The sequence below is a fragment of the Klebsiella sp. 1SOBk5mer genome, assembly GCF_046603115.1.
In the GTDB taxonomy this organism is placed as follows: Bacteria; Pseudomonadota; Gammaproteobacteria; order Enterobacterales; family Enterobacteriaceae; genus Klebsiella; species Klebsiella quasipneumoniae.
The window spans coordinates 55,806-113,476 of the sequence record NZ_JBKIUU010000008.1; the positions used below are offsets into that span (position 1 = coordinate 55,806).

A 57,671-nucleotide genomic window follows, 5' to 3' on the forward strand; every position below is an offset into this window, starting at 1 on the left:
GTCTCGCGGCAGATTCAGGCTCTGGAAAGCCATCTTGGCGTGCGCCTCCTGCACCGCACCACCCGCCGGGTTCAGCTCACCCAGGATGGAATGGTCTACTACGAGCGGGCGAAGGATCTGCTGAGCAACCTCGACGAACTGGACGGTATGTTCCAGCACGATCCGGCGAGCATCAGCGGCCGGCTGCGGGTGGATATGCCGGTCGGTTTTGCCAAAAAGCTGGTGATCCCGCACCTGCCGGCTTTTTTGCAGCAGTATCCGGGCATCGAACTGGAGCTGAGCAGCAGCGACCGGCTGGTGGACGTGATCCGCGAGGGGTTTGACTGCGTGGTGCGCGTCGGCGCGCTCAAAGACTCCGGGCTTATCGCCCGCCCGCTGGGCAAGCTGACGCAAATTAACTGCGCCAGCCCGGACTACCTGACCCGTTTTGGCTACCCGCAATCCCTGGAGGATCTGGCGGATCACGCCCTGATCCACTACGCCAGCACCCTCGGGGTCCGTCCTTCCGGCTTCGAGGTGGTGATCGACGGCGCCGTGCGCTGGGTAAAAAGCGGCGGCATATTGACGGTCAACAGCACGGAAACCTATCAGGCGGCCTGTATCGCCGGGCTGGGAATTATTCAGGTGCCACGCACCGGCGTGCGCGAGGCGTTACGCGCCGGCGAACTGATTGAGATCCTGCCCCAGTACCGCGCTGAGCCGCTGCCGGTCTCGCTTATCTACCCGCACCGGCGCAATCTCTCCCGCCGCGTGCATCTGTTTATGGAGTGGCTGGGCGGGCTGATGAAAGATTACGTCGATTGATCCGCGCGGAGGGTGAACGGGGGGCGGGCAGATGCGTTCCTGCAGGATACGGCATTTAAGGTATACTTTTTGCTGAATCTCGCGGTAAAAAAGGAAGAAATCACGTATGACGCCGGAAAACGACGATCGACGCCCCCCACAGGAACCGGACACGCAGCCGGAGAAAAACAAAAGCCCCCTCGACGCTCTCAATGACACGGCCGTCGGGCAAAAAGCCAGCCAGGCGCTGAAGACCGTCACCGGAACGGCGGCCAAAGTGCAGCGCAACCCGGTAGTCGCCCACCTGATACGCGCCGCAGAGCGCTTCAACGACCGGCTGGGCAATCAGTTCGGCGCGGCCATCACCTACTTCTCGTTCCTGTCGATGATCCCGATCCTGATGGTCTCGTTTGCCGCCGCCGGCTTCGTGCTGGCCTGGCATCCGACCCTGCTGCAGGACATTTTCGACAAAATTCTGCAAAACGTCAGCGACCCGACGCTGGCGGCGACGCTGAAAAACACCATCAACACCGCGGTGCAGCAGCGCACCGCCGTCGGCCTCGTCGGCCTGTTGGTGGCGCTCTATTCCGGTATTAACTGGATGGGCAACCTGCGCGAAGCGATCCGCGCTCAGTCGCGCGACGTCTGGGAGCGCCGGCCGCAGGACGAGGAGAAAATCTGGATAAAATACTTCCGCGATCTTATCTCGCTGATCGGTCTGCTGGTGGCGCTGATTATTACGCTGTCGATCACCTCTGTCGCCGGTTCCGCCCAGCAGTTGATTATCTCCGCGCTGTATCTGGACAATATTGAATGGCTGAAACCCGCCTGGCGGCTGATCGGTCTCGCCATCTCGATTTTTGCCAACTATCTGCTCTTTTTCTGGATCTTCTGGCGGCTGCCGCGCCACCGTCCGCGGCGCAAAGCCCTGTTTCGCGGCACGCTTATCGCGGCGATTGGCTTTGAAATCATCAAAATCGTCATGACCTGGACGCTGCCGGCGCTGGTGAAATCCCCTTCCGGGGCAGCGTTCGGATCGGTGCTGGGGCTGATGGCCTTTTTCTATTTCTTTGCCCGCCTGACGCTGTTCTGCGCCGCGTGGATCGCCACCGCGGAGTATAAAGACGACCGGCGGATGCCGGGCAAAACCCACCGCTGAGGTATTGCGAGGATGAATAAAAGAGGCAAAATTCATCCTCGCGCTTGATTTCAGCAGATAAATCCAGGACGTAACTTTTATTTAACGAAAAACTGGTTTTATTCTCTATCTTTTTAATTGTGTGAAGCATTTCATAGAACTATTTTTTCTGGCGTAAAAATTATCCGCTTTTTGCCTGTTTTTTGCTCATTTTCCGCGTTTGTTACAGATTGAAATGTCCCGATGGCTGTGGCTATATGGCTTTTCGTTCGCGCAAAAATAAGAAAGATCTATGCAAGCCACAGCCACCACACTCGAAAACACGCAGGAAACCGCCCCGGTCAACTCACGCAATAAAGTCGTTGTCGCCTCGCTCATTGGCACCGCCATTGAGTTTTTCGACTTCTACATCTATGCCACTGCCGCGGTCATCGTCTTCCCGCATATCTTCTTCCCGCAGGGCGATGCCGCCGCGGCCACCCTGCAGTCGCTGGCCACCTTCGCCATCGCCTTCGTCGCCCGGCCAATCGGCTCCGCGCTGTTCGGCCACTTCGGCGATCGCGTCGGCCGGAAGGTCACCCTGGTGGCCTCGCTGTTAACCATGGGGATCTCCACTGTGGTGATCGGCCTGCTGCCCGGCTATGAAAGCATTGGCATTGTCGCGCCGATGCTGCTGGCGCTGGCGCGCTTCGGTCAGGGACTTGGCCTCGGAGGGGAGTGGGGCGGCGCAGCGCTGCTGGCAACGGAAAACGCCCCGGCGCGCAAGCGCGCCCTGTATGGCTCCTTCCCCCAGCTGGGCGCGCCGATCGGCTTCTTCTTCGCCAACGGCACCTTCCTGCTGCTCTCCTGGCTGTTAACCGATCAGCAGTTTATGGAGTGGGGCTGGCGCGTGCCGTTTATCTTCTCCGCGGTGCTGGTGATCATCGGTCTGTATGTTCGCGTTTCGCTGCATGAGACCCCGGTCTTCGCCAAAGTGGCGGCGGCGAAAAAACAGGTCAAAATCCCGCTGGGTACCCTGTTGACCAAACACGTCCGCGTGACGGTGCTGGGCACCTTCATCATGCTGGCAACCTATACCCTGTTCTACATCATGACCGTCTACTCGATGACCTTCAGCACCGGCGCGGCGCCGAATGGCCTGGGCCTGCCGCGTAACGAAGTGCTGTGGATGCTGATGATGGCGGTGATTGGCTTTGGCGTGATGGTGCCGATCGCCGGCCTGCTGGCGGACGCCTTTGGTCGTCGTAAGAGCATGATTATCATCACCACGATGATTATTTTGTTCGCCCTGTTCGCCTTTAAACCGCTGCTGGGTTCCGGTAACCCGCTGCTGGTTTTTGCCTTCCTGCTGCTGGGCTTAAGCCTGATGGGACTGACCTTTGGCCCGATGGGCGCGCTGCTGCCGGAGCTGTTCCCGACGGAAGTGCGCTACACCGGGGCGTCGTTCTCCTATAACGTGTCGTCGATCCTCGGCGCCTCGGTCGCGCCGTACATTGCCGCCTGGCTGCAGGGCAACTATGGCCTCGCGGCGGTCGGCACCTATCTGGCGGCGATGGCGGCGCTGACGCTGATCGCCCTGCTGCTGACCCACGAGACCCGCCACCAGTCGTTGTGATCCTTCGCCCTGACGCCGCTGGCGTCAGGGCTCTCCCCTACTTTTTCATCTGCGACAATATGGTCCGGCACTGGTTGCTATCGCCCTCCGCCGGGGAGATCAGCGCCAGCAGCGCGGCAGCCGGCGTCACCAGAGTAGCCAGCGCCGCCGCTACCGCGCCGCGGACAATCAGCGGCCCGGCCTTCACCCCCGCCTGCGGCGATTTAAAGGTGCCGCGAACATACAGCGGGGAACGCAGGGTGATCACCCGGAAGCCCTTGCTTTCCGGATCGATGGTCAGGTCCAGCTGCTCGGAGGCGAAGCTGGCGGTCCCGGTCACATTGATCAGCGCGTTTTCCGTATCGAAGGCAAAAATCTGCGGCCGGGCGACGCCGTTGGTCACGTCGATATTGGCCGCCGCGCAGTTCACCCGAACCTCCTCATCGCCAAAAATCTGGCCGATCAGGTAGTTGCCGACGTTAAGGCCGAGAATTTCCATCAGGTTGCGACTGATCAGGCCGTCATTCATCAGCAGCTTCAGGTTGCCGTTGCTGTTGCCGAGCAGGGCCGCCACCGAGTTGCCGCTGCCGCGCAGCTGAACGTCGCCATTCATCTCGCCGAGGGTTTTCTGCATCATCTCGACGTTCGGCATCAGCGCCTTCAGCTTCAGGCGCCGCGCCTGCAGATTGGCCTCACCCTGCAGCGGCTTTTTATCGCCCTGCAGGTGCACGCTGCCGGCAATCGACCCGTTGGCCAGGCCAAAGCGCACCGGCTGCAGGCGCAGGTCGCCATCCTCCAGGATCACGTGGGTCGCCAGATCGCTGATCGGCAGCGTACCGCCGTGCTCAATTCTCCGGCCCTTAAAGCGCACATCGGCATCCATCACCTGCCATTTATCGGTTTCAAAGCGGTCCGCCGGCAGCACTTTACCCGCCGGCTGCGGCCGATCGCCCGCCTGGCGCGCAGCGCTTTTCTTCGTCCCTTTGCCGGAGTCGACGCCGATTAACGGCCCGAGATCCGCCAGCCGCAGCTGCTTCGACTCCATGTCGCCGCTGAGCTTCGGCCGCGGTTTGCCAGTGGTATAGGTCAGGGAGCCATGAATGTCGCTATCGCCGATACGGCCGTTAAAATTCTGATAGTCAAAGCGCATGCTGTTTTTCTGCTTAAAGTCGGCGCGCAGACGGCCGTCGGTGGAGAACGACGGCGTCTCCGGCAGCAGCACGCCGGTCAGGTCGTAGAGATCGCGCAGCGAATCGCCGGCGAATTTCAGCCGCAGGTCAATGCCGCCGACGTTGAGCGGATCGCTGACCGTGCCGCTGAACGCCACCCGCGTATTGCCGGAACGGAAGTCGCCCTGCAGCGGGAAAGGCGTGCTTGCGCTGCGCAGAGCCAGCATGCCGCCGATTTTACCGTTGCCGGTGACCGGCTGGTCCTTATAGCGGCCCTTCAGCGACAGGCCAAAGACGTAGTCGCCTGGTTTCGCCGCGCTATGCCGATCCTTCGTGCCAGTGACTTCGCTGAACGGCAGCGGTTTGCCGAGGGGATCGACGAGAATGGTGATATCGCTGCGGGTGATCTTGTCATCAATGGCGATAGTCCCGCGATCGAAGAGAATGTTATCGAGACGGAAAGACCAGCTGGAGGGGGCGCTGTCCCCCGCGGCACGCTGATCGCCAGCCAGCTGAAAGGTCCAGTTATTGTTGTCTTCCGCCAGGCGGATCAGCCGCACGTCGGGCTGTTCCAGCTTGATCCACGGCAGATACACCGTTTTGCTCAGCAGCGCCAGCGGGGCGAGGGTCGCCTCCACCCGCGGCAGATGGATCATGGTCACCTGGGGAATGGCCGGCGGGTTGCCCAGCACGATATCCTCCGCGTGCACATGGGGCCACGGGATCCAGCTGCGCCAGCCGCGCTCTTCCGGCTGCCGCTCCCAGACCACGCCGAGATCGCCGCGGATGGCGAACGGGCGGTTCAGCTCGGCAGATACTTTCTGATTAATCGTCGGCTTCAGCCGGTTCCAGTCGAAGGTGGCCAACACGATAAAAAAGAGAACGATCAGCAACAGTATCGTTCCTGTGATGATAACCAACGTTTTACGGGTTCTGCTCATCCCTACTCCGCTCCTTTTGCATCACGTCAGTCCTGAATATAGTCAAAAAGCGGCGTTTCTCCTGGAAATGCGCTTTTCGTCACATTACGCGCGTCAGGTCAAAAAAATAATGGAACGATGTTTTAATATGATTGACCAGCAAAACAGCGCAGCGCACACTAGCGCTTATATCGATTCCATTGCAGGTTCTGGCTATGTCTAAAAAAATTGCCGTCATTGGCGAATGCATGATTGAGCTGTCAGAGAAGAACGGGGCCGTTAACCGCGGCTTTGGCGGCGATACCTTAAACACCTCGGTCTATATCGCGCGGCAGACGGATGCCAGCGCGCTGAGCGTCCACTACGTCACCGCGCTGGGAACCGATGCGTTCAGCCAGCAGATGCTCGACAGCTGGCAGCAGGAAAACGTCAACACCAGCCTGATCCAGCGGATGGCCGACCGCCTGCCGGGGCTGTATTACATTGAAACCGATGACGCCGGCGAGCGCACCTTCTACTACTGGCGCAACGAGGCGGCGGCAAAATTCTGGCTGGAGAGCGATCGCGCGGCGGCGATTTGCGAAGAGCTGGCCACGTTCGACTATCTCTACCTGAGCGGCATCAGCCTCGCCATTCTCAGCCCGGCCAGTCGTGCCAGGCTGTTCACGCTGCTGCGTGAGTGCCGCGGCAACGGCGGCAAGGTGATCTTCGACAACAACTATCGCCCGCGCCTGTGGGCCAGCCAGGCGGAGACGCAGCAGGTCTATCAGGAGATGCTCGCCTGCACCGATATCGCGTTTCTGACCCTCGATGATGAAGACGCGCTGTGGGGGGAAAAACCGGTCGCCGAGGTGATCGCCCGCACCCACGCCGCCGGCGTGGAAGAGGTGGTGGTGAAGCGCGGAGCGGATGCCTGCCTGGTCTCGGTGAGCGGGCAACCGCTGCGGGAAGTGCCGGCCGTCAAGCTGGCCAAAGAGAAAGTGGTGGATACCACCGCCGCCGGCGACTCCTTCAGCGCCGGCTATCTGGCCGTGCGCCTGACCGGCGGCGATGCTGAATCCGCCGCCAGACGCGGACATCTGACCGCCAGCACGGTGATCCAGTATCGCGGGGCGATCATCCCCCGGGAAGCAATGCCGCAATAATCCTCACCTGTAAGCGCTCTCCGGCCGCCGCTGGCGCGCCGGAGAGGCGTCAGGTTACTGCCCCGACGGGATGTCGCTGGCCTCGCTGTGGGCGTCAACCGTATCGGCGCTGCCGCTGGTCGCTGCGGTCGCCGGACTCGGCGCCATCAGTTTTTCCCACGTGGCCTGCAGCTCCTTCATGTTGTATTCCGGTTCGCCTTTCGGCTGCTGCAACACCAGCGCCATATCCTGAGACAGTTGCTGACGCAGGTACTGGTTCAGCATGTCCACCGTCAGGGAGTTGAGGAACTCCTGACGCAGCTTCTGGTACTGCTCCGGCGCGATATCCACCACCTGATTTTGCAGGGAGCGCATGCGCTGGCTCATCAGAATGTCGGTATCGGTGCGCGCATAGGTGGCAAACAGCTTCTGCAGCTCGAGGCTTTTCTGAGCAATAAGCGCATCAAACTCCTCCTGCGGCAGGCCGTTGTCGCGCACTTTCGCCAGCTCGCGCGAGACCACGCTCAGGTTGTTATTCAGGCGCTCGCCCGGCGATTCGATATTGATGGCGCACTGCGCGCGCTGATAGAGCACCCGGCAGTCAAAACCAAGACCAATATCCTTGACGTTATTTTTGCTCAGGCTCTGCTGCACGTGCCAGAACAGCGCTTCGCGGGCGAGGTCGTCGCGCCAGTAGCGCTGCAGCGCCGCGGAGTCGCGGATCGGCTGCCAGGGGGCGTCCCACATGATGGACAGTTTGTCCTGGCGCACGGCGCTGGTCATGATGCTGACCGGCACGGTGGGCAGCGGCGATAAGGTCGGCACCGCCGCAGGCGTTTCCCGCTTGCCCTTCAGATCGCCAAAGGTTTTGCTGATTTGCTCAGCGACGCTGCGGCTGTCGACGTTACCCACCACGATCAGCGTCATGGCGTCGGGGGTGTACCATTTTTGATAAAAGTCTTTCAGATGCGCCACGTCGATCGGCTGCTTCAGCGGCGCGGCGGGATCGTGGCCCAGCATGGTGGAGCCCTTGAGGCGATAGCGCCACCAGCCCTCTTTGGTATCCAGCGGCCAGGTCGCCACCATGTCGTTGCCCTGCAGCGCGTGATTGATCGATTCAGGCGTAATGGTCAGTTTACCGCTGGCGTCCGCCAGCCAGCTCAGCGCCTCTTTCAGCAGATCGTTGCGGTTATTCGGCAGGCTGAGATTAAACATCGTGTAATCGTAGGAGACGATGGCCGGCGGCAGAGGACGCTTCGGGTCAATACTCTGCTGCCACAGCGAGCGCGCCTGCATCGTCGGCAGGCTGCCGCTTTGCGTCAACGCCAGACGGGGAATAAAACGGCTGAAACCGCTCTGCTGAGTGCTTTCGCTCAGCGAGCCAATATTCACGGACAGACGGACTTCGATACGGTCGCTGGGACGCTGCGGCGTGGCCAGCACCTGCCACGACAACCCATTCGCTAAGGTCCCTTGTTGCCAGGCCGGATCAGGCTGGAGCGCTTCTGCCTGCACATAACCGGCCGCCGCTACCATCAGCAAACCGCCCGTTAAGAGTTTAATTGTTGTGCCCTGCATGTGAACCCCTGATGAACATTCCTGGTTACAACAGCATCCCACTGACGGGCTGCCGAAAAAAGTGAGAGTGAAATACGTCGGTTAGACCACACGGAGACGAAAATGTCGCATGACAACGTAAAATAATCATTTCGTGTCATTCCCGCCGGGCGGAAATGACCTCTAATTATGCGCAGGAGCCCGTACTCCAGCAAGGGAGTACGGGCCTAAGAGGAGGATTTAAGAGGATAATTCGTGCGTTTTGTTCGCGGGAACACGGTTATTCAGCACATCATCCATCTGTTTGGCATCGAGTTCTTTAACCCATTTCGCGACCACCACCGTGGCGACGCCGTTACCCACCAGGTTAGTCAGCGCACGGGCTTCGGACATAAAGCGGTCAATACCGAGGATCAGCGCCAGGCCAGCCACCGGCAAATGCCCGACGGCCGAAATGGTCGCCGCCAGCACGATGAAGCCGCTGCCGGTCACTCCCGCCGCCCCTTTCGAGGAGAGCAGCAGCACCACCAGCAGGGTGATTTGATGGAAAATATCCATATGGCTGTTGGTCGCCTGGGCGATAAAGACCGCCGCCATCGTCAGATAGATAGAGGTGCCGTCGAGGTTGAACGAATAGCCGGTCGGGATCACCAGGCCCACCACCGATTTACGACAGCCGAGCTTCTCCATCTTGTCGAGCATGCGCGGCAGCGCCGATTCGGATGAAGAGGTCCCCAGCACGATCAGCAGCTCTTCGCGGATATAGCGGATAAATTTAAAGATGCTGAAGCCGGTGGCTTTGGCGATTGACCCCAGCACCACCACCACGAACAGGATACAGGTGATATAGAAGCAGATGATCAGCTGGCCCAGCTGCACCAGGGTGCCGACGCCATATTTACCGATGGTGAAGGCCATGGCCCCGAAGGCGCCGATCGGCGCCAGGCGCATGATCATATTGATGATGCCAAAGATGACCTGCGAGAAACTTTCAATGACGTTGAAAATCAGCTGGCCCTTGCTGCCCAGACGATGCAGGGCAAAGCCAAACAGAACGGCGAACAGCAGAACCTGAAGGATGTTGCCGCTGGCGAAGGCGCCAATGACGCTGCCCGGGATCACATCCAGTAAAAAGGCCACCACCCCCTGGTCTTTCGCCTGCTCAGCGTACACCGCCACCGCTTTCGCATCGAGCGTCGACGGGTCGACGTTCATCCCGGCCCCCGGCTGCACCACGTTGACAATAACCAGACCGATAATCAGCGCGATGGTGCTGACCACTTCGAAATAGAGCAACGCCACCGCCCCGGTACGGCCAACGGCTTTCATGCTCTCCATTCCGGCGATCCCCGTCACGACGGTACAGAAGATAACCGGAGCAATCACCATTTTAATCAGCTTAACGAAGGCGTCGCCGAAGGGTTTCATTTGCGCGCCCAGTTCCGGGTAAAAATGGCCCAGCAGAATACCGATCGCTATGGCCGTCAGAACCTGGACATAGAGGCTTTTAAAGATAGAGGTTTTCATAGGGTGTCCTTTGGGAATAACCACAGAGCAAGAAGGGATATTTGACGTCTGTGGCTTAAAAATAACACCCTGGAAACATTTCAGAAATAACTAACGCCGAAAGTGCAACGCGATTGTTAAAATCTTTGAGCTGACTCGCACAAGTCAACAAAACATTTACAAATTTGCATCTTCCCGGACCGGGGATAAATAGCGGGCGCTGAACGCCTCCTGCGGTAAAGCGCAACCGAACAGGTGGCCCTGGAGCACCTCGACGCCGGCGGCTTGCAACCAGCGAGACTGGTCTTCCGTTTCCACCCCTTCCGCCACAATGCGCAGCGACAGGCCGCGCGCGAGCTGGATGATCGCCGGCACCATGCTGACATCCTCCGGCAGCATATCGATGAATACCTTATCAATTTTCAGAATATCCACCGGCAGAGCCTTCATCTGCTGCAGCTGGTGCAACCCGGCATAACCCATGCCAAAATCATCCAGCGCAATCCGCACGCCGGCCTCGCGCAGAGGCCGCAACCGCGCCATCACATCCTGCGGATCGTCCATCCGGCAGCTCTCCGTCACCTCAAGGATGAGGGTGCCCGGCGCAATGCGGTAGCGGGCGATCAGCTTCAGCATCTCCTCGCCACGGTCGTGCTCCAGCAGCTGGAGCAGAGAAACATTGACCGACAGCGGCAGCATAATGCCCTGGCTTTGCCAGGCGGCCAGCTGGCGGCAGGCCTCTTCCATCACCCAGTAGCCGACCGGGATAATCAGCCCGCAGGACTCAATGCGCTCAATCAGCGCCGGCGGTAGCGACCAGCTGCCATCCGCCTGCCGCTGGCGCAGCAGCACCTCGGCGCCGCAGAGCTCGCCGCTGGCGCAGGCCACCTGCGGCTGCAGCCAGATCGCGAACTGCTGGTTGTCGAGGGCGGTCATAATTTCGTGCTCTTCCATCAGGCGGCGCTGAGCCTTTTCCATCTGCTCGGGATCGAAGAACTCAATCTGATTTTTACCTTTGCGTCTTGCGGTGACCGCGGCCGAGACCGCGCGCCGGTAAAACTGTTCGGCGCTGAGACCGGGGTGGAACATGGCGATCCCGACGCTGGCGTAGGGCCGCAGCTGCAGACCATGCAGCGGTAAACGTTCATTAATAATAGTGAGCACTTGCTTACTTATCGTCACCGCCTGCCAGGATTCGGCGAGGCCATCGGCGAGAATGGCGAAGTCATAGCCGCTTACCTGGGCCAGCACCATCTGCGGCGGAATCGCGGCGCGCAGCTTCTCCACCAGCGTCAGGAGCAGCATTTCGCGCTGGCTCTCCTTGAGCACGCCGGCGGCGTCCTGCAGGGTTTCACAGGCGACGACGATCAGCGCGGCGCTCTGCGGGCGGGCCACCGTCTGCTCCAGCATCGCCAGCAAAAAGGCTTTATTCGGCAGCTCGGAGACCGGGAAGCGGGTCGACTGGATGGACAGCTCATCATGCTGGCGCACCAGGCTCTGCTGGTTGCGGTTATAGCTGCGCACCAGCATGCCGATCTCGTCGTCATGGTGCAGGCGCGGGAGGGTCAGCTGATGGCCAAGACGCTCCTGCTGGGAGAGATCGTTCAGCTCGCGGGCGATACGCCGCAGGGGGCGAACCATCAGCCGGTTGATGCACCAGGTGAGCGCCACCGTTAGCATCAGCACCAGAAGTAAGTAAGCAGTCACTAACGTAGCAAGGGCGCTCATGACGAATTTATACATGCGATAGGAGTCAGCCTGCAGCACCAGATAGGCCAGCGGCTGCGGGTTGGCCGGCCGCTCCAGCGAATAAATGGGCAGCGAAATCTGCACCGGCAGCTCAAACAGCCGGGTGATGGTCACCGGCACCGACCGCTCAGGGATAAACCGCATCCGCAGCGCCTGGAACTGGTTGGGCAAGACGACATCCGCCCGGCTGACGATGCCAGCAGGCTGGATACGGCTTAAAATGGCTTCCGCTTCCGGAATATCGGCTTTCAGAATAGCCGCAGACAGCGGTTCGCGAACGGATCGCGCGATACTTTCTAACTGCGTGGCCGTGGTAAAGCGACTCTGTTGCACAAAGTGAAACAGCAAAATAGTGCAAAAAACCAACACAAAGGCCATGGACACGCTCGCGACCATCGCCATCTGTTTGATTGTAAGTGAACGGCTGACGCGCAACGGTGTTCTCCACTGATACTGAATGCATACCCGGCATTAATCCTTCAATCCCGGTCGTTTCAGGCTGATTATATACTTAAATCCTTCGCCCACGCCCGCGAGGGATGAAGTGACGGGATAGCTCCGCGCGGTGGCGCAGACGCCGGAGAGACCTCCCCGGCGGCCGACGGTGGGCAACGCCTCACGAGTATACGCGAAGCGCGCCGTGGAGTGGTGCTCTGTGACGTAATTCAGCCTATTCTGCTACCAGTCGGCGTAAGGCACCAGCGGCTGGGGCGGCATATCCAGATCCCCCTGCCAGCCGGCCGCCGAATAGCGCACGTAAAGCAGCGCATGGCTCGGGGTGTAGTCCTTCGCCTGCTGAATATCGACCGCGGCGCCAACGAACCAGTTGCTGGTCACCCGCCGCTCCACCAGCGCTCTGGCGGTGTAACCGAATCCCTGGCTACTGCCGCCCTCCTCCGTCAGTTCGCTGGCGCGCTGCCGGTAGTCGGACGGGATCAGGTTCAGCAGCGGATAGCGGGCTTGCGTCTGGGTACGCGAATGGGACCATGAGACCGATCCGCCGAGTTCCCAGGACCAGTTCTCCGTGCGCTGACGCCAGGTCACCGGCACAGCGAACGAGAGATACTCCTGCGGGCTGTAATAGCCACCCTGGCCGAGGGTGTAGCCGCTGAGATCTTTGTCGTAGTGCCAGATCATATTGTTGAGGCCGACGGTGACGCGACGATTATTCTCGTTAATCACCTTATAGTAGTAGCCGGTCATCCAGCGCACGCGCCAGTTATCCGCCACGTTTTTACCGGTCAGCGAGTCGGCCCCCAGCGAGGACCAGATACCGTGCGCTTCGCCCCGGTCATAGCTGAGGCTCACACCGCCGCCGTCGGCGCGAACGCCGCCCCAGGTGGTGCCAGTATGGCTGTTGCTGTCTTTCTGCCCGCCAAAGGAGAGCAGCGAGCTGGAGATGGGCCGCCGGTGCACGTTGACCGTGTATCCCACCGGCCCGACGTCGCTGCTGTAGCTCAGGCCGCCGACCACATCGACGACATTGAAGCCCATCGGCGTGGTGCCGATATCGCCGCTCCAGGTGTCATTCTTCCAGCCGACCGCTACGCTGGCCCCGCTGTCGGTCTGATTTTTACTGCCGCTGGTACAGGCGATCTCCCCGCAGGTGCCCCAGCTGGGCGAGTAGCTCCCGTCGCTGTGGGTGGAAAAGCTGCCGGCATCCATATTGACCAGGTCGGTGCGGAAGAACATCCGGCCATCCGCCAGCGGGGCATCCACCTGCAGCATGGTGGTATGCGCCTTGAGGTCGGAATAGCCGCCGGTGCCGCTGGATCCCCAAAAGTCGTGTTCCAGGGTGACGTTCAGATCCTGCTGGCGATAAAGGTCGGCGGCATCGCTGCGGATCCCGCGCTTCAGCCAGTCATCCCGGCTGTCGTTGCGCGTCAGCCGGGTAAAGGTATCGTTATCCTGCGGCGGTGCGGGGGTGATGCCGGAGGCCACCATCGCCTCCCGGTAGTGGGTCAGCGCCTGCTGCGGCTCCCCGTTCCGGGTGGCAAAGCGCGCGGCATCGCGCAGCACCAGCGCGCTCTCCATCGAGGGCGGCTGCGCCTTCGCCTGCGGCACAATCTGGTTAAAAATCTGTTGGGCGTCCGCGGTATCGCCAAGGCCGGCTCGCGCCAGGGCGACCCGCCGCTGCATATTCATGGATTCGGCCTCTGCGCCTTTCAGCTGCATGACCTGCGCCCGGGCGGCCTGTTTATCGCCCTCGGCCAGATAGACTTCCGCAAGGCCGAGGCGCGCATCGCCGTTGTCGGCTTCCTGACGCAGCACCCGCTGATAGTCGGCAATCGCCGTCTGGTTGTCCCCGCGCTGCTGGGCCCAGTCGGCCAGCGTCAGGTCATAGCGCACCGAGGCCGGCTGCTGTTTGATGAGGGCGATCGCCTGCGCTTCCTCGCCGCTGTCGCGCAGCTGGTTCGCCTGGCGCAGCACCCGGTCGCTTTGCAGACGCGCCTCCAGTTCACGAATGTTATCCGTCCATGCGCTGCGCGGCAGGGCGGCGATTTGCGCCAGCGCCAGATCGTCCTGGTCGTTCCCCGACAGGTAAAGCCCCGAGGCGTAGATCCGTTCAGCATCCTGCGGCTGGCGGTTGACCATCGCCCGCATCAGCGCATCGGCTTCCTGGCGCTCGCCGGCGCTGACCAGATCCCGCGCCAGACGATAGGTGATCCACACGCTGTCCGGATCCAGCGCCAGGCGCCGACGCTGAACTTCCGCCGCCTGCGCCCAGTTGCCCTGACTCTCCAGAGCCTGCGCCTGTTTCTCCAGCCGGTCGTTGTTCAGGCTGCGTTCGATATCATCGATGCTGCGCCGCTGGGCGGCAGGAAGACCAGCGATCCAGGCGCTGGCTTTCTCGGGCGATTCAGCGCGATAGAGGTTGGCCAGGCCGCGCACCGCCAGATTATTCCCGCGATCCAGGCGCAACGCCTGCTGATAATAGCGCTCCGCCGCCGCCGACGCCTTGCGCGCCGCCGCGACGTCGCCCAGCCCCAGCACGGCATAGCTGTCGGTCCGATCGACCCGCTGCGCCTGGGCATAATAATTCTGCGCCTGTGAAAGCTGACCTGCCTTCAGGGCGTTATCCCCCTGCTTGATCAGCAGCCAGTAGCGGTTGGTTTGCAGCAGGCTGTCCCATTTGCCGCGATTCGGGCTGTCGGGATCCATGGCAATCGCTTTATTGAGCTGGGCCACCGCGCGTGCGCGGTCGCCGCGCTGGGAATAGGCCTGGCCGAGGGCGCCCACCGCATCGCTGTCGCGGCTGTCGGCCTGAACGGCTTTCTGCAGATCCGCCACCGCCTGCGAGGTATTTCCGGATTTGACCGCCGCCAGCCCTTCCGAGCGGGCGCGGAACGTCGGATCCTGCAGCTGCGCCTGCTGCTGGTCAAGCAGGACGCGGGCGTTCGCCGCCACCGAGCCGGTAGGAAACTGCAGCAGGAATTGCTGCAACGCCTGCACGCTGGCCTTGCTCACCGGCATGCTTTTCACCTCGCTGAACCACATATCGGCGGCGATACCGCGTCCTGAGGCTGAGCGGGCCATTTCCGCCAGATAGGCGAACCCTTCCTGCGGTTTGTTATCGGCAAACATCTGCTTCGCCAGCGCCGTCAGCAGGCTGACGTTGCCCGGCGCGCTGGCGTTCAGTTTTTTCAGCTGGCTGACGCCTTCGCTATGACGGGCCGGCAGGCGCGCCACCAGCGTCCAGTATTCAATAGCGGCATCAACATCATCCGGCACGCCGCCGAACAGTTTTTCATAGGCGGCGATGGCTTCATCGACCTTCCCGGCCACGCCCAGCAGTCGCGCCTGCTGCAGCGCCTGACGGCCCTCGCCGGTGTTGCTTTTCATCTCATTGCGCGACGCCTTCAGCTCAGGGGAATCCGGCGCCAGCTTCGTCAGTCGCTCCAGCTCTTTTTGCGCCCCGGCGGTATCCCCCTGGCGCAGCAGATAGCGCATCCGCGCGGCAATCAGGTCCGGGTTGTTGGGGTCGATCAGCTCCAGACGGTATAGCGACTGGCGCACCAGGTCTTCACGATTGCTGGCCTCGCCGAGGCGCACCTGCTCCAGCAGATGCTCCTGGGCGGGCGTCGTCGCCGCCTGCGCTAACGGCAGCAGCGCGACGCCGAGGGACAGCGTGAGTAAACTTAGTGAGAGCTTGCGCATTCCTGGTTCCAGTCAGGTTGTAATTCGCCACCCGCAGTGAAACGAAAACGGTGTTGATCCCAACCCTGACCGAACAGCGTCAGGACCGCGCTGTAGTAGGCATCCGCGCCGGGATAGTTATCGGCGACGCGCTGTCGTTGCACCGACCGGGCCTCGTCGTTCTGTAAAAACGGCAGCATCACCGCGGAGAAGCCCACCGGCCCCTGGCCGCTGGTTTTACCGGTGGCGATATTCACTTTCTCCGGCGGTACCCCCTGTTCCGTGGTCTGCGCCGCCATCGGCGCAAAGCGGGCCAGCAGACGCGCTTTTTGCTTATCGCCATCATGAAGCATGCCCACCCACAGGTAGACGCGAATCGCGTCATAGCTGCCGATCAGCGGCTTCTCCGTTTTCAGCTGCCAGCCTTTCCCTTTCTCATAGCGCACCCAGTCCGGGGTAAAGCCTTTCGGCGCGGTCTCCAGCAGCAGACGCAGGTTCGTGTCGCGCAGGGTGGGCCACGGCGCGCCAAAACGCACAAAATAGGTGGCCAGCTGCGGCGGAAGATAGCTGGGGTTAAACCGCCAGCCGCTGTCGTCGGCAAAACCGACTTTTCCCGGCAGCAGCATCGTGCCAAGGCCCGGCACCGCCACCGTCTCTTCGTCGACAATCCGCGCCAGCAGCGCTTTCCCGGTCTCGGTGTACTGCGGCTGCTGCCACAGGCGCCCCGCCTCCAGCAGCGCCCAGGCTATCCACAGATCCGAGTCGGATGCCGAATTGCTGTCCAGCAGCGTCCACTGTTCGTCGTCCTTTTTCCCCCACAGCCAGCCCGGCAGATGCTGCCGCAGGTCGCCCTCCGCCAGGTTGTTCTGCGTCCAGGTCAGCAGCTTGTCGAACCCCGCGCGATCGTTGGCCGCCAGGGCAAAGAACAGGCCATAGCTCTGTCCTTCGGAAGTGGAAATTTTGCGCGCATCGCTGGGGTCGATCACCCGCCCCTCAGGGCTGACGTACGCTTTCTTAAACTGCTCCCAGGCGGGCCACTGGCAAGCGGCGCTCGCCTGGCCCGCCGCCAGTACCAGCGCGGAGAGCACCGCGCCGCAAAGTACTTTCATCATCGTTTATTCATCATCCAGGCTAAGGCGGCGGCGGCTGATAATGCGCAGCATGCGCCACAGCACCCACGCCAGCAGCACGATACTGACCGCGGCGAAGATCGCCAGCAGTATCGGGTGGTTAGAGAGCGCGAACCAGATGCGCTCGAACCAGGGCAGATGGCCGACATAGTAAACATCGCCCACCCGCAGGCTGTTGACGCCGGATTCGCGGATCACCGCCACCGAGCCAAACATCGCCGCCCGCTTACCGCTGTCGTTGAGGGCGTTGGTCAGCAATTCATTACCGCGCGGGCTGTCGGCCAGCAGGGCCACCACGCTACGCTGATCGTTGTAGGGCGACTGGAAGCCAATCACCGCCGCCATCGGTCCGGAAGAGGTGATGTCGGTGCGGGTGTTGGGCGTGCGGGCCTCGTCATCGGGATAAATGCTCGCCAGGTCATAGTGGCGCATCGGCATTTTCACCCAGCTTTTGGTCGCCTCGACCAGCAGGTTGATTTTGGTATCGTCCTTGAGAGACGAAGGGATCGCGCCGATCAGCAGCAAATCCGCGTCTTTATTCTTGATCTGGTTGCCATCGTCGGTCATTTGCAGATTAATCGCCGCCAGGCCGGTCTGCGAACCGATGCCGCCCAGCGCCTGCAGCAGCGTCGCCACCTGGCCCTGGGTCGGCGCCTTCGGCACCACCACCAGGGTGTCGGCGAGGTCAGCCATTCGGCTGTAAGGGAAGCCCGCATTGGCGAAGACGCGCAGGTCCGGCAGCGCAATAAAGTGATAATACTTCGAGAAGTCGATGGTCGAATCGTCGCCGATCACCACATGGTTCTGCACCGGCTGGAAGGTAATACAGTTGTCGATGGAGCCGCCGGGCATCGGGTTCATGTACTGGAAGTCAAAGCGCAGCTGGTTCACCGCCCCAAGACGCAGCGCGGGGATGGTGACCTCCGATTTGCCGTCCAGCAGCCCCTGCAGCACCGGCAGGCGCAGGATCAGTTTGTTCACGTCCTGGGAGCTGTTAAGGCTGAACGACTGCAGGAACTGGTCGTTGAGGCTGATATCCATCCGCGAGCTGTCCTTCACCGGCGGCATGGTGTAGCGATATTTCAGATCCATATCGATGCCGTTGGCCCGCAGCAGATAGAGATCCGGCGGCAGGTTAAGCGCCACGGTGATGGCATCCGGCACCAGCCCGCTGGACTGCAGCTGTTGCTCATAGGTTTTCAGCTCAGCAAAGGTGACCGAGCGGTCGGTGCGCACCCAGTTTGGCGCATCGTATGGCTGCCGCGGCTGCAGGGTTTTGATGCCGTCCACGGTGACGCTGCTGCCGCGGAACAGAATATTGCCCTGGGCAATCCCCTTCGCCGCCAGCAGCAGGTCTTTATCATCGCGGCCGAAAATCACCAGCAGCTTGACGTAAGGATCGTTCGGGTTGTCGATCATTTCGATGGTCGGCGCGTTGACCGGCGGATGATCGCGCAGGAAATCCGGACGCTTGTCGTTGGTGGCGAAGACAATGGCGTTACGATCCGGCAGTTCGTTGAAATAGACCGGGAACTGCTGGCCGCGCCAGCCGGCCTTGCTGCCGAACCATGAGGCGATAATCGCCGCCGCCTGCTGCTGGGCCACCGCCGGCGAACCCGGGAAAATCATCGGCAGCGTCAGCGGGCGGTTGTCGCGCGGATCGTAGAACGGCACCGGGAAGTGCGACAGATCGTTATGCACCTTCAGCGACTGGTAGGTGAGATCCAGATAGCTTTCGCGCCCGACGTCCAGCCACAGCGTGCTGCTGGCCGGGTTTTCGCAGACATCGCGATAGTGGCCGACAAACTCCAGCCGTATGCGGTTGAAGTCGGTGATATACAGCGGGTCAATCGGCAGCTGCGCGCGGATCTTTTTCCCCAGCTGCTCTTTGGTGACGGGCAGGACGCCCATCAGCTCATCGTTGAGATAGACTTTCAGCTGCGACTGCACGGGCAGCAGCGAGGGCGACGGGGTATATTCCAGATTGAGCAGCGCGTTGGCGACCAGCTCATCGCTGCGCATGCCGAATTCGACCGAGGCGTCAGGCCGTGAGCCGCGCAGCACAATGCTGCCCGGAGGCGGCGCGATGGTGGCAAAGTTCAGCTTCACCTCCCGCTGCGGGATATTCTCGGCGACCACCGCCGGAGCGGTCGGTTCGGCGAGGGTCGCCGTCGGCTCGCCAATCGTCACCGGCGCGGGCGGGGTGGCCGCCTGCGGCTGAACGCCAGGAGCCGGGTTCACCACGGCGGCCGGCGCCGCGTAAGAGGCCAGCGGATACCAGCTGCACATGCCCACCGCTACTGCACACATCCAGGAAAGTTTTCTTTTCATCGCATTATCATCATTGTTGAGCCATTGCCGGGTCTGCGGAGAGCGTCGGCGCGGCGCGTTCAGGGCGTCGGGGTACAAACGACACTATCCATGCCACCAGCGAGGTGAGCGCGCGGAAAATGACCTTCACCGACGGCGGCGAAAACTCCGCCAGGTGACGGTAACCACGGAATCCCAGCTTGAGGATATCCAGCAGGCTTTCCATCGGCTTATCTTCCGGGAAGCTATCCTGCCAAAGCGCCCACGTATCGGCGCGGGCAAACGTACACTGCACAAAATCGATATGCTGCTGGTTGGTCAACGGCAGCAGCTGCAATCCCACTTCGTTGCCGTTTACCCGCGCGACCCGCACCGGGAAGACATACTCCTGCTGTCCCCGTTTGAGCAGCAGCCTGGCGTTCTGCCCCTCCAGCACCTGCGCGTCGCTGTGAATTTTGATCCCCAGGCCGCCGTCGGAATAGTCGTGAACGGTGCAGGAGAACAGATGGCCGTCATCGCGGGCGATGGCCGCCGGCATGCTCATTTCGACACGATGCGACCGGCGTACCTGCTTGCTTTCAACCGAGACCGCCACCGCGCCGCCAAGAATAATCAGGTTGTAAAACACCCAGACAATACTCACCCAGACGGTGAGAATTTCGTTTTCCGGGCCGTACATAAAGCGCCAGATCCCCACCGCGACGCCGACCAGGTTGAGCAGCACGAGGTAGATATAGGGCCGGGAGATCACCCAGTCGACATACTCCTCTTCCACCAGCCCACCCTTCGCGGTGACGTTGAATTTGCCTTTATGCGGGTTAATCAACGCCACAAAGGTGGGCGGCGCGATATACCAGGCGAGCACCGTCTCGTAGATTTCACTCCAGAACGAATGGCGGTATTTGCCCTGAATCTTCGAGTTGGTCAGGCTGGCGTGGATCATATGCGGCAGCACGAACAGCGCGATCATCAGCGCCGGCGCATAAATGATATAGGCATGGAGCAGCAAAAAGGCCAGCGGCGCCGTGAGGAAGATGAGGCGCGGAATACCGGAGAGGAAGTGGAGCATGGCGTTGGCGTAGCAGACGCGCTGCGCCAGCTTCAGCCCCTTGCCAAACAGCGGGTTATCGAGACGGAAAATCTGCACCATGCCGCGCGCCCAGCGGATGCGCTGGCCAATGTGCGCCGACAAACTCTCCGTCGCCAGCCCCGCGGCCTGCGGAATACGCATATAGGCGGAGGTGTAGCCGCGCCGGTGCAGGCGCAGCGAGGTGTGGGCATCTTCGGTCACCGTTTCGACGGCAATGCCGCCAATCTCGTCCAGCGGGCCGCGGCGGATCACGGCGCAGGAGCCGCAGAAGAAGGTGGCGTCCCACATATCGTTCCCGTCCTGCACCAGGCCGTAGAACAGGGTGCCTTCGTTCGGCGTTTTGCGAAAACGGCCAAGGTTGCGCTCAAAGGGGTCTGGCGAGAAGAAATGGTGCGGGGTCTGCATCATCGCCAGCTCTTTCTCTTTCAGGAACCAGCCCATGGTCATCTGCAGAAACGAGCGCGTCGGCACGTGGTCGCAGTCAAAGATCGAGACAAACTCCCCTTTGGCGTATTTCAGCGCATTGTTGATGTTACCGGCCTTGGCGTGCTCATGGCTGGTACGGGCGATGTAGTGCACCCCGACATCTTTGGCAAACTGGCGAAACGCTTCCCGTCCGCCGTCGTCGAGGATCCAGATGTTGAGCTTGTCCTTCGGCCAGTCGATGCCCTGCGAGGCATAGATGGTGTTTTTCACCACGTTGAGATCTTCGTTGTAGGTGGGGACGAAGATATCCACCGTCGGCCACAGATCCATGTCCTCCGGCAGCGGCACCGGTTGGCGGTTCAACGGCCAGACCACCTGGAAGTAGCCCAGCACCAGTACCACCCAGGCGTAGGTCTCGGCGAACAGCAAAATAATCCCGCACACCAGGCTTACCGGGTCGTTCCAGTTCAGCGTCGAGGTGTAGCGCCACCAGATATAGCGGCACGAGACCGTCAGCGACAGCACGATCAGCATCAGCGCCGAGAAGCGGCCGGGGATGCGCCGCACCAGCAGCGCCACGCCCCACAGCAGCATCAGGAAGATAAATTGCGACAGCGGGTTAAAGGGCTGCGTAATACACATCAGCGCCAGCACCAGCGAGCAGCAGGTCACCACTCCGAGGATCGCCCGGCGCAGTTTAGGATTGAGGTGCGCCAGCTCTTTCTGTTTATCCAGATGGCGGGTGCGGGCGTTAACCTGCTCAGGCAGTTTCTCCATCCATTGCGCGTAGCGACCATGCACCCCTTCCAGCGCCGCCAGCGAACGCCAGTTGACCTTTTTCTCCGGCTCCGGCACGCGGGTCGCCAGCAGCCACAGGGATTGCAACAGATAGCGCAGCGGATCCAGGAGCCGTGGCCGGTGCGGATTAATATGGGGGAAATAGGTGTCATGGTGCGCCAGAATCGCCTGCCAGCGCGGCGTCTCCAGCGGCATGAGCGCCCAGACCAGCGATGCCCACAGGCAGCCAAGCGACGCCGACAGCCAGGAGGCGCCATGCTGCCGGTAATCGTCATAGCGCGCGCGCAGCCGTTCCCCCACCGGCGGGGCCAACAGCAGCGTGCTGAGGCGGATCATACCGGCCTCCCGCCGGCATAGTGGATCAGGCACCAGTTCGCCAGGGTCAGCACCTCTTCCGCCGCCAGAGAGTCCTGGCGATACTCCCCAAGGGGCTGTTTCGCCGCCAGGCACTCGGCCATCGCCTCGTCGCGGTGAATGGTCACCGGCAGGATCCGCGGCTGGCTCTCGAGCCACAGCTGGTAGAGATCTTCCTGCAGCTGGCTGCCGACCCGCAGATCGTTAATCAGAATATCGCTGTTGGCCGGAAAGGGCTGCTGGTGCAAACGGATATGGCTGTTGGCGTCGGGATGGACCACCACCAGCGAGCGGTCGCAGAGCGTCAGCAGCTCGCGGGTCAACGGCGAATAGCCCGCCGGCAGATCCAGCAGCAGCCAGCGGTACTGGCCCTGCAGCTGCTGTACCGCTTCCGTCATCGCTCCCAGGGTGGGCAGCAGCTGGTCGACGTTTTCTCTTTCGCCCGCGCTGAGCTGGCCAAACGGCAGCAGATCGATATGTTGCGTATAGCGCAGACCCGCGTCGCGCCAGTCACGGCCGTCAAGCAGCGACCGGGCCCAGCCGTCCTGATGATGGATATCGGTGTTGAAAAAAAAGCGCAGCATATTATCCGGGCTGGCGTCGATCGCCAGCACGCTTTCACCGAGCAATTGCAGCGCCCAGGCGAGTGCAGCCGTAATGGACGTGACGCCAGTTCCCCCGCGCACGCCCTGTAATCCCAGAATAGCCATCTCCGGCTTCCTTATTTTTTCTCTGCAAACTCTGCCAGCAGCGGCCAGCGCTTCAGCGCTGCGTTCAGCTGTTCACGCCTCGAAATATCATGATAATCAATATCCGGCAGGGAAAATGCCCGGCTTAGCGCCAAAAAATCATTTTGAAAGGTGTACCCCAGCGTGGCGTCCGTGGGTACGACAGGATCTTTTGCTGGCATATCTCTGTCCGTTCGAAATTTATTATTAAACCAGAGGACGTATACAGCGCTTCCTTAAAAAGCAGGTGTACATGCTAAAACTGATGACCTTTAATTTCAATGTTAGGTTTACTCTGTCAGTTTCGCTAGTAAACTTATCCAGTGTGAATCAGGGCGCACGAGGGATGCCGTGGATAGTGTATTTACTTTGGGTATTTCATCATTATGGGATGAAGTGTGCCATATGCCGGTCGGCGGGGTATGGTGGCTCAACGTTGACCGTTATGCCGATGCCGTCAGTCTGGTTAATCAGACGCTGGCCGCGCAGGCGAAAAACAGCAAAGTTGCCGTGCTGGTCATGGGTGATAAACCTGATGATATCATTTCATTAGATAGCATTCATGGCCCGAATAATATCGCGCTGTTTACCCTGCCGAATCGCCCGGAGGCGCTGGAAGAAATACATCGTGATTTAGTCTGCTCCCTCGAGCCTGGCAATTATTTGTTTATTCTGCTATGCGCTGAAAATGCCTGGCAAAATATAAATAATGAAAAGTTATGCGCCTGGGTGGAAAAAACCAGTCGCTGGGCGCAATATCATCGCTGCACGTTCTTAGCGATCAATCCCGCCCAGGATATCGATCGGCAGCTCACCCCGTTATTACGCGCGTACCGATCCCTTTCCGGTCTGGCAAGTATTCGCTACCAGGGCGACCGCCATCTTTTTGATATTGCCTGGTGGGGAAGCGATAAAGGCATCAGCGCCCAGCAGCAGCTGATGGTGCAACACGACGACGCCGGCTGGCGATTAGCGCAGGATGCTGAAACCAGCGTGCAGCCGCGTAGCGACGAAAAAGCGATCCTCAGCCATGTGCGCGTCCTCGAAGGCGCCCCGCCGCTCTCGGAATACTGGACCCTGTTCGATACCAATGACGAGGTCTTCAACGCCGGGCGCACTGCGCAGGCGGCGACGATCCTCTTCTCCATTACCCAGAATACGCAAATTGAACAGCTGGGGCGCTATATTCATACCCTGCGTCGTCAGCGCGGCACCGCGCTGAAAATTATTGTCCGCGAACAAACCCCCAGCCTGCGCGCGACCGATGAGCGGCTGCTGCTCAGCAGCGGCGCCAGCCTGGTGATCCCCAACAGCGCGTCGCTTTCCCGCTGCCTGACGCTGATTGAAAGCGTACAGAACCAAAAGTTCTCCCGGCGTATCCCGGAAGATTTTGCCACCCTGCTCACCTGGAGCCAGCCGTTAAAGCTGCGGGGCTATCAGAAATGGGACGCCTTTTGCGAAGCGGTGCACAACGTGATGACCAATACCCTGCTGCCGGCCGACAGCAAAGGCGTGATGGTGGCCCTGCGCCCGGCGCCGGGGCTGCGCGTCGAGCAGGCGCTGACGTTATGCAAACCCAACCGGATGGGCGACATCATGACCATCGGCAATAACCGGCTGGTGCTGTTCTTGTCATTTTGCCGAATCAATGACCTCGACACCGCGCTAAATCATATTTTCCCGCTGCCGACCGGCGATATTTTTTCTAACCGTATGGTGTGGTTTGAAGACAAACAGATCCTCTCGGAAATCGTGATCATGCGCGGCGTCGAGCCGGCGCGCTGGAACACGCCGCTGCCCCTCTCGGTCGGTAAAAACGAAACCATCAACGCCACCCACGATGGACGCCACTGGCGACGCTATCCCGAACCACACCGGTTAACCACCCGTGAGGAGCAAGCCTGATGATGTCTATCGCCGATATTCTGCAACTGGTGGTGCTCTGCGCCCTGCTGTTTTTTCCGCTGGGCTACCTGACGCGCCACTATCAGCGCCGGATCCGCACGACGTTAAGATTGATGTTCTTTAAACCCCGTTACGTGAAACCGGCAGGGGTATTACGCCGGGGAACAACGGTTAAGCAAGGCAAAGCGAATAAATGACAAATAAAAAAACGACCGCGGCACCGCTTCCGCTCTGGCAGTACTGGCGCGGCCTTGGCGGCTGGAACTTATACTTTCTGGTCAAGTTTGCCCTGCTGTGGGCCGGGTATCTCAATTTCCACCCGATGCTGAACCTGGTGTTTCTCGCCTTTCTGCTGGTGCCGATCCCGCGTGAAAAGCTGCACCGCATCCGCCACTGGATCGCCATTCCGCTCGGCTTCGCGCTGTTCTGGCATGATACCTGGCTGCCCGGGCCGGAGACGCTTCTTAGCCAGGGCTCGCAAATCGCCGGCTTTAGCGCCAGCTATATCTGGGATCTGATTGTCCGCTTTATCAACTGGAGCATGGTCGGCGCCTTCTTTGTTTTACTGGTGCTATGGCTGTTTATCAGCCAGTGGCTGCGCGTTACCGTGTTTGTCTCCGCGATGGTCGTCTGGCAGGCGGTCAGCCCGTTGCTGCCGGCCTTTACCATTTGGCCTGCCGGTCAGCCCACCACCGCCGCCGCCACCGCGCCGGCCAACGTCGGGACCAACGCCGCCGCTGGCGCCGCGTCCAGCCCGGCCAGCCCGGCCAGCAGCGATATTCCGCCGCAGACCGAGCCGCCGACCTCGGCCAATCTCACCAACTGGCTGAACGGTTTCTATGCCGCCGAGCAGAAGCGCAAGACGCCGTTCCCGGACCAGCTGCCGGCGGATGCGCAGCCGTTTGACCTGCTGGTGATCAATATCTGCTCGCTCTCCTGGTCGGATATTGAAGCCGCCGGGCTGATGGACCACCCGCTGTGGAAGCATTTCGATATCGTCTTCAAAAACTTTAACTCCGCGACCTCCTACAGCGGACCGGCGGCGGTGCGCCTGCTGCGCGCCAGCTGCGGCCAGCTGTCGCATACCAACCTGTATCAGCCGTCCGGCGCCGATTGCTACCTGTTTGAAAACCTGGCGAAACTCGGCTTCAACCAGCAGCTGATGCTCGGCCACAACGGCCTGTTCGGCGACTTCCTGAAAGAGCTGCGTTCGCTGGGCGGCATGCAGAGCCCGCTGATGGACCAGAGCGGTCTGCCGGTCAGCCTGCAGGCGTTTGACGGCTCGCCGGTGTACGAGGATCTGGCGGTCCTCAACCGCTGGCTGAAGACCGAAGAGGCCAGCAGCAATCCGCGGAGCGCCACCTTCTATAACACCCTGCCGCTGCATGACGGCAACCACTTCCCGGGACAAAGCAAAACCGCGGACTACAAAGTGCGCGCGCAAAAGCTGTTTGACGACCTGGATAACTTCTTCACCGAGCTGGAAAAATCGGGGCGGAAGGTGATGGTGGTGGTGGTGCCGGAACACGGCGGCGCGCTGAAGGGCGATAAGATGCAGGTGTCTGGCCTGCGGGATATCCCGAGCCCGTCGATCACTAACGTCCCGACGGCGGTGAAATTCTTCGGCATGAAGGCGCCGCATGAAGGAGCGCCGATTATCATCGATCAGCCCAGCAGCTACCTGGCGGTGTCGGAGCTGGTGGTGCGCGCCCTCGACGGCAAAATGTTCAGCGAAGAGAGCGTCAACTGGCAGCAGTATGTCGCCAACCTGCCGCAGAGCGCGGCGGTGTCCGAAAACGCCAACGCCATCGTTATCCAGTATCAGGGCAAGCCGTATGTCCAGCTGAATGGCGGAAGCTGGGTGCCTTATCCGCAATAAGCGACAAGGCCGCCTATGCTGGCGGCCTGACATCGTGAGACGTTCCTGCTCTTCCCTCTCAGCCCGCAGGCATACGGGCTGAGAGGCCTGCAAAGCCATCACCGCGCTAGCGCTGATCCTGTTTCGCCAGCCAGACCAGCAGCTTGAGGCTGGCGGAGTAATAATCATCCTTGTCGTCAATCTGCGGCGCTTCCTGCGGTTCGCCAAGCGTTAAATCACGCACCGCCAGCAGGCCGCCGGCCATATTCCACGGGGCGACCTCATTAGTGCTAACGTTGATCCACGCCGGGGTTTGCAGACGCGGGTAACTCTGCATCCAGGCTTTCCACGGCGCGAGCAAGGCGCTATGCGGATCGACCCACGAGATATACAGCGGGATACGGATCGCATCGAAACTCATCCGCGGCGGCCACTCTTTGGCCGGCAGCATCTTGCCATCCGCCCGCAGCGCCACCCAGTCGCTGGGCAGGTGCGATTTCCCCCAGCCCATCTGCCCCAGCAGCGCCTGCCCGTCACTCTGCAATGTCCGCCAGGCGGTCAGGTGCGTCCGCTCCGCAAAGGCGCGCCAGGCCGGAAAGATGAAATAGGAGGGGTTAAGGTTCAGGTGGTCGTTGCGGTTGAACCCCTTCACCCCCGGGAGCATCACCTGGCGACCGGCGAAAGTCACCACCGTATATTTCAGCAGGGAGGCGGTGATGGCATCGGAGGCCGTCGCGTAGCGCTTGTCCTGCCACTGCTTTTGCGCGCGCAGCAGCGCCCAGGCGATCAGGGTATCGCCATCGGTGGCGTTGTTTTTATCGGCGATCGGGTCCGGCGCCACCGGGTTATAGCGCCAGTAAAACAGCCCGTTAGACTTGTCGCGCAGGGTACTGTCCGTCCACTGCCACAGTTTGTCGAACGCCGGGCGATCGTTATTCGCCACCGCCAGGAGCATGGCGAAGCCCTGGCCTTCCGTATGCGACACATTGCCATTGGCGGTATCAATGATACGGCCGTCCGGCATCATAAAACGGGCCTTATAGCGCTCCCATGCCGTATCCGCCCACGCCCGGGGCACCAGCATCACTGCCGTTGTCACTATCACCGCCACTAAAGCACGCAGGGGCATAAATTCACTCTTTATGGATGGTAGTAAAGAAACTGAACGTCAGAGACGGAGAACACCCGCTCACGCTGCAATATCACGTGAGCACTGCCTCCCTGACTCTGCAGCCAGCGAGAATATAACCCCTCGAGTATGGCACAGAACGCGTTGCACCAGCGCACGCGCCCCGCGTCGTCGCGGCTGACCGGCAACGCCTGATGGCGCAGGCGCAGGCCGTCCTCGCCGACGTCGATGGTCACCACTCCCCAGTGGAAATGGGTCAGCAGCCGGTTGATATTCGCCTCCAGCTCCCCGACGGTCTCCGACGCCGGCAGCGGATGGGCCTCCGCCAGCGAAGCGCCCATCTGACGCAGGAACGGCTGGCTCTCCAGCTCGCCGGCATTATTGAGCATACCTTCGACCATAATAATCAACAGATCGAACCATCCGGCAGGCGTCTGCTGCTGCTGAAACCAGGTCATCACCACCGGGTTATTGTTCTCCGTCATCATCAATGATCTCCTAACATATAGCGAATATAGAGCCCGGCGGTGCTTTCGTTATAATCCCCGAAGGTGTCATAGCCAATCTGGCCCCCCAGCGTCATCTGTTTGTTGACCTTGTAATCCGCCCCGGCGCGCAGGGTATAGCCGATGCCGCTCTTCGAGGTCGCGGAATAGTAGGCTTCCTTGGCAAACCCGTTGCTTACCGCCGTCTCCAGGGTTTGCTGCCACTCCGAATTGGTCGGGAAATAGGCGCTCTTATCCTGGCTGTAAGACTGGTAGCCCACCGAGCCGCCGAGCTTCATGGTCCAGTTATCATATTTCTCCGTCAGACTGACCGGCAGCGACACGCTGACGTAGTTTTGCGGACTAAAGTAGCCCCCCTGGCCATAGGTGAAGTAGCTGAGGTTTTTGGAGTAATCCATATAGCTCATGCTCAACCCGGCCTGCAGCTGGCGGTATTCGTCATGATAGGGCCGCAGATAGACCCCGGCATTGGCATTGATGCTGGTGTTGCTGGCGACGTTCTGTCCGAGATAGCTGTATCCGCCGCCGCCAACGTAGAAGCCCGCATCGCCGTCGTCATAGCTCAGCTGCAGGGTGCCGCCGTTTTTCGTCACCTGCCCCCAGTTTTTCCCGGAATAGGCATCCTTCAGACCGACATAAGAAAGCAGGCTGTCGGTCAGCGAGCGGCGTTCGCCGGTGAGGATCAGCGACAGATAGTTGGTCAGCTTGGGCGACCATTTCACCCCGCCGACAACGGTATTAAGATCCTGGCCCAGCGGCGTGCTGCCGATATCGACCCGGTAATCGTCGCCGCTTAGCGCCAGCGCCAGTTCGACGCCGTTGGCCTTCTGCGAATCGGTCGAGCCGCTGGTTTGGTCAACGTTCGGCTTGCGGCTGGACGAGGAGAGATAGCTGGCCACCTGCCCCGAATCATAGCTCCCGAGCTTGGCCAGGTTTTCCATCCCGCTGCTGGTGGTCGGATTGAAATCCGCCGCGTTCAGGGTGCCGAGGCCGCTTAGCGCCTCCGCGCCCGGATTGCTGGCAAAATAGGCCGTCCGCTCCGCCTCGGTCATCGCGGCGATCGCCGCCTGCTCGCTGGTGGCGGTACTCACCATATTGGAGACCGCATTGGCCAGCGGGTTGGCGCCGTAGCGACGCCAGGCGTCGCCGCTGGCGGTCCCGGCGTTTAACGACACCGGGGTGACGGTAAAGTCAAAGCGCGAGTCGCCAAACGGCGAGGAGGACCAGGTCAGCGGCGTTCTGAGCTCCGTCAGCTTGCTGGTGCCCGATTCGCCGTCGCGTCCGCGCACGTCCATTCCCCCCTGCAGCCAGCTGCCGGTTTTCTCCTGCAGCGACTCCATCATGGTGTCCACCTGGCGCAGCATCCGCGTCTGGGCGGTGTCCACCGGCAAATCGGTGCGCTGGATCCCCGGCAGCGAGGAGCCGGGCGCGGCGGCCGACTGGGCGACCTGCCACGGCATATACTGGCCGTAGGCGGAGGCCGTCCGCGTCGGCGCTGACGTTTGCGACACGCCGATAAAGGGGTTATCCGCCGCCAGCACCCCGCCGACGGTCGGCGTTTCGCTGCTGTTGGTGCTTTGCATGCCCAGCAGTTTGCCGCGGGCGCTGCGCAGGTAGGTCATCGCCTGCTGATGATGACCCTGGGCCTCCGCCACTCTCGCCAGCAGCAGCAGGCGATCCGGGGAGTTATCCTGACGCAAGCCGCCGGCCAGCTGTTCAGCGCGATCGTTGTTCCCCGCCGACAGCGCCACGTCGATGGCCCCGGCGCGCGCATCCTGGTTCGGCGTATCGCGCGTCATCAGGTAGTCATAGACCACCCCGGCCTCTTTGTTCATTTTGCCGCTCTGGTACAGCCGCGCCATGGCGAACATCAGATCGGTGTTTTGCGGATCGCTTTGCATGGCGCGGATCAGCTTGTCATACGCCGCGGCGTAATTGCCCTGCTCGCGCAGGCGATCGGCCTCATTGATCACATAGCCATTGCGAATGCTCGCCAGCTGCGTCGGCGTACTGCTGGCCTGCAGCTGCGGATTGCTGATCAGGTTCTGCGCCTCGCCGGTCAGCCCGGCCTGGTTCAGGACGGCGATCTGATCGGCGTAATCGCCGGCGTTGCCGGACACCCCGCCGCTGATATTGTTGCGCACCAGCGATACCGCGGTGGTCAGGTCGCCGCTCTCGGCCAGCAGCCGCGCCAGCTTGCCGGCGTCCGCCGGGGCTTTCGGCGGCGTAGAGGCCATCGCCCGCAGGGTATTGCTGGCGGCGATGGTATTGCCCTGCGCCAGGTAGTTTTCGGCCGTCACCAGCTGCAGGTTGTAGTTCACCCGCTGACGTAAATCGCGCATGTCGCTGGTCTGGCTGCCGCCGGGAATGCGCGACAGCAGCGTCTGCGCCTGCTGCCAGGCGCCGTTTTCGCTGGCGAACAGCGCGGCGGCATACAGCGCGCTGCTGCTGGCGCCGGGGCGATAGGCCGCCGACATCAGCGAAGAGGCCTCGCTGGCGTTACCCGATTTTTGCAGCAGTCGGGCCAGATCGAGACGCAGCCAGGGATCGTCCGGATAGCGGGCGACGCCCTGGCGCAGGGTGGCAATGGCGCCGGCTGGGTTACCGCTGCTGACCTGCGCCTGGGCCTGACGGCGCAGGGCGTCGCCCGGGACGCCGGCCACCACTCGCGGCTGCAGTTTTTGCTGCAGACTCTGCGGCAGCGTCTGCAGCATCGCCTGCGCCTCGGCGGATTTATTCTGCTCGCGCAGCACGTAGTAGAGGTTTTCCCGCGCCGCCGCATTCTGCGGATCGTCGTTTAACAGTGAGCGCAGCGTTTGCTCGGCCTGGGGTAAATCTTTGTTATGCCGCAGCACATCGGCGCGAAACAGCTTCGCCGAGGCGCCCCGCGCCCCGCTCTGCTGCGCCAGCGGCGCGGAGAGCGCCAGCGCCTGGCTGATATTGCCCTGCTTATAGGCCTGCTGGGCCTGCGCCAGCTGGCCATAGAACAGGGTATCGGCCGCCTGCTGACGGCGGGTCGCCGAGGCGTCGCCGCCGAGATCGGCCGCCCGGCTCAGATATTGTGACGCGGCCTGGTAGTCGCCGCTGCGCTGGGCGATATAGCCCATGCCCGCCAGCGCATCGGCATCCTGCGGGTTGGTCTGCAATACCTCTTCAAACTGCTGTTTCGCGGCAGCGGTATTGCCGCTGTTGAGATTGGCGTAGCCCTGACCGCGCGCCTGACCGCTGCGCCGTTCACGAAAGTAGTTCTGAACTTCGCTATCCTGCGGATGCCGCTGCATCCAGGTATCGTAATACTGCTCATCCCCGGCCTGCGGGCCCAGCCAGAGCAAGGCCTGACGCAAGCCGCTGTCCGCCTCTTTATTGCCGCTGGCCATCGGCTCGAGCAGGGCGATCCCTTCCCGACGGGTCTCTTCCCGCCAGGTTAACGCTTTGCCCAGCGCCACCCGCGGAGCGTTCTCCTGCGGATGCTGCGCCACGTACTGCCGCAGTTCGCTGATGGCCTGCGGATAAAGCGATTTGTCGCTGGCCATGGTCAGGTAATATTCCGCCGCCAGCCCGGCGGGCGGCGTATTGCCATTGAACATGCTGCGCCAGGTCGCCAGCGCCCCGGGGATATTGCCGCCGCGCGCCTGCTGGCGGGCCAGGCTGAGCTGGCCCTGCGGCACCTGCGACATTTTTTTGGCGTTGTCCAGATCCTGCAGACCCGGGCTATCCGGCGCCGCTTTCGCCAGCCGCGCGCGCCACTGCGCCGCCGCCTGCATATCGCCGCCCTGCTGCGACCAGAGCGCCATCAGATACAGCGCCTGGGTGTTGTTGGCATCCACCGAGAGCACCTTCTGCAGGGACTCCATCGCCAGCTCGTCGTGGGATTTCTCATGCCAATAGTTGGCCTGGGCGAACAGCGCCTGCAGCGCCGCGTCGTTACCCGCCGCCAGCGCGCCGCCAGAGGCGCCGAGAGCCAGGGCGCCGGTGAGGCAGAATGTGGTGAGCCGCCGGGAGCTTTTCATCGTTATCGTTATCTTTCTTTTCATTGGTTATCCCCCGAACCCAGACGCTTACGGGCGTGACGTTTAAACATCGCGGTCAGCGCCAGTCCCATTATCGAGGTGGCAATCAGCCCCAGCAGGGCGAGGAAACCGGAGTGCTGGCTGGCATACCAGACCGCCATCATGTACCACGGCATCTGACCGCTGGGGAACGGCGTACTCACCTGGAAACTGCGCACCCCGTTATCGCTGGTGATCACCGCGGTATCGCCACGGATCCCGGCGTTGATGCGCGGCGAGTCCAGATCGTTTTTCAGTCGCGCCAGCTGATCATCATTGCTGGCCATCGCCACCACCACCAGCCGGGCGGGGTTCCACGGCGAACGATAGCTGATAAACCCGCGCCAGGCGCTGCTGGACGAGAAGTAGCGATCGGCGTCGAGGCTGGCGGAGGTCCAGTCGCCGGTGAGCCGGCGCTGCGCTTTTTGCCACAGACCGGGCTCGCGGACGCTCAGCACATTATCCACCGGGCGGTAGGGTGAATCGGCCAGCAGGCTCTGGTTGAAGGCCTGCTGATCGAGAGCGGTGACCGCCAGCACGTCACGTTCGCGCAGCGACTGCAAATCCCCGCCGCCGGTGGGCATCCCGAGAACGACGCGGTTATTCGCCAGCGCGGTGCCGGTCGCGTTCCCGGAGCGCGCGGCCAGATTCAGCAGGGTCGCCACCTGGGTCTCAGACGGTTCCGCCGGCAGCAGGAGCGTCGTTTGCGAATAGTCCGCCAGCCGCGAGAAGGGGAACGAGGCGCCGACGAAATAGGAGAGGTTTGGCAGCAGCGAGAAGTGTCGCGTCTTGCTCAAATCAATCCAGGAGTCGTCAGTGATGCGGCTCTTGATATTGTTATTCAGCAGCACCTGGCACGGAACATCGTCCTTCGGCACCACATTGAAGTACATCGACAGCTGGTTATCGCCGTAGATCAGATAGGGGGCCAGCGGGATGGTAAAGCGCTCCTGGCGCGCATCGCCGCCGAGGTGGCGCCAGACTTTCTCCAGCGGCCCCTGCTTGTTCATCGGCAGGTTGTTGAGGAAGGTGCCATTGAGCGTGACGCTCAGCAGGGACTTATCCTCATTGATCCAGTTTTCCGACGGGAAGCGGTAGCCAACCTGCAGCGGGATCGTCTCGCCATCCCACAGATAGAGGTCCGGGGCGGCGCGGAAGGCGATACGTAAAGGTTCATGCCAGACGCCGCTGACGGTCGGGCTTTGATCCTTACGCAGCAGTTCGCTGAGCCTGACCGGACGATCGGTGGGGATCCAGCGCGGGGCATCATACGCTTTGCCAACCGGGATGGTCTGCGGTTCGACATCCAGCGTCGCGGTTTGCGGCGCAAAGTTGCCGCGGGTTAACCGCCAGGCTGCCATGCGCAGCGCGGTATCGTTTTTGCCGACGATCAACAGCAGCTTATAGGCCGGATTGGCGGGATTGGCGATGATGCGCAGCAGCGGCTTATCGGTTTCCGGCAGCGTCATACCGCCCACCTGCTCGCCCGGATGGCCAATCACGATGCCATGGCGTTCCGGCAGGCGGTCGCGCAGCGCGCTGAAGGCGATGCCGCGATAGTCCGCCTGGATACCCAGCCAGGAGGAGACCAGCGCCGCGGCGCTGAAGACGTCGGCCGACGGCTTCGCTCCATAGGAAACGGCGATGTCCGCCGGCGTCATCTGCATGCTGTCGAAGAAGGGACGCGGGAAGTGGCTCAGATCGTCGCTGATGTTCAACTGCTGGCTTTCCCAGCTGAAATGCGACGTGGGCAGCACCGTGACCCGCGACGAATCATGAATGTCACGCTGGCACTGCAGGGTATCGCCATCGTTGATCTTCACGCTCAGATTATTGCTGGAGACCATCAGCGCGGGCGGGATATCCAGCTGATAATGGGAGACATCCTCGCCATCGGCGCCCAGCGGCAGGGTGCCGAGCGGTTGACCGTTGAGCATCAGCTGCAGGGTGGCGTTGCGGCTCGCCATTTCCGGCGATACGCGAACGGCAAGGCTGAGCTGCGAATGGATCACCACCTGATCGGAAGGCAGGGTAAAGCTGACGCCCCCCTGCCGCTGACCGCCGCTGAGGATAATGCCGTCCGGCATCCCCATCTGCGCCAGATTCAGGTCGCCTCCCCAGACCGGGGCGACAGGAATGACCTCCGGCGCGGCCGTACCGCTCACCGGCGGGGGTAAGTCCGGCATCTCCGGCGCAGGGGCCGTCGCCGCCGCATCGCCGTCGGTGGCGGGGGCTGCCGGAGAGGCGCCCTCCTCCGGCGAGGCAGCCGGGGGTTCGTCGCCTGGCTCGCTGTCCGCCGCGCCGTTGAGCTGCGGGAAGCTCAGCGGGGCGGCGGCGCCCGGTTCTTCACTGTGCAGCGCAGGCGCAGAGAGCATCCCTGCCAGCAGCGCCAGCGTCGTTAATCGCTTCATAACGTGCCATCCTCCTGCGCCGTTTTCGCCACTGTTGCCCGATTGCGCTGGCTGCGACGGGTTTTCCACGTCAGCCAGAACAGTTCAAACACGCAGCGTAAAATGGTGAAGAAGGAGCGGAACGGGTTATCCTGCGGGCGCGGCGGATTAATCCAGGCATCCGCGCGGGCCAGCACCACGCGCACCAGTTCACGGCGGCGCGAAAGCGGAATATCTTCATCAAACTTGAGGCGCAGGAAGCGCTCGTCAGAGGTGACCAACTGCGCCGGGATCGAAATAGCCCCGGACTGCAGGATCAGCTCAATCTCTTCGATATCATCCTCCAGATGGCGCGTATCTGGCGCCACCACGCGGCAGCCGCCCATCGACAGATCCTCGGTATGGCTGCGGGAAACGATGCCGCTGGCGTAATGGATCACCACCGGAATATCGACATCGATACGAATGGTTTTGCGCACCTGCCGCGTTTCGCGCGCTACGGCAATCGCCGCCAACAGGAAGATCAGACTGTAGATCCCCCATCCGACGTTGAGGGCGATAACGTTGGGGTCCGAGCCAAAGTAGTCATGGCCAATCGCCCGGACGATGCCGACGATCACCCCCAGCGCCAGCAGGCAGGCCACCACCAGATGCGGGCGCACCACGGTGAAATCGAAGTAGCCGACGTCCAGCAGGCCGCCCTTATCGGTGACGTTGAATTTGCCACGCTTGGGGAAAATCATCGTCACCAGGGTCGGCAGCACCAGGTGGAAAGCCAGCACAATATCGTAGATTTCCCCCCAGAAGCTGTAGCGATAACGGCCGTTCATTCGCGAACCGACGTAGATGGCGAGAAACAGGTGCGGCAGCGCATAAGAGACGATCAGGCTCGCTGATGAGTAAATAATATTGAGGTTAAACAGCAGGTAAGCCAGCGGGGCGGTGACAAACACCACCCTCGGAAGCGCGAACTGGTAGTAGAGCATGGCGCTGAGATAGCACAAGCGCTGCTGGAAGGTCAGCCCGCGGCCAAACAGCGGGTTATCAACGCGAAAAATCTGCGTCATCCCGCGCGCCCAGCGGGTACGCTGGATAACGTGCACCACCAGGCGCTCGGTGGCGAGGCCAGCCGCCAGCGGAATATCGAGAAAGGCCGATTTCCACCCAAGGCGCTGGAACTTGAGCGCCGTATGGGCGTCCTCGGTGACCGTTTCGACGGCGAAACCGCCGATCTGCGCCAGCGCCTCGCGGCGGATCACCGCGCAGGAGCCGCAGAAAAAGGTGGCGTTCCAGTTATCGTTACCCTGCTGAATCGGGCCATAGAACAGCATGCCTTCGTTCGGGATATTGCGCCCGACGGAGAGGTTGCGCTCGAAAGGATCCGGGGAATAGAAGTAGTGCGGCGTCTGCACCAGCGCCAGCATCGGATCTTTCAGAAAGCCGCCGACGGTGGCCTGCAGAAACACACGCGTGGCGACGTGGTCGCAGTCGAAGACGCAGATAAGCTCTCCCTGGGTCAGGGTCAGCGCGTGGTTGAGGTTCCCCGCTTTGGCGTGCTTGTTGTCGTTGCGGGTGATATAGCCCACCCCGACGTCGGCGGCGAACACGGCAAACTCGCTGCGCTTACCGTCATCCAGAAGATAGATTTTCATTTTATCTTTCGGATAATCAATACATTGTGCCGCGAGGACGGTGTCACGCACCACCTCCAGCGGTTCGTTATAGCTCGGAATATAGATATCGACCGTCGGCCACTTGCTCATATCATCCGGCAGCGGAACAATGCCGCGCTTCAGCGGCCAGACCGTCTGCAGATAGTTAAGCAGCAGCATCACCCAGATATAGACTTCCGCCAGAAAGAGCCCCATGCCGAGAATGGTTTCAATGGCTGAGTTGAAGTGCAGGGTCTGCGTGAGGCGAAAATACATGTAACGGGTGGACATCAGCAGCGAAGCGACGACCATAATCACCGAGATGCTGCGCCGTTTGCTGAAACCCATCAGAAACAGAATACCAATGCTCAGCAGACCAAAGATGTACTGCTTCTGGCTGTCCATCGGCGTGATCACTACCAGCACGGCGACCGGAGAGAGCACCAGCGCCAGCAACCAAAAAAGAGATTTTTTCATTCAGCAGCCCTGCAATAAGTTAAAGCCCTGACATGCGTGGCTGGCTGTGCACCGTGCCATCGCCAATATGGATACCCAACAGCGAAGATATTTTTTTAGCAATAATTTCAATATCGAAGGCCGCTGCCGAGGAGGCGTTAAAGTCCAGAATCGACTTCTGCGACGCATTGGCCTCCACCACGCTTTCATCACGATGGACAATGCCAAGCAGTCGTTCGCCCAGTTTTTCTTCCATCAGGCTGGTGACGTCCCGGCTGACCTGGCGACGGCTATCGCTTTGGTTAATGACGAAATAGTGCCCATGCTTGTGATTCAGCGCCGCGCCGGTCAGGCGCTGTTTTTCCACGTGCGCCAGGGTCGACATCGAGGCGGTATCCGCCAGCAGCGGGATCAGATGCAGGTCCGCCAGACCCGTCAGCGCCTTTAGCGCCGGCGAAGGCCCTGGCGGCATATCGGCGATGGTGATCAGCCCGGGATAATTCAGCAGCGCGGAGAGACCGCGCTGGAGAAAATGGTCGTTGTGAGTCAGTTGCTCATCAAACGCCTGACGCTGCGCTTCGCTCACTTCGCCATACGGCAGGACGAAAATATTGCTGCCGGCGCTCAGCACGCACTGGCTCCAGTCGTGCATTTCCAGCGCCTTCGCCACGTAGCCGCGCTCATCGTTCAGCGGTACGCCAAAATGCAAACGCAGGGCGTTCTGGACGTCAAAATCCAGCGCCAGAACTTTGCTGCCGGTCCGCGCCAGCGCATAGGCTAAATTGGCCGCCAGGGTCGTTTTCCCTACGCCACCTTTCGGTGAACAGACGCAAATCAACGGCATGTTGCGATCCTTTCCAGAAGTGATTTCAAAGGCTGGTCTTTATTTTTCGTCACCGGCTCTGCGCTTTTCGCCGCGAACAGGTGGGCATAGTTCTCGGCGGCAGGCGCGGGTCGGGGGGCCATTCTCGGCGGCGGAGCCATTGCCGGTTCAGGCGCCGGGATGGGAGGCGCAGGGGCCACCGCAGGCTCCTGCCTGACCGGCTCCGGCGCGGCTGCGGCGGTCTCCACGACCGGCTGCGGGGCCGCTGGCGCGGCCGGCGCGGCAGACGCAACAGGATCAGAGGCTGGCGCCGCTGCTACGGCCGCCTCTACCTGGCGGAACAGATCCGCAGGCACCGACTGCGGCAACGGCGCGGAGACCGAGCCTCCCAGCGCCAGGGACGAGGGTTTCTCTGCGCCGGGATTCAGCTGATTGAGGATCGCCCAGTCTCCATGCTCCCGCGTGGCGGCTTGCGATGAAAGATCCTGAAATTTGAGGTTTTGCGTCCGCGTTTTTTCCTGAAAGCGCTGCAGATCATCATAATGGTTCATTGATAACCTCATGATTTTAAAAATTTCATATTAAGTTTGTTGTTATTTTCTGGGTATATTTAAAATATCGTGACGTCTCTGGTATGGCAGAAAAAGCGCCGTTGGAGACGTACCAATACACACGATTGACAGGGTTATAATAGTTTAGATTTTGATTTTCGGTGTGATTCCACGGCAGAAGTATCGCTACACTAACATTTCCCTTTGAGAAGAATAGCCCCATTTTTTAGGTATGCGTACATCCTCAAGCCCCGCAACCACCGCGCTTCCCATTCGTTTTTATATAAAGGTATTTCGCGATGATAGAATCATAGCGTCAGATAAGCGAAAGAATAAACCTGAACCATTTTAATTTCTCTTTAATTCTATAAAAATGGACTGAAAGTCTTATTTTTTCGGATAATCGACGAAGAATGCTCCGAGAGCGTGGCATTCACTGCGATAAAAGGCGATATCGTCGGATTTCATCTCCGGCGGGAGAGAAGCTCCCGGTCATCGGACCGGGAGCGTGCCATCAGGCGTGGGGCTTTTGCGGATTCTCATCCTGGTCGACGGCAAAGCAGGCCACCAGCTGGCCGCCGTAATCCTTCAGCTGCGGCTGAAGCTGGGTGCAGGGGCCGAAGCGCCGGCGGCAGCGCGCGTTGAAGGCGCAGCCCGGCGGCGGATTCAGCGGGCTCGGCAGCTCGCCGGTCAGCTTAATCCGCTCGCGACGGTCGTCCGGGTTCAGACGCGGCGTCGCCGACAACAGCGCCTGGGTGTATGGATGACGCGGATTGTTAAAGATCTGCTCCTTGGTGCCCTTCTCCACGCAGCGGCCGAGATACATCACCATCACTTCATCAGCGATATGCTCGACGACCGACAGGTCGTGGGAGATAAACACGTAGGACAGTCCTAAATCCTGCTGCAGATCCATCATCAGGTTCAGCACCTGAGCGCGTACCGAAACGTCCAGCGCGGAGACCGGCTCATCGGCAATCACCACGTCCGGATCGAGCATCAGCCCGCGGGCAATGGCGATACGCTGGCGCTGACCGCCGGAGAACATATGCGGATAGCGATCGTAATGCTCTGTTTTCAGGCCCACTTTCGCCATCATCGCCAGCGCTTTTTCGCGGCGCTGCTCTTTGCTCAGGCTGCTGTTAATCAGCAGCGGCTCTTCCAGAATCTGCCCCACTTTTTTACGCGGGTTCAGAGAACCGTAGGGGTTCTGGAACACAATCTGGATTTTTTGCCGCCGCAGCTTCTGCGCCTGCGGGTCGTGCTTAAGCAGATCCTGCCCCTGATAATAGAGCTCGCCGCCGGTGGGAATTTCAATCATCGTCAGCAGACGACCGAGGGTCGATTTACCGCAGCCCGACTCCCCCACCACCGCCAGCGTTTTACCGCGCTCAAGGGTAAAGGAGACGCCGTCCAGCGCCTTCACCAGCCGTTCCGGGGCGAATAACCCCTTCTTCACCGGGTAGTGTTTTTTCAGATCAATGGCCTGCAACAGCGGTTGTGGCGTGGCGGCCTTTTGCGTACTCATAATCCAGGCCTCCCGGCATCATCGAGTGGGTAGTGACATTTAGACTGGCGGCCGCCAGTGAGATCCGCGAGCGCCGGCTCTTCACTACGACATTTATCCGTAGCATAGGGGCAGCGCGGGTTCAGCAGGCAGCCGTTGGGACGGTCATATTTCCCCGGCACCACGCCCGGCAGCGACGCCAGACGCGCTTTATCCTGGGCGAACTCCGGCAGCGCGCGCAGCAGCGCCTGGGTGTATGGATGGCGCGGCGCGCGGAAAATATCCTTCGCATCGCCAGTCTCCACCACCTGACCGGCATACATAACGATAATTTTATGCGCGGCCTCGGCCACCAGCGCCAGGTCGTGGGTGATCAGCACCAGCGCCATATTCTCCTGCTGCTGCAGATCCAGCAGCAGCTCGATGATCTGCGCCTGAATGGTCACGTCCAGCGCGGTGGTCGGTTCATCGGCAATCAGCAGTTTTGGCCGACAGGCGATAGCCATCGCGATCATCACGCGCTGGCTCATCCCGCCGGAAAGCTGATGCGGATAGACGTCCAGCCGCGACGCCGGATCGGGAATGCCCACCAGGTTCAGCAGGTCGATGGCCCGCTTGCGGCGGGTTTGCTTATTGCCGCCCTGATGGACTTTAATCGCTTCCATAATCTGGTAGCCGACGGTATAGCACGGATTGAGGCTGGTCATCGGATCCTGGAAGATCATCGCCACCTCCGCCCCCACCAGCTGGCGCCGCTCTTTTTCAGAGATGCGCTGCAGATCGCGGCCGTTAAACTCCAGTTTGTCCGCCATCACCCGGCCGGGGTAATCAATCAGGCCCATAATCGCCAGCGAGCTGACGGATTTACCGGATCCAGACTCCCCGACGATGCCGACCACTTCGCCCTGCTTCACGCTATAGCTGATGCGGTCCACGGCGCGGAACGGCGCGTTTTCATCGCCGAAATGCACCGATAATTTATCTACATTCAATAACGCCATCTCGAACCTCTTACTGCTTCAGTTTGGGATCGAGCGCGTCACGCAGACCGTCACCCATCAGGTTAAATGCCAGCACCGTCAGCAGGATCGCCACGCCCGGGAAGGTCACCACCCACCAGGCGCTCTGTGCGAACTGCAATACGTCGGAGAGCATGGTGCCCCACTCCGGCGTCGGCGGCTGCGCGCCCATGCCGAGGAACCCCAGCGCGGCCATGTCGAGAATGGCGTTAGAGAAGCCCAGCGACGCCTGAACGATCAGCGGCGCGAGACAGTTAGGCAGAATATTGACGAACATCTGGCGCATCGCCCCGGCGCCCGCCACGCGGGAGGCGGTCACGTAGTCGCGGTTGACCTCCACCAGCACCGCCGCGCGCGTCAGACGCACATAGTGCGGGAGCGCCACGAAGGTGAGCGCCAGCGAGGCGTTGACGATGGAGGGGCCGAAGATAGCCACCAGCACCAGCGCCAGCAGCAGACTCGGCAGCGCCAGCATAATATCGACGACGCGCATGATGATCGAGTCCACCACCCCGCCGAAATAGCCCGCCACCAGGCCTAGCACCACGCCGAGGATCAGCGACAGGACCACCACCAGGCAGCCCACCAACAGCGACAGGCGCGCGCCATACATCAGGCGAGACAGAATATCGCGGCCCACGTCGTCGGTGCCGAGCAGATGCGCCAGGCTGCCGCCCTCCTGCCAGAACGGGGGCGCCAGCAGCGAATCACGGAACTGATCCGCCGGGTTATACGGGGCGAGGAAGTTGGCGAATACGGCGATAATGATCATCACCGCCACGTACACCAGACCGACCACCGCCCCTTTATTGCGCTTGAAATAGTGCCAGAACTCCTGCAGCGGGGTCATGGGCACCGGTGCAGCGATAACTTTATTTTCAGTAACTTGTGACATGATGGCCCCTTACTTCTTATGCCGGATACGCGGGTTCACCACGCCGTACAGCAGGTCGACCAGCAGGTTGACGAGGATAATCATCGTCGCCACCAGCAGCACCCCGCCCTGCACCACCGGATAATCGCGACGCTGCAGCGCGTCGATCAGCCAGCGGCCTAAACCAGGCCATGAGAAAATGGTTTCCGTCAGGATGGCGCCCGCCAGCAGCGTGCCCACCTGCAGGCCAATCACCGTGACCACCGGCAGCATCGCGTTACGCAGCGCGTGGATCACAATCACCCGCATCCGGGTCAGGCCTTTGGCGCGCGCGGTACGGATGTAGTCTTCGCCGAGCACTTCCAGCATCGACGACCGGGTCATACGCACGATCACCGCCAGCGGAATGGTGCCCAGCACGATGGCGGGCAGGATCATATGCATTAAGGCGTCAATAAAGTCGCCCTGCTCGCCCCAGATGGCGGTGTCGATCAGCATAAAGCCGGTCAGCGGCAGGGTATCGTCAAGGAACACCGTATCGCTGATGCGCCCGGAGACCGGCGTCAGGTTCAGCTGTACCGAAACCAGCATAATCAACATCATGCCCCACCAGAAGATAGGCATCGAGTAGCCGGTCAGCGCCAGGCCCACCGCGGTGTGGTCAAAGATGGAGCCGCGTTTTACCGCAGCCAGCACGCCCACCGGAATGCCGACGGCGACGGCGAAGATCATCGCGCAGACGCCCAGCTCAAGGGTGGCTTTAAAGCGCGGGACAAACTCCTGCCACACGGGAATGCGGCTTTTCAGCGAGATGCCTAAATCGCCGTGCAGCACGCCCCAGATATAGTGGGCATATTGCTGCCACAGCGGCTTATCAAGGCCCATTTCGGCCAGCAGCTGCGCGTGACGTTCGGGGGAAATACCACGTTCGCCCGCCATAATCATCACCGGATCGCCGGGGATCATATGGACGAAGGCAAAGGTGAGAAGGGTGATACCGATAAATGTCGGGATGACAAGTCCCAGACGTCGGAGAATAAACTGCAACATAACCCGGATTCTCTCTAGTGACGCCCCGCCTGGCGACAGGGCGTCTGTATTGCTCACAAAAGCATTCCCCGGAATAGCGGGAATACGCCCCCCACCTCTCCCACGCGGGGAGAGGGGGTCAGGCATCGTGCTTATTATTCGACAGAGACGTTATCGAAGTGGTGTTTACCCAGCGGATCCACCACATAGCCTTTGACTTCTTTACGCACTGGCTCGTAAACGGTGGAGTGAGCGATGATCAGCGCCGGAGCCTGGTCATGCATCACTACCTGAGCCTGTTTGTACAGTTCAATACGCTTGTTGTGGTCGTCGGTGGCACGGGCCGGCTGAATCAGATCTTCAAACGGCTTATAGCACCAGCGCGAGTAGTTGGAGCCGTCTTTCGCCGCGGCGCAGCTGAACAGGGTCGCGAAGAAGTTATCCGGATCCCCGTTGTCGCCGGTCCAGCCCATCATGACGGTCTGGTGCTCGCCCGCTTTCGCGCGTTTCAGATACTCGCCCCACTCGTAGGTGACGATCTTGGCCTGGACGCCAATCTTGGCCCAGTCGGCCTGGATCATCTCCGCCATACGGCGGGCGTTCGGGTTATACGGACGCTGTACCGGCATCGCCCACAGGTCGATAGTGAAGCCTTTTTCCAGGCCCGCTTCTTTCAGCAGCTGCTTCGCCTTCTCCGGATCGTAGGTGTAGTCTTTGACGTCGTCGTTATAGCCCCACATGGTCGGCGGGATCAGGTTCTTCGCCGCCTGGCCTGCGCCCTGGTAAACCGCTTTGATGATCGCTTCTTTGTTAACCGCGTAGGTCAGCGCCTGACGAACTTTCACCTCGTCCAGCGGTTTCTTCTCGGTGTTGAAGGAGAGATAACCGACGTTCAGACCCGGCTGCTCCAGCAGGGTAATGTTTTTATCTTCCTTCATGCGCGCGATGTCCGCCGGGTTAGGATACGGCATCACCTGGCACTCATTTTTCTGCAGCTTGGCGTAGCGCACGGAGGCATCCGGGGTGATGGAGAAGACCAGACGATCGATCTTCGGCTTGGTGCCCCAGTAGCCCGGGAAGGCTTTATACAGAATGCGGGAATCTTTCTGGTACTGCAGCAGCTGGAATGGACCGGTACCGATAGGATTGAGGTCTACTTTTTCCGGCGTGCCGGCTTTCAGCATGTTGTCGGCATACTCTTTAGAGAGAATGGAAGCGAAGTCCATGGCCAGGTCAGCGAGGAACGGCGCTTCCGGGCGGGTCAGGACGAACTGGACGGTTTTATCGTCCACTTTCTTCACTTCGCTGATCAGGTCTGGTAACCCCATCCCTTCAAAGTATTCATAGCTGCCGCCAGAAACTTTATGGTACGGGTTATTGGTATTCTTCTGACGATCGAAGGAGAACACCACGTCATCGGCGTTCAGGTCACGGGTTGGTTTAAAGTCTTTATTATCCTGCCACTTCACGCCCTGACGCAGGTGGAAAGTATAGGTTTTTCCGTCCGCACTAACTTCCCATTTCTCAGCCAGTCCCGGAATAACTTCCGTCGTACCGGTTTTGAATTCGACCAGGCGGTTGTAGATGGGTACGGAACTGGCGTCATAGGTGGTGCCAGAGGTGAAGAGCTGTGGGTTAAAGCCTTCCGGCGAGCCTTCTGAACAATAAACCAGGGTTTTCGCTTGCACGCTGGCGGCGACGGTCATGGCGACCAGGCTCAGACCAAGCTTCAGCATCCCTGATTTCTTCAAGGAAATACTCATTATTCTGCTCCAAAACTGTGATGTTGTTTGCATATATCCGCCAGACCTTTATTTATTTTTATTCGTCATATTTCGAACCACGGATGCGTTGGCTGCGCTCGATTATCCCAGTCACATCGTTATCTATGTTCCTGGGGATTCGCAAACTTGCCGCCTTCCCGCAGCGCGAACTATTTAGAATATACCCGGTCCGGTCGGTGGTGCCCGAAGGCGTAGAGAGAGATGGGGATTCCTTTCGCAAAAACGACTGAGTTGCAGTACGGATTCTCCATGAAATGCCCCTCATGCCCTACAATCTGTCAACAGAATGGGGAAACGTCAATACAGCCAGCCGGGTTTTACATCCAGCGTGAGAAACGGCAGGCAAAGATTAAAAAAACTTCAAGACGCTATTTTCAGCAGAGAAATTTATGCTACAGGCGAATATGCAGAATAAAGACCTTATTAAGGTGCGACACCCAGTTGGAAACAATGCCAGCAAATGAGAAAAATTTCTTACTATGTGACCAATATGTGAGCGATTAATAGCGTGAACGTTAAAACGCACAGCGGAAAATGCTGCATTTAGCCATAAGCTTCGCGAAAAAAGATCTGTTCATCGATAAAAAAATGCAATGGAAGATGTCACAAAATAGCGAACAGCTGGCTGGAAATGGGGATAAAGACGTTTTTTGTGATTTTGATGGGGTTTTGGCCAGTAGCGCGCTGATGATGCCCGGCGGCGCTGCGCTTGCGCGGGCCTACGGAACCCAAGTCGAACCTCCTGCCCCCGGAGGTTCTCATCCTCACAGGCTACAGATGCAAAAAAGCCTGCTCATTGAGCAGGCTTTTCGAATTTGGTCGGTGATAGAGGATGACTCGCCACTTTGTGGTTCGCCCTGCGGGCCGTTGCTGACGCAACGTTCTCTCGCTCCGCTCGAGTCGAACCTCCTGCCCCCGGAGGTTCTCATCCTCACTGGCCACAGATGCAAAAAAGCCTGCTCGTTGAGCAGGCTTTTCGAATTTGGTCGGTGATAGAGGATGACTCGCCACTTTGTGGCTCGCCCTGCGGGCCGTTGCTGACGCAACGTTCTCTCGCTGCGCTCGAGTCGAACCTCCTGCCCCCGGAGGTTCTCATCCTCACAGGCTACAGATGCAAAAAAGCCTGCTCATTGAGCAGGCTTTTTGAATTTGGTCGGTGATAGAGGATTCGAACCTCCGACCCCTTCGTCCCGAACGAAGTGCGCTACCAGGCTGCGCCAATCACCGAATGCGGGGCGCATCTTACTGCTGGGATGCACCCCCGTCAATGCCTTATTAGCAAAAAATCAATCAAGCGGCGAGAATCTCGCCACTATTGCTATTCCTTCGCCGCTTTCTTCGAAGCCGGCACGCGGCACCAGTTGTTGTTCTCGTTGATTCCGCCATCCGGCGAGGTATAGCCGAGGCAGCCCATAATGGTGTCGTACAGCTCGACGTGGCGTCGCGGCACCTTCATCGCGGCCTGCTGCTGCAGATGGGCGAACGCGGCGGCATGATCGGGATTCTCCAGATATTTATCCGACATCCAGACCATCATCGGCACACGGAACTGTTCCGGCGGCGCCATCTTGCGCGGCGTACCGTGCAGATGTTCGCGCTCGTTAATCGACTCGCCATGGTCGGCGGCATAGAACACAATCGCTTTCTTATCCCGCAGCTGGTCGAGGACGCTGACGATAAAGTGATCGACATAGGTCACGCTGTTGTCGTAGGAGTTAATCAGCTCCGCTTTAGAACATTTGTTGTCGACGCCGACACACTCCGGCTTCCACTGGGCGAAGCTGCGCGGATAGCGTTGGGTATAGTTAAAGTGCGAGCCTTTAGTATGGAGGATGATCAGGTGCTTACCGGAGGCGTTGCCCTGCGCCATACCGCGCTTCATCTCATCCACCAGCAGCATATCGTCAACGCTCTTGCCGCGGTTACGCGGTTCGGCGCCAATCTGCTCGCGATAGGCGATATTGTTGGCCATCGTATTGCTGTAGAACCACATCTCACTCTGCATGGCGTACAGATTGCCGCTGAAGCCCAGTTGATGCAGCACCGCAAAGACGTTCTGCTCTTTGAGGGTCCGCTGCGGATTATCCTCTGCCCCGCCCTGACGCACAAACATGCAGCGTAACGACAGCTTGGTGGCGGTATCGCACGAGTAGCCGCGGAAGGCGACCAGATTCTTCTCTTTCGCCAGCTCTGGCGTGGTGTTGCGGCTATAGCCGAGGATGCCCATATGATCCCAGCGGGTGGTTTCGCCAATGATAAACACCACGTAGGTGTCATCGAGCCCTTCCGGGGCGACGTAGGTAAATTTCTTCGCCGGGTTAATCAGCGATTTGTTGTCTGAGGATTCATCCACCTGCGCCCAGGCGTACAGCCCCAGCGCCGACAGCCAGTTCGATGGCAGGTAGGAGTTGGCGATCACCCCGCCGTAGCTCGGCATATCCACTTCTGAATGGCGCTCTACATCGTGTTGGCGCAGCTCAAGCAGGCGGATGGGACCCCAGACGATGAGGCCGGCCAGCACCACGATCAGCACGTTTTTAACCCGCTGGCCCGGGGTACGCAGTTGGCGCAGCAGCGTATGACGGCAACGGTTGCTCCAGATAAACAGCAGCGGCGGGGCGCTCACCGCCGCCAGCCAGAGGATCAAATGCCAGCCGATGACCTCTTTCGACAGGTCGATATCGGTGGTCATCACCGAGGCGATAATCCCGTAGCCAATCACCACGTTGAGGAACGTCATGTAATAACTGGCGGCGGCGGAAAACAGAACAATCAGCGTCGCCAGAATGCGCCAGATACGGCGGCCGAACAGCGACAGAAGACGTAACAGGAAGAAGGTGACAAAGACCGTGGCCACCAGTTCAACGACACCGGAAAGCCCTTTCCAGAAAGTGAACTCTTGAGCATAACCATCGAAACGCCGAAAAAAAACGGCGACGTTCATAAACCAGCCGATGTACAGCGCCAGCCAAAAACTAAGCTTCTGCTGCGTCATCGTTCTAATATATTTCATGCAAGCAAACCTGGAAAAAGAAGAATAAAACACCGCCTGACGCTGTGGCATGAGTCAGTAGGCTAATAGGGTGCGTTAGGGTTGGTTATCAGAAACCTCTACAAAGCGCGATAAGTAGACCACAGGGAACGGGAAAAGTATCAGGAGGGAATGTGATCCAGCCAAACATTTACAAAACATTTGGCTGGATTGGCACTATTTGCTTAGGGTATTAATCAGGGGCACGTTTCACGCTGCAGGTTTCAGGCGTGCGCCTCGCTATAGACACTGCCTTTCGGCTGACGAATGGTGGTGGAAAGCGCCAGCGAAATAATCAGCAGAGCGAAGATCACGCAGAAGGTGACGTAGAAGCCCCCGAACAGCGAAGCGATGAGGGAACCACAGATGCTGCCGATACCAAAGCCCAGATAAATGACGCCATAGTTTTTCGCCAGGTTGTTCAGACCGAAGAATTCACTGACCAGCGACGGGAAGACGGTGATGGTTCCGCCGAAGTTAAAGGCGACGCAGGCAATCGCGGCGAAAAAGGTCATGGCATTCAGCGGAGCGAACAGCAGCGCGGCCATCCCCACCAGCGACACCACCTGACCGAGGGTGATCACGCGAATGCGGGAGATTTTATCGGACAGGATACCTAACACCAGGCGACCGCTAAGGTTAGCGATTGAGATAACCGTTACCGCATTGGCCGCCGTGGCGACATCCAGATGGACCATCCCCTGCGCGATATCTTTCGCCACGCCAATCACATACAGACCGCTCATGCAGGCCGTCAGGAACATCACCGCCAGCATCCAGTACTGCGGTTTACGCATCGATTCGGCGAGAGTAAAGTCATTTTCCACGACGCCGTTGGCCGCGGTGGTCGCCGTATGATTTGGCGCATCTTTCATCAGGGTCGCGCCAAAGACGATCATCACCAGCACGATAGCGCCCCAGATGACGAAGGTTTTTTCCAGACCGACGGTGGCCAGCAGATGAGTATCAATGAATTTGAACCCCAGGCTGCCGAGGCCATAGGAACCGATGGAGAAGGCGGAAATAAGCCCTTTGCGTTCCGGGAACCACTTCACGCAGTTCGACAGGGTCAGCAGATAACCGGCGCCGTCCGCCAGCCCCACCAGCACGCCCGCGCTCAGCCACAGCATCATCAGGCTGTTGGAGTGCGCGGTCAGAAAGAAGCCCAGTCCGAGCAGGATCCCGGAGGCCATGGTGACGCGCTTCACGCCGAAACGCTCCTGCAGCTTGCCGGCGACCGACGAGGAGAGCGCCAGCCCGAGGCTCAGCAGGCCAAAGGAGAAGGCGACCTGGCTGACCGGTTCGCCCAGTTTGTCAGACAGTGAACTGTTAAACAGGCTCCAGGTATAAACCGAACCGAGAGCGAATTGGGTGATGATGGTGCCGATAAGCGTAAGCCAGCGGGTCGATTGACGGTTTGCAGCGTTCATAGCAGTTGTCCTGATAAATTAACTGCCGCCACAATAGCGAAGGCCCCTCATCCAGTGGGGGAAAAAGGCATGAACTGCCATCAGCAGGGAATGAAATGCATTAATGGCGGAATGAATGGCATTGCATGACATTCATTCCGCGAATATCAGCAAAAAAGTTAGTGTGCGCTATCTCACAGAAATGCGCCATTACTGAGATTTAACAATAACCGCATCGTTTCAAACGCGTAACAATCCCCGCTCAAAAGTTGGCGCTGACCCCCATCAGATAGAGCGTATTTTCCCCCGACGGGACATTATCCGCCTGCGACAGGGTGGCCCATGCCGCCACATGCGATCCCAGCGGCATATCGGCGCCCAGGGTGACATCACTCCAGCCGCCCTCTCTGGCGCGAGTGGTCGGCGACCAGGCATCGCTGGCGAGCGACTGGTTATAGCTCACCTGAGCCCAGGGGTGCACGCCCCACAGCGACTGATAATCCATACGCCAGCCGAGCGTGTTGACATATCCCGTCTCGCCAACGCTTTTCGTCGCCGGCGCGCTGTAGTCGCTGCGCAGGCTGGCCACCGGCCCGGAGGTCATGCCGTTTGCCAGCAGATAATTCCAGCCGACGCTCATCCCCCGGCTGCTGTCCGGCGGCGCCAGCCCCTGGTTTAAAGTCAGTCCGCCCGGCGTTTCAGACGACTTCATCCGCTCGGCGAGGATATCTTCATAGCGTGGTTGGTGATCGCTATCCCATGTATAACGTTCCGACGTATTACTTTTTGTATCGATAGCGATATATTCCTGTTGCCAGGCATTCGCTCCAGAGACACACGATACCCAGACGGATACGCACACCGGGAACAAGAACCCCCGGAGGCCATTGCATTTCTTTATTATCATTAATGCGACTCCAGAAAAGAGCCGAATCGGCATTATTGCTGTGTTTTTTTGGGGATACGATTTCCCTGTATTAACTATTATCTTTATCTTTCAGTCGTCAAGCCGGGGCGTCCACTTTTTTAGCGCAGAGGGAGAAATAGCTATGCAGCGTTGCGGATGGGTGAGTCAGGATCCGTTATATATCGAGTATCACGATACCGAATGGGGTGTCGCGCAAAAAGCGTCCCAGCGGCTGTTTGAAATGATCTGCCTTGAAGGCCAGCAGGCCGGGTTGTCGTGGATCACGGTGTTAAAAAAACGGCAGAACTATCGCCAGGCTTTTCACCAGTTCGATCCGGTGCGCGTGGCGGCGATGGGGGACGATGATGTCGAGCGGCTGCTACAGGATACCGGGATTATCCGCCATCGGGGAAAAATCCAGGCCATTATCGGCAACGCCCGGGCGTATCTGGCGATGGAGGAAAATGGCGAGTCGTTCACTGATTTTGTCTGGTCTTTCGTCGACAATGCGCCGCAGGTCACCCGCGCGGCGACGCTGGCGGAGATCCCGACCACGACGCCGGCCTCTGATGCGCTTTCTAAAGCGTTGAAAAAACGCGGCTTTAAGTTTGTCGGTTCGACAATCTGTTACTCTTTTATGCAGGCCTGCGGGCTGGTCAACGACCATGTCACCGGCTGCTTCTGTCACCCGGGAGGTCAGGATGATCCGCAAGTGGGTCGCTAAAGATAATACACCGCTGCTGGCCCTGTGGCTGGATAGTACGATCCATGCCCATCCCTTTATCAGCGAAAGCTACTGGCGCGACAGCGTCGCGGTGGTACGGGACGTCTATCTTCCCGCCGCCAGCACCTGGGTCTGGGAGCGCGACGGAGAGCTAAAAGGCTTTGTCAGCGTGCTGGAGTCCCGCTTCGTCGGCGCGCTGTTCGTCGCGCCGGACGCCATTCGCCAGGGCATTGGCCGGGCGCTGCTGGATGAAGTCAAGCAGCACTACGCCTGGCTTAGCCTTGAGGTTTATCAGAAAAACGAATCAGCGGTCAGTTTCTACCATGCGCAAGGCTTCCGCATTGAAGATTGCGCATGGCAGGACGATACTCAGCACCCCACCTGGATTATGCGCTGGCCGGCGGATCAAATGCTGTAAGCGGCAGCGCCGGGCCGGTATATTTCTCCAGCCACGCCAGGGCGGTGTTCCCGGCACAGCCGTTGCCCAGCCGGGATGTCGGGATATCTTTGGTTAAGACGTTCACCGCCCCGTTTTTGCAGATGCCCGCCACCGGATCCAGGTCGGGCCACGCCCCTTCATGCAGGCATATCACCCCCGGGCGGATCCCCTCCGTCACCACCGCGCCGGCCAGCACCTGACCGCGGGCGTTCCACACCCGCACCAGATCGCCATCGGCAATCCCCCGCGCCCGGGCATCCTGCGGATGAATAGTCAACGGTTCGCGTCCGGCGACGGCATAGCGTTCGCGCAGCGCGGAGTAGTTCAGTTGACTGTGTAGACGGTGTGCCGGATGGGCCGACAGCAGCTGCAGCTGCCCCGCCTCGGCGTTGCCATGCCACTCGTCGGGCTCGAGCCACATCGGGTGCGGCGGGCAGTCGGCGTAGCCAAAGGCGGCGATGGTCGGCGAGTGGATCTCAATTTTACCGCTCGCCGTTTTCAGCGGGTTGGCCAGGGGATCGTCGCGGAAGGCGGCGAAGCGGATGAAACGGGCATTCTCCGGCGCCTCCGGCATCTCAATCAGCTGGTTAGCCTGCCAGAATTCGGCAAACGGCGGCAGCGTCACCTGCTGCTGGGCGCCGCGCCGGGCGGCCATCTGATAAAAGGTCTCCAGCCACTGCAGATCGCTCTTCCCTTCGGTAAAGCGCTCGCGGCCGCCCGCCTCCCAACGTTCGCTGAGGTCGGCAAAGACCGCGAAATCATCGCGCGCTTCACCCCGCGGGGCGACCACCTGTTTCATCGGCACCAGATGCTGATTGCTGTAGTCCCCGGTCATCGTCAGATCGTTGCGCTCAAACGAGGTAGTCGCCGGCAGAACGATATCGGCATGACGCGCGGCGGCGGTCCAGAAGCATTCGGAGATGACGATAAGCTCTGGTTTCTGCCAGGCCTGAATCAGGCGATTGGTATCCTGGTGATGAGTAAAGTTAGCGCCGCCGGCCCACCAGATAAAGCGAATATCGGGGAAGCGCCGCGCCATGCCGTTGTGCTGATACTCCGCACCCGGTTTCTCCAGCGCCTCGACAATCCGCGCGACCGGGATCTTCTCCACGGCGTCCACGCCACCGGCCACGCTCCCCTGCATCGAGCCCAGCACCGCCGCGCGGCGGGTCGGGTTGCCGCCGTTGGCGAAATGGTAGGAAAGCCCAAACCCGCCCCCCGGGGTGCCAATCTGCCCCAGCATCGCGGCCAGGGTGACCAACATCCAGTGTTTCTGCTCGCCATACTGCTGGCGCTGCATGCCCCAGCCAGACATCAGCATGGTGGTGTTTTCGTGGAAAAGTTTCGCCAGTTCGCGGATCTTATCAGCTGAGACGCCGCAAATAGCCGCCGCCCAGTCGGCGGTTTTCGCCACGCCGTCGCTTTCACCGGTCAGATAGCGGGCAAAAATCTCGTAGCCGCTGGCGCAGCGGGCAAGAAACTCGTCGTCCTGCCAGCCATTCTCCACCAGCGTATGGGCGATACCCAGCATCAACGCGACGTCGGTGCCCATATGCGGCGCGATCCACTCCATCGAATCGCCAAAGAAATCGACCGTTTCCGATCGCATCGGATCGATGCAGATCAAGCGCTTGCCGCTCTGGCGCAGCCGGTCGAACCACGGGATACCCTGCTCGTCGGAGGCGTTCCAGGCAATTTTCAGCGTGTTCAGCGGGTTGGCGCTCCACAGCACCACTACCTCGCTGTGCTCCAGCACCAGCGGCCAGCTGGTCTGCTGCTGATACACCTCATTGCCGCCCACGACGTAAGGCATGATCGCCTGCGCCGCGCCGGTGGAGTAATCCCCGAGATGGCCGGTGTAGCCGCCCGCCAGGCTCATATAGCGCTGCAGCAGGGTGGCCGCCTTATGCAGGATGCCGTTAGAACGCCAGCCGTAGGAGCCGGCAAAAATGGAGGCCGGTCCATAGCTTTCGCGGATCCGACGATGCTGGGCATCGATCAGATCCAGCGCCTGCTCCCAGCTCACCCGCACAAATTCATCCTGACCGCGGACCCCCTGGGGCTTGTCCGGAGAGGCGAGAAAGCCTTTGCGCACCATCGGGTAGCGCACGCGGGTTTTGCTGTGCACCTGGTCGCGCACCGCCGTTTGCAGCGAATTGGCAAACGGCGTCGCCAGCGCGCCGCGGGAGGAGAGGACGTTTTCCCCGTCCGTTTCCACCAGCATCGGTCCCCAGTGGGCGGCGGTTAAAATGGTTTTGGTTGCAGATGAGGTTGGCAAAGGCGGCTCCTGGTCAGCGAAGGCAGGTGTGGTGACGGCGCGATCGACGCCGTTCAATGTTATTTACAAAATGAGATGGTATGCGGGGAATTTTCTACGTATTCGCGCGTCATAATCAACCGTCACGTTCGCTGTGGCAAAGAATAAAAAGGATTAAGGACATTAAATGAAAAAACGCGTACTTATGATTGCGGCTCTGGTCAGCGGCACCCTGGCCGTTTCCGGCTGCACCACCAACCCCTATACCGGTGAGCGTGAAGCTGGCAAATCCGGTATTGGCGCAGGTATTGGCTCCTTAGTGGGCGCTGGCGTCGGCGCGCTTTCCTCCTCCAAACACGACCGCGGCAAAGGCGCGCTGATTGGCGCAGCGGCAGGCGCGGCGCTGGGCGGCGGCATTGGCTACTACATGGACGTGCAGGAAGCGAAGCTGCGCGACAAAATGCAGGGAACCGGGGTCAGCGTGACGCGAAATGGTGACAACATCGTGCTGAACATGCCGAATAACGTCACTTTCGACAGCAACAGCGCCAACCTGAAACCGGCCGGCGCCAACACCCTGACCGGCGTGGCCATGGTGCTGAAAGAGTATGAGAAAACCGCCGTTAACGTCGTCGGCTACACCGACAGCACCGGCAGTAAGGACCTGAATATGCGTCTGTCGCAGCAGCGTGCTGACAGCGTCGCCAGCGCGCTGATCACCCAGGGCGTGGCGGCCAACCGCATTCGCACCACCGGCATGGGCCCGGCGAACCCCATCGCCAGCAACAGCACGGCGGAAGGCAAGGCGCAGAACCGTCGCGTGGAAATCACCCTCAGCCCGCTGCAATAAGCGCATCCTCATGTTGCCCGGCCGCGCCTCTGCCGGGCAAAATGCTTGATATCGCTATTTTTCGCGCTAAGGTGTTGTCAGATTTTCAGCAAAGGAAGCCACCATGGCGAAAGCGGCGCGTGCAACCATTAGCGATGTGGCGAAAGCCGCAAAGACCGGCAAAACCAGCATTTCACGGTATCTTAACGGCGAGAAGCATCTGCTTTCCGACGATCTGTTATCACGTATTGAACAAGCCATTGCCGAACTCGACTACCGCCCCAGCCTGATGGCCCGCGGCCTCAAGCACGGCCGAACCCGCCTCATCGGCCTGATCATCGCCGATATCACCAACCCCTATTCGGTCAACGTTATGAGCGGCATTGAAGCGGCTTGCCGGGAAAAGGGCTTCACTCTGCTGGTGTGTAACACCAATAACGAGCTGGATCAGGAGCTGCACTACCTCGACCTGCTGCGCAGCTACCAGGTGGAAGGCATCGTCGTCAACGCGGTCGGCATGCGGGAGGATGGCCTGAACCGGCTGCAGCAGTCGGCCCTGCCGATGGTGCTGATTGACCGTAAAATCCCCGATTTCGCCTGCGATGTGGTCGGGCTTGATAACGCCCAGGCCGCCACTACCGCCACCGAACACCTGGTGGAGAAAGGCTTTGAGGCCATCCTGTTTCTTAGCGAACCGCTGGGGTCGGTCAATACCCGCCGCGAGCGCCTGAGCGCCTTCCGCGCCACGCTCACCCGCCACCACGGCGTGGTGGCCGAAAACGCCGAAGTGCAGCTCAACGACGGCGCGATGATGGACAACGTCCTGCGCCAGTTCCACGCCCGCCACCGCGGGATGCGCAAAGCGGTGATCTCCGCCAACGGCGCACTGACGCTGCAGGTGGCCCGCGCCCTGAAGCGCGTCGGCCTGATCTGGGGCAGCGATATCGGCCTGCTGGGCTTCGACGAACTGGAGTGGGCGGAGCTGGCTGGCGTCGGCATCACCACCCTCAAACAGCCGACGTGGCAGATCGGCTACGCGGCGGTGGAACAGGTGATTCGGCGCATTGCTGGCAGTAATGACCCCATCTGCGAGCGGGTCTTCTCCGGCGAGCTTATCGTCCGCGGATCAACTTCCCATTAACGATCCTTCGTGATGCCGATCATAAATTAAACATCTCGCCCTTTCTTATGGAACCGATACCATCTAGCGTAATAAGGAGATTAAGCAACAAACGCCGGGAGTAAGAGCGCGATGGCCAGAAAAATTATTGTCGTTACCGCTGCGTATGGTAATGACCATGTTAAATCCTTAGGCGGCCAGGCCGCCGTCCTGCCGTTTATCGCCGACGCCGGCGCGGACGGCGTCGAAATCCGCCGCGAGCTGTTCAGCGCCGAAGAGCTCAACGCCCTGCCGACGCTGGCCGCCACCATTGAGCGCCACGGCCTGCTGGCCTGCTACTCCGCGCCCCAGGCGCTGTTCGCCGACAACGGCGAGCTTAACCCGCATCTCCCGACGCTGCTCGCGGAAGCGCAGACTCTTAACGCCCTGTGGCTGAAGCTCTCCCTTGGCCATTTCCGCCACAACCAGCAGCTCGACGAACTGCGCCATATCCTCAGCGACAGCGGCATGGCGCTGGTGGTGGAGAATGACCAGACCGACTGCGGCCAGCTGGCGCCGATGCAGCGCTTCAAAGCCGCCTGTCGGGTGCATCAGCTGCCGATCACCTTAACGTTTGATATGGGCAACTGGCTGTGGGTCGGCGATTCGCCGGAAGAGGCCGCCCGCCATCTTGCGCCGGCGGTCAGCTATATTCATGTAAAAGCGGCGGAGCCTCATCAGGAGAAATTCCGCGCTGTGCCGCCGGATCAGGCCGCCGACCGCTGGCTGGCCCTGCTCGATAATCTTCCCGCCGACGCGCCGCGTGGAATCGAGTTTCCGCTGACTGGCCATGACCTGACGGCCGTGACCCGCCGCTACGTCAACCTGTTACGCGAGGAATAAGCCGTGGAAAATTTAGATGTCATCACCATCGGCGAAGCTATGGCCATGTTTGTCGCCACCGAAACCGGCGATCTGGCCGAGGTGGAGCATTTTATGAAACGTGTCGCCGGCGCTGAGCTGAACGTCGCCACCGGCCTGGCGCGCCTGGGTCTGAAGGTCGGCTGGGTCAGCCGCGTCGGCAACGACAGCTTTGGCCGCTTCGTACTGCAATCGCTGGCGAAAGAGGGGATCGATAGCCACGCTGTCGCCATCGACAACCGCTTCGCTACCGGTTTCCAGATGAAATCGAAAGTCGAAAATGGAACCGATCCCATTGTGGAATATTTCCGTAAAGGTTCTGCCGCCAGCCATCTGTCGCCGGACGATTTTCGCGCCGACTACTTCACCAGCGCCCGTCATCTGCACCTGAGCGGTGTGGCCGCCGCGCTCTCTGAAAGCTCATATGCGCTGCTGGAGCATGCGGCGAAGGTCATGAAAGCCGAGGGCAAAACCCTCTCTTTCGACCCCAATCTGCGGCCGGTGCTGTGGAAAAGCGAAGCCGAGATGGTGGAGAAACTCAACCGTCTCGCCTTCCAGGCTGACTGGGTTTTGCCAGGCTTAAAAGAGGGCGTCATCCTCACCGGCCAGCAGACCCCGGAGGGGATCGCCGATTTCTATCTCTCGCGCGGCGTCAAGGCGGTGGTCATTAAAACCGGCTGCGACGGCGCCTGGTTCAAGAGCGCCAGCGGCGAACAGGGAACGGTTGATGCCATCAAAGTCGAAAACGTCGTCGATACCGTCGGCGCCGGCGATGGCTTTGCTGTCGGGGTGATTAGCGCCCTGCTGGAAGGCAAAACCCTGCTTCAGGCGGTGAACCGCGGCAATAAAATCGGTTCGTTGGCCATTCAGGTCCAGGGCGACAGCGAGGGGCTGCCCACCCGCGACGCGCTGGGCGAATAACATTTATACGCAACCATAACAGCCGTCCTGTACCCTACCTGCAGCGCGGCACAGCAGCGTCCGTTTCGACGGACGTATGTCACCTCATTGACAGAGGCAAGCCTATGAATAGCTCAACAAATGCAACGAAACGCTGGTGGTACATCATGCCTATCGTGTTTATCACGTATAGCCTGGCGTACCTCGACCGCGCCAACTTCAGCTTCGCCTCCGCGGCAGGCATTACCGAAGACCTGGGCATCACCAAGGGGATCTCCTCCCTGCTGGGGGCCCTGTTCTTCCTCGGCTACTTCTTCTTCCAGATCCCCGGCGCTATCTATGCGGAGCGCCGCAGCGTTCGCAAACTGATCTTTATCTGCCTGATCCTGTGGGGCGGCTGCGCCTCCCTGACCGGGATTGTGCATAATATCCCGGCGCTGGCGGCCATTCGCTTTATCCTCGGCGTCGTCGAAGCGGCGGTGATGCCGGCGATGCTGATCTATATCAGCAACTGGTTCACCAAATCCGAGCGCTCAAGGGCCAACACCTTCCTGATCCTCGGCAACCCGGTGACGGTCCTGTGGATGTCGGTGGTCTCCGGCTACCTGATTCAGGCCTTCGGCTGGCGGGAAATGTTCATCATCGAAGGGGTGCCGGCGGTGATCTGGGCCTTCTGCTGGTGGGTGCTGGTGAAAGATAAACCGTCGCAGGTATCCTGGCTGGCGGAGAGTGAAAAAGCCGCGCTGCAGGAACAACTGGATCGTGAACAGCAGGGCATCAAAGCGGTGCGTAACTATGGCGAGGCCTTCCGCTCCCGCAACGTGATCCTGCTCTGCGCTCAGTACTTTGCCTGGAGCATCGGCGTGTACGGTTTTGTACTGTGGCTGCCGTCGATTATCCGCAGCGGCGGCGAAAATATGGGGATGGTGGAAGTGGGCTGGCTCTCTTCGGTTCCGTACCTGGCGGCGACTATCGCCATGATCGTGGTCTCCTGGGCCTCCGATAAAATGCAGAACCGTAAACTGTTCGTCTGGCCGCTGCTGCTGATTGGCGGACTGGCCTTCATCGGCTCCTGGGCGGTCGGCGCCAACCACTTCTGGGTCTCTTACA

39 protein-coding genes, 1 tRNA gene, 2 other RNA genes and 2 pseudogenes (2 of these 44 cut by a window edge) are annotated in these 57,671 nt (G+C 60.2%); 14 read left to right on the top strand and 30 right to left on the bottom strand.

The genetic code is table 11. The features are described 5' to 3' along the window. The 3 genes from ACLH1U_RS18020 to ACLH1U_RS18030 all read left to right on the top strand — a co-directional run. A protein-coding gene (locus ACLH1U_RS18020) for a LysR family transcriptional regulator (protein WP_023291285.1) crosses the window boundary here: on the top strand, window positions 1-804 show its 3' portion. 96 nt of this gene lie to the left of the window's left edge; 804 of the gene's 900 nt are visible here — the last part of the coding sequence; its start codon lies beyond the left edge, outside the window; it ends in the stop codon at window positions 802-804. Between the two features lie 106 nt (window positions 805-910). Then, window positions 911-1,942 carry an inner membrane protein YhjD gene (yhjD, locus tag ACLH1U_RS18025; RefSeq protein ID WP_023291286.1) on the top strand — a complete coding sequence of 344 codons (1,032 nt, stop codon included), beginning with the start codon at window positions 911-913 and terminating at the stop codon, window positions 1,940-1,942. A gap of 271 nt (window positions 1,943-2,213) precedes the next feature. Further along, on the top strand, window positions 2,214-3,536 hold the full coding sequence (locus ACLH1U_RS18030) for an MFS transporter (protein WP_017900001.1): 1,323 nt from the start codon (window positions 2,214-2,216) through the stop codon (window positions 3,534-3,536). Window positions 3,537-3,573: 37 nt separating this feature from the next. On the opposite strand, the gene ACLH1U_RS18035 is transcribed toward ACLH1U_RS18030, so the two are convergent. Continuing rightward, window positions 3,574-5,625: an AsmA family protein gene (locus ACLH1U_RS18035; protein ID WP_064158038.1), complete on the bottom strand. Its 2,052-nt coding sequence runs from the start codon at window positions 5,623-5,625 to the stop codon at window positions 3,574-3,576. A 194-nt stretch (window positions 5,626-5,819) separates the two neighbouring features. On the opposite strand from ACLH1U_RS18035, the gene ACLH1U_RS18040 reads away from it, so the two are divergent. Then, window positions 5,820-6,749, top strand: a complete 930-nt coding sequence (locus tag ACLH1U_RS18040) for a sugar kinase (RefSeq protein ID WP_044525007.1) — start codon at window positions 5,820-5,822, stop codon at window positions 6,747-6,749. Between the two features lie 54 nt (window positions 6,750-6,803). Here the strand turns inward: ACLH1U_RS18040 and ACLH1U_RS18045 are convergent, their stop codons facing one another. The 9 genes from ACLH1U_RS18045 to bcsR all read right to left on the bottom strand — a co-directional run bounded on the left by ACLH1U_RS18045 (window position 6,804) and on the right by bcsR (window position 22,695). Then, a complete protein-coding gene (locus ACLH1U_RS18045; RefSeq protein ID WP_023291289.1) occupies window positions 6,804-8,306 on the bottom strand; it encodes a M16 family metallopeptidase in 1,503 nt (500 codons plus the stop codon). 219 nt (window positions 8,307-8,525) lie between these two features. Beyond that, window positions 8,526-9,812 (bottom strand): dicarboxylate/amino acid:cation symporter, encoded by a 1,287-nt coding sequence (locus ACLH1U_RS18050; protein ID WP_023291290.1) that lies wholly within the window; start codon window positions 9,810-9,812, stop codon window positions 8,526-8,528. A gap of 156 nt (window positions 9,813-9,968) precedes the next feature. Beyond that, a complete protein-coding gene (hmsP, locus tag ACLH1U_RS18055) occupies window positions 9,969-11,975 on the bottom strand; it encodes a biofilm formation regulator HmsP (protein ID WP_064154933.1) in 2,007 nt (668 codons plus the stop codon). A 243-nt stretch (window positions 11,976-12,218) separates the two neighbouring features. Next, window positions 12,219-15,698, bottom strand: coding sequence for a cellulose synthase complex outer membrane protein BcsC (gene bcsC, locus ACLH1U_RS18060; RefSeq protein WP_101978229.1), 3,480 nt, complete (start codon window positions 15,696-15,698; stop codon window positions 12,219-12,221). Beyond that, window positions 15,680-16,789: a cellulose synthase complex periplasmic endoglucanase BcsZ gene (gene bcsZ / locus ACLH1U_RS18065; RefSeq protein ID WP_023291293.1), complete on the bottom strand. Its 1,110-nt coding sequence runs from the start codon at window positions 16,787-16,789 to the stop codon at window positions 15,680-15,682. Before bcsZ ends, bcsC begins: the two co-directional genes overlap by 19 nt. A gap of 3 nt (window positions 16,790-16,792) precedes the next feature. After that, window positions 16,793-19,138, bottom strand: a complete 2,346-nt coding sequence (bcsB, locus tag ACLH1U_RS18070) for a cellulose biosynthesis cyclic di-GMP-binding regulatory protein BcsB (RefSeq protein WP_101862302.1) — start codon at window positions 19,136-19,138, stop codon at window positions 16,793-16,795. 10 nt (window positions 19,139-19,148) lie between these two features. Beyond that, window positions 19,149-21,767, bottom strand: a complete 2,619-nt coding sequence (gene bcsA, locus ACLH1U_RS18075; protein ID WP_023291295.1) for a UDP-forming cellulose synthase catalytic subunit — start codon at window positions 21,765-21,767, stop codon at window positions 19,149-19,151. Then, window positions 21,764-22,495 (bottom strand): cellulose biosynthesis protein BcsQ, encoded by a 732-nt coding sequence (gene bcsQ / locus ACLH1U_RS18080; RefSeq protein WP_023291296.1) that lies wholly within the window; start codon window positions 22,493-22,495, stop codon window positions 21,764-21,766. The genes bcsA (ACLH1U_RS18075) and bcsQ overlap by 4 nt, the downstream gene beginning before the upstream one ends. Before the next feature lie 11 nt (window positions 22,496-22,506). Next, entirely contained in the window at window positions 22,507-22,695 is a 189-nt protein-coding gene (bcsR, locus tag ACLH1U_RS18085; RefSeq protein ID WP_023291297.1) for a cellulose biosynthesis protein BcsR, read from the bottom strand. A 169-nt stretch (window positions 22,696-22,864) separates the two neighbouring features. Between bcsR and bcsE the strand changes: the two genes are divergently transcribed. From bcsE to bcsG, 3 genes are read left to right on the top strand one after another with little or no spacing between them, the layout of a single operon-like run. Next, window positions 22,865-24,418, top strand: coding sequence for a cellulose biosynthesis protein BcsE (bcsE, locus tag ACLH1U_RS18090; protein ID WP_032454308.1), 1,554 nt, complete (start codon window positions 22,865-22,867; stop codon window positions 24,416-24,418). Further along, complete coding sequence (gene bcsF / locus ACLH1U_RS18095; protein WP_004204976.1) at window positions 24,418-24,615, top strand: cellulose biosynthesis protein BcsF; 198 nt, start codon at window positions 24,418-24,420, stop codon at window positions 24,613-24,615. The genes bcsE and bcsF overlap by 1 nt, the downstream gene beginning before the upstream one ends. Beyond that, complete coding sequence (gene bcsG, locus ACLH1U_RS18100; RefSeq protein WP_048298548.1) at window positions 24,612-26,297, top strand: cellulose biosynthesis protein BcsG; 1,686 nt, start codon at window positions 24,612-24,614, stop codon at window positions 26,295-26,297. Before bcsF ends, bcsG begins: the two co-directional genes overlap by 4 nt. 106 nt (window positions 26,298-26,403) lie before the next feature. Here the strand turns inward: bcsG and ACLH1U_RS18105 are convergent, their stop codons facing one another. The 19 genes and pseudogenes from ACLH1U_RS18105 to ACLH1U_RS18195 form a co-directional block, all read right to left on the bottom strand. Beyond that, window positions 26,404-27,405 (bottom strand): glycosyl hydrolase family 8, encoded by a 1,002-nt coding sequence (locus ACLH1U_RS18105; RefSeq protein WP_023291300.1) that lies wholly within the window; start codon window positions 27,403-27,405, stop codon window positions 26,404-26,406. Window positions 27,406-27,416: 11 nt separating this feature from the next. Further along, window positions 27,417-27,893 carry a cellulose biosynthesis protein BcsD gene (gene bcsD, locus ACLH1U_RS18110; protein ID WP_023291301.1) on the bottom strand — a complete coding sequence of 159 codons (477 nt, stop codon included), beginning with the start codon at window positions 27,891-27,893 and terminating at the stop codon, window positions 27,417-27,419. Further along, on the bottom strand, window positions 27,893-31,945 hold the full coding sequence (locus tag ACLH1U_RS18115) for a cellulose synthase subunit BcsC-related outer membrane protein (protein ID WP_411299382.1): 4,053 nt from the start codon (window positions 31,943-31,945) through the stop codon (window positions 27,893-27,895). The genes bcsD and ACLH1U_RS18115 overlap by 1 nt, the downstream gene beginning before the upstream one ends. Beyond that, entirely contained in the window at window positions 31,942-34,371 is a 2,430-nt protein-coding gene (gene bcsB, locus ACLH1U_RS18120) for a cellulose biosynthesis cyclic di-GMP-binding regulatory protein BcsB (RefSeq protein ID WP_411299383.1), read from the bottom strand. Before bcsB (ACLH1U_RS18120) ends, ACLH1U_RS18115 begins: the two co-directional genes overlap by 4 nt. Then, entirely contained in the window at window positions 34,368-36,479 is a 2,112-nt protein-coding gene (gene bcsA, locus ACLH1U_RS18125) for a UDP-forming cellulose synthase catalytic subunit (RefSeq protein WP_050442668.1), read from the bottom strand. Before bcsA (ACLH1U_RS18125) ends, bcsB (ACLH1U_RS18120) begins: the two co-directional genes overlap by 4 nt. A gap of 19 nt (window positions 36,480-36,498) precedes the next feature. Further along, window positions 36,499-37,291, bottom strand: a pseudogene (locus ACLH1U_RS18130) (cellulose synthase operon protein YhjQ/BcsQ). Window position 37,292: 1 nt separating this feature from the next. Next, a complete protein-coding gene (locus ACLH1U_RS18135; RefSeq protein ID WP_080820601.1) occupies window positions 37,293-37,832 on the bottom strand; it encodes a cellulose biosynthesis protein BcsO in 540 nt (179 codons plus the stop codon). A 316-nt stretch (window positions 37,833-38,148) separates the two neighbouring features. Further along, window positions 38,149-38,328, bottom strand: a pseudogene (locus ACLH1U_RS18140) (hypothetical protein). 18 nt (window positions 38,329-38,346) lie between these two features. Beyond that, a complete protein-coding gene (gene dppF, locus ACLH1U_RS18145; RefSeq protein ID WP_023291307.1) occupies window positions 38,347-39,360 on the bottom strand; it encodes a dipeptide ABC transporter ATP-binding subunit DppF in 1,014 nt (337 codons plus the stop codon). After that, on the bottom strand, window positions 39,357-40,340 hold the full coding sequence (gene dppD / locus ACLH1U_RS18150) for a dipeptide ABC transporter ATP-binding protein (RefSeq protein ID WP_411299384.1): 984 nt from the start codon (window positions 40,338-40,340) through the stop codon (window positions 39,357-39,359). The genes dppF and dppD overlap by 4 nt, the downstream gene beginning before the upstream one ends. Window positions 40,341-40,350: 10 nt before the next feature. Then, window positions 40,351-41,253 (bottom strand): dipeptide ABC transporter permease DppC, encoded by a 903-nt coding sequence (gene dppC / locus ACLH1U_RS18155; RefSeq protein WP_032454328.1) that lies wholly within the window; start codon window positions 41,251-41,253, stop codon window positions 40,351-40,353. A 9-nt stretch (window positions 41,254-41,262) separates the two neighbouring features. Then, window positions 41,263-42,282, bottom strand: coding sequence for a dipeptide ABC transporter permease DppB (gene dppB, locus ACLH1U_RS18160; protein WP_002921786.1), 1,020 nt, complete (start codon window positions 42,280-42,282; stop codon window positions 41,263-41,265). A 134-nt stretch (window positions 42,283-42,416) separates the two neighbouring features. Next, a complete protein-coding gene (dppA, locus tag ACLH1U_RS18165; RefSeq protein ID WP_023291310.1) occupies window positions 42,417-44,024 on the bottom strand; it encodes a dipeptide ABC transporter periplasmic-binding protein DppA in 1,608 nt (535 codons plus the stop codon). 837 nt (window positions 44,025-44,861) lie between these two features. Continuing rightward, a non-coding RNA gene (locus ACLH1U_RS18170) (RtT sRNA) lies at window positions 44,862-44,994 on the bottom strand. A gap of 34 nt (window positions 44,995-45,028) precedes the next feature. Next, window positions 45,029-45,161, bottom strand: a non-coding RNA gene (locus ACLH1U_RS18175) — RtT sRNA. A 34-nt stretch (window positions 45,162-45,195) separates the two neighbouring features. Next, a tRNA-Pro gene (locus ACLH1U_RS18180) sits at window positions 45,196-45,272 on the bottom strand. 91 nt (window positions 45,273-45,363) lie between these two features. Next, complete coding sequence (eptB, locus tag ACLH1U_RS18185) at window positions 45,364-47,058, bottom strand: kdo(2)-lipid A phosphoethanolamine 7''-transferase (protein ID WP_023291311.1); 1,695 nt, start codon at window positions 47,056-47,058, stop codon at window positions 45,364-45,366. Window positions 47,059-47,300: 242 nt separating this feature from the next. Then, a complete protein-coding gene (locus ACLH1U_RS18190; protein WP_023291312.1) occupies window positions 47,301-48,506 on the bottom strand; it encodes an MFS transporter in 1,206 nt (401 codons plus the stop codon). Window positions 48,507-48,747: 241 nt separating this feature from the next. Beyond that, window positions 48,748-49,392, bottom strand: a complete 645-nt coding sequence (locus ACLH1U_RS18195; RefSeq protein ID WP_077271771.1) for an autotransporter outer membrane beta-barrel domain-containing protein — start codon at window positions 49,390-49,392, stop codon at window positions 48,748-48,750. Window positions 49,393-49,534: 142 nt separating this feature from the next. Here ACLH1U_RS18195 and tag point away from each other — a divergent pair, with 142 nt between their 5' ends. Continuing rightward, on the top strand, window positions 49,535-50,116 hold the full coding sequence (tag, locus tag ACLH1U_RS18200; protein WP_064158048.1) for a DNA-3-methyladenine glycosylase I: 582 nt from the start codon (window positions 49,535-49,537) through the stop codon (window positions 50,114-50,116). Further along, the gene (locus ACLH1U_RS18205) at window positions 50,094-50,534 is read left to right on the top strand and encodes an N-acetyltransferase (RefSeq protein ID WP_032454332.1); all 441 of its coding nucleotides are present in this window, start codon (window positions 50,094-50,096) and stop codon (window positions 50,532-50,534) included. Before tag ends, ACLH1U_RS18205 begins: the two co-directional genes overlap by 23 nt. Here the strand turns inward: ACLH1U_RS18205 and ACLH1U_RS18210 are convergent. Continuing rightward, window positions 50,503-52,833 (bottom strand): molybdopterin guanine dinucleotide-containing S/N-oxide reductase, encoded by a 2,331-nt coding sequence (locus ACLH1U_RS18210; RefSeq protein ID WP_411299385.1) that lies wholly within the window; start codon window positions 52,831-52,833, stop codon window positions 50,503-50,505. The genes ACLH1U_RS18205 and ACLH1U_RS18210 overlap by 32 nt on opposite strands. 166 nt (window positions 52,834-52,999) lie before the next feature. On the opposite strand from ACLH1U_RS18210, the gene ACLH1U_RS18215 reads away from it, so the two are divergent. The 5 genes from ACLH1U_RS18215 to ACLH1U_RS18235 form a co-directional block, all read left to right on the top strand. After that, entirely contained in the window at window positions 53,000-53,662 is a 663-nt protein-coding gene (locus tag ACLH1U_RS18215; RefSeq protein ID WP_023291317.1) for an OmpA family lipoprotein, read from the top strand. 103 nt (window positions 53,663-53,765) lie between these two features. Beyond that, entirely contained in the window at window positions 53,766-54,782 is a 1,017-nt protein-coding gene (locus tag ACLH1U_RS18220; RefSeq protein WP_411299386.1) for a LacI family DNA-binding transcriptional regulator, read from the top strand. Between the two features lie 111 nt (window positions 54,783-54,893). Further along, on the top strand, window positions 54,894-55,643 hold the full coding sequence (locus ACLH1U_RS18225; RefSeq protein ID WP_044525022.1) for a sugar phosphate isomerase/epimerase family protein: 750 nt from the start codon (window positions 54,894-54,896) through the stop codon (window positions 55,641-55,643). A 3-nt stretch (window positions 55,644-55,646) separates the two neighbouring features. Then, complete coding sequence (locus tag ACLH1U_RS18230) at window positions 55,647-56,582, top strand: sugar kinase (protein ID WP_008806889.1); 936 nt, start codon at window positions 55,647-55,649, stop codon at window positions 56,580-56,582. Between the two features lie 104 nt (window positions 56,583-56,686). Next, on the top strand, window positions 56,687-57,671 hold the 5' portion of the coding sequence (locus ACLH1U_RS18235) for an MFS transporter (RefSeq protein WP_004205006.1). Its footprint extends 296 nt past the window's final position; only the first 985 of its 1,281 coding nucleotides appear in the window; its start codon is at window positions 56,687-56,689; the stop codon falls past the right edge of the window.

Bases quoted from the DNA above. Each gene is read 5' to 3' on its own strand.
- ACLH1U_RS18035 (WP_064158038.1), bottom strand. From the start codon at position 5,625: ATGAGCAGAACCCGTAAAACGTTGGTTATCATCACAGGAACGATACTG.
- bcsF (WP_004204976.1), top strand. From the start codon at position 24,418: ATGATGTCTATCGCCGATATTCTGCAACTGGTGGTGCTCTGCGCCCTG.
- eptB (WP_023291311.1), bottom strand. From the start codon at position 47,058: ATGAAATATATTAGAACGATGACGCAGCAGAAGCTTAGTTTTTGGCTG.
- bcsB (WP_101862302.1), bottom strand. From the start codon at position 19,138: ATGAAAAGAAAACTTTCCTGGATGTGTGCAGTAGCGGTGGGCATGTGC.
- ACLH1U_RS18135 (WP_080820601.1), bottom strand. From the start codon at position 37,832: ATGAACCATTATGATGATCTGCAGCGCTTTCAGGAAAAAACGCGGACG.
- ACLH1U_RS18030 (WP_017900001.1), top strand. From the start codon at position 2,214: ATGCAAGCCACAGCCACCACACTCGAAAACACGCAGGAAACCGCCCCG.
- ACLH1U_RS18115 (WP_411299382.1), bottom strand. From the start codon at position 31,945: ATGAAAAGAAAGATAACGATAACGATGAAAAGCTCCCGGCGGCTCACC.
- ACLH1U_RS18105 (WP_023291300.1), bottom strand. From the start codon at position 27,405: ATGCCCCTGCGTGCTTTAGTGGCGGTGATAGTGACAACGGCAGTGATG.
- bcsZ (WP_023291293.1), bottom strand. From the start codon at position 16,789: ATGATGAAAGTACTTTGCGGCGCGGTGCTCTCCGCGCTGGTACTGGCG.
- dppF (WP_023291307.1), bottom strand. From the start codon at position 39,360: ATGAGTACGCAAAAGGCCGCCACGCCACAACCGCTGTTGCAGGCCATT.
- ACLH1U_RS18220 (WP_411299386.1), top strand. From the start codon at position 53,766: ATGGCGAAAGCGGCGCGTGCAACCATTAGCGATGTGGCGAAAGCCGCA.
- ACLH1U_RS18205 (WP_032454332.1), top strand. From the start codon at position 50,094: ATGATCCGCAAGTGGGTCGCTAAAGATAATACACCGCTGCTGGCCCTG.
- dppB (WP_002921786.1), bottom strand. From the start codon at position 42,282: ATGTTGCAGTTTATTCTCCGACGTCTGGGACTTGTCATCCCGACATTT.
- ACLH1U_RS18050 (WP_023291290.1), bottom strand. From the start codon at position 9,812: ATGAAAACCTCTATCTTTAAAAGCCTCTATGTCCAGGTTCTGACGGCC.
- bcsG (WP_048298548.1), top strand. From the start codon at position 24,612: ATGACAAATAAAAAAACGACCGCGGCACCGCTTCCGCTCTGGCAGTAC.
- dppD (WP_411299384.1), bottom strand. From the start codon at position 40,340: ATGGCGTTATTGAATGTAGATAAATTATCGGTGCATTTCGGCGATGAA.
- bcsD (WP_023291301.1), bottom strand. From the start codon at position 27,893: ATGATGACGGAGAACAATAACCCGGTGGTGATGACCTGGTTTCAGCAG.
- bcsQ (WP_023291296.1), bottom strand. From the start codon at position 22,495: ATGGCTATTCTGGGATTACAGGGCGTGCGCGGGGGAACTGGCGTCACG.
- ACLH1U_RS18040 (WP_044525007.1), top strand. From the start codon at position 5,820: ATGTCTAAAAAAATTGCCGTCATTGGCGAATGCATGATTGAGCTGTCA.
- ACLH1U_RS18215 (WP_023291317.1), top strand. From the start codon at position 53,000: ATGAAAAAACGCGTACTTATGATTGCGGCTCTGGTCAGCGGCACCCTG.
- bcsR (WP_023291297.1), bottom strand. From the start codon at position 22,695: ATGCCAGCAAAAGATCCTGTCGTACCCACGGACGCCACGCTGGGGTAC.
- yhjD (WP_023291286.1), top strand. From the start codon at position 911: ATGACGCCGGAAAACGACGATCGACGCCCCCCACAGGAACCGGACACG.
- tag (WP_064158048.1), top strand. From the start codon at position 49,535: ATGCAGCGTTGCGGATGGGTGAGTCAGGATCCGTTATATATCGAGTAT.
- ACLH1U_RS18195 (WP_077271771.1), bottom strand. From the start codon at position 49,392: ATGATAATAAAGAAATGCAATGGCCTCCGGGGGTTCTTGTTCCCGGTG.
- dppA (WP_023291310.1), bottom strand. From the start codon at position 44,024: ATGAGTATTTCCTTGAAGAAATCAGGGATGCTGAAGCTTGGTCTGAGC.
- bcsC (WP_101978229.1), bottom strand. From the start codon at position 15,698: ATGCGCAAGCTCTCACTAAGTTTACTCACGCTGTCCCTCGGCGTCGCG.
- bcsA (WP_050442668.1), bottom strand. From the start codon at position 36,479: ATGAAAAAATCTCTTTTTTGGTTGCTGGCGCTGGTGCTCTCTCCGGTC.
- dppC (WP_032454328.1), bottom strand. From the start codon at position 41,253: ATGTCACAAGTTACTGAAAATAAAGTTATCGCTGCACCGGTGCCCATG.
- bcsB (WP_411299383.1), bottom strand. From the start codon at position 34,371: ATGAAGCGATTAACGACGCTGGCGCTGCTGGCAGGGATGCTCTCTGCG.
- bcsA (WP_023291295.1), bottom strand. From the start codon at position 21,767: ATGATCCGCCTCAGCACGCTGCTGTTGGCCCCGCCGGTGGGGGAACGG.
- ACLH1U_RS18225 (WP_044525022.1), top strand. From the start codon at position 54,894: ATGGCCAGAAAAATTATTGTCGTTACCGCTGCGTATGGTAATGACCAT.
- ACLH1U_RS18045 (WP_023291289.1), bottom strand. From the start codon at position 8,306: ATGCAGGGCACAACAATTAAACTCTTAACGGGCGGTTTGCTGATGGTA.
- ACLH1U_RS18190 (WP_023291312.1), bottom strand. From the start codon at position 48,506: ATGAACGCTGCAAACCGTCAATCGACCCGCTGGCTTACGCTTATCGGC.